The sequence below is a fragment of the Aromatoleum sp. genome (assembly GCF_032027225.1).
Classification (GTDB): domain Bacteria; phylum Pseudomonadota; class Gammaproteobacteria; order Burkholderiales; family Rhodocyclaceae; genus Aromatoleum.
The window spans coordinates 1-57,150 of record NZ_JAVSMM010000023.1 but is presented as its reverse complement, the minus strand read 5'-3'; the positions used below and the strand labels follow the sequence as shown (position 1 = coordinate 57,150).

Below are 57,150 nucleotides of genomic sequence, written 5' to 3'. Positions count from 1 at the left end.
CGCGATCCCCGGGAATTCGGCTGGCATTGAGGCAAATCGGACTAGCGACGAATCCGACGAGTCCGAACCCGATGAGTCCGCCGCAGCGGAACCAAGCTCGAATCCAGCCGAATCCAGCCGAATCCAGCCGAGTCCAGCCCAATCCAGCCGAGGCCAGCAGAACCCAGCCGAACCCACTCCGGCCCCGGGCAAGGATCCGGGGACCGGAGGAAGAGGACGATTGCCCGGACGGGAGGGGCGCCGTGCGCGCCGGGGAGTCGGCGCGCTGAGGTTCAGAACGGCATCACGAGCTTGAACCAGGCCTTGTCGCCTTCGAACCGGTTTTCGGCTTCGGTTTCGTGCTGCCACTGCGCGATCAGCATCGTGCCGCCTTTCGTCGTGTAGCTGACGCTCGGGCCGATCGCAAAGACTTCGCCCTTGCGGCCCTTGGACCAGGGGCCGAGCGCCGACGAGATCGCGTCGCCCTCGAGCTCGTCGTCGGTCGTCTGCTTCACGTAGTAGCCCGACAGGCCGACGCCCCACGGGCCGAAGCGCTTGCCGGCGAGGTAGTCGATGTGGAGTTCATCGCCGGACTCGTAGTCCATCTTCGGCGCGCCGGGTGCGGGGCGGAAGTCCTTGTTTTTCGCCTTGATGTTGTACATGAACTTGGCCGACAGCTCCCAGCCGGCCTCGTTGAGCCAGGTCGCCGCAAACACCGGCTCGACGCTCCAGTAGTTCGCGCCGATGCTCTTCGTCGGCTCGCCGGATTCGTATTTGCCGGTCGGCGCGTAGAAGTCGAGCGCGGCGACCCAGTGGAAGTTGCCGGCGTGCCACGCGATGACGAGCGGCGAGAACACGATGTCGCCGAGGCCGCTGACGGTGTCGCGGTCGGGGCCGAGTTCGACCTTCTGGTGCACGAGCGGGACGATCGCGTGCATCGTCCAGTTGCCGCCGAGGAGCTTCTTGTCGGTGACCTTGACCCAGCGCAGCGCGTCGAACCACGCTTCGACCGACGCGCCCCGCACCTTGTCGCCGCTGCCGTCGCGCAGATCCCCTTCGTAATAGCCGAAATAGTTGAGGAAATAGTCTCCCGGCGGCGGCAGCGCGCCGGCGAACCAGTTCTCGCTGCCGTGCGGGTACTGGTCGGCGCCTTCCTTCGCGCTCGCGGCGCCGACCGTCAGCCCCGCGACGGCCAGCGCGATGCCGATTTGCTTGAGTGTCATGTTTCCTCCTTGATTGTTTTGGTGTGCTGCGGTGCGGTGGTTGGCACGAATCGGGGCGACGCGCCCCTGGCCTCGGCCGGGCCATTTCCAATCTCGGTCTGCAGGAAAGCGCGTTCGGTGCCGTCGAGCACGGCGCACGTGAGTATGCCGCTGCGGTAGGCGCCGGTATCGATGCCGATGCGATTGCGGTGGATGTCCGGCGCGGGCGAGATGCTGTGGCCGTGGACGACGATCGCGCCGTGGTCCGCGGCGGACTCCAGGAAGCGGCTGCGGATCCACATCAGGTTGCTGTCGCACTGATCGTCGACCGGCACGCCCGGCAGCACGCCGGCATGCGCGAAGAGGTAATCGCCGTCGCGGTGGCTCGTCGCGAGTCCGCGCAGGAAGGCGCGGTGCGCGGCGGGCACCGTGGCGAGCAGGCGGTGGCGCGCGTCGGCGAGCGTCGCGTCGTCGCGCGCGGCCGGGTCTTCGAGGAAGACGCCGTAATGCGCGAGCGCCTCGACGCCGCCGTGGTCGAGCCACTGCGCGCCGTTCGCGAAGTCGCCGTCGAGAAAGCGCAGCAGCAGGTCTTCGTGATTGCCTTTCAACGCGACGATCTCGAAGCCCGGCGGCCGCCATTCGATCAGCCGCTCGACGACCTGACGTGAGTCCGGACCGCGGCTGACGTAGTCGCCGAGATAGATCACCTTGCGGCGCGCGGCGCGGCGCAAGCGGGCGTCGAACAGGATGCCTTCGTGGATCGCGTCGAGCAGCGCCCAGCAGCCGTGCATGTCGCCGATCGCATAGACGACGGTGCCGGGCGAAGTCGCGCCGACCGGTGCGACCTCGCCCGGCAGCGGCGCGCACGACGACCATTTCAATGTCATCGGTGGCCGGCCGGCCACTTTGTCCGTGGCGTCACGAAGCACGGTTCACGTGGAAGCGCTTCGCCTTCATGTCGAAGCGCGGCAGGATGTTGCGGCCGACGTCCATCACGCGCGGGCGGAACGCGAGCATCGCGTCGAGCCGCTCCGCGATCGCCTGCACGATGCGCGGGTCGGAGCCTTCGCGCAGCTCGACCTCGATGTCCATCTCGTCCATCTGCTTGACCTTGTTCACCGTGATGCGGAATTCATCGACTTCGGCGAACTTGCGCAGGATGTTCTCGACGCCGGCCGGGAAGACGTTCACGCCGCGCACCGTGACCATGTCGTCGGCGCGGCCGAGGATGCCGCCGGTAAAGCGCAGGAAGCTGCGGCCGCAGCCGCAGGGCGAGAGGTCGGTCTCGACGAGGTCGCCGGTGCGGTAGCGCACGAGCGGAAAACCCCAGCGGCCGAGGTTCGTGATCACGAGTTCGCCGCGCTGCCCGGGCGCGACCGCTTCGAGGGTTTCGGGGTTGATGACTTCGACGATAAACTCGCTCTCGATGACGTGCGTGCCACCGGGCTGGACTTCGCATTCGAACGAGTGCGCGCCGATCTCGGACGCGCCGGCGTGGTCGAAGCACTTCGCGCTCCACGCGCCCTCGATGCGGTTCTTCGTCGCCGGGATGTTCGCGCCCGGTTCGCCGGCATGGACGGTCGACTTCATCGGGATCGCGGAGAGGTCGAAGCCGGTCTCGCGCGCGACTTCGGCGAGCCGCAGCGCGTAGGTCGGCGTACAGCACAGCACGGTAGCGCCGGTGTCGCGCATCAGTTCGAGACGCTGCGCCGAATCCCGCCCGCCGCCGGGGATCATCACCGCGCCGATCTTGCGCGCGCCTTCCATCGCGGCCCAGAAGCCGATGAACGGGCCGAACGCGAACGCGAGGAATACACGGTCGGACGAATTCACGCCCGAGCCGGCGAGCACATGCGCCCAGCAGCGCCCCCACCAGTCCCAGGAATCCGCGGTGTCAAGCACCTTGAGCGGGACCCCGGTCGTTCCCGACGTCTGGTGCAGCCGCACGTATTGCTCGATCGGATAGGTCAGGTTGGTGCCGAACGGGGCGTTCGCCGCCTGGTCGTCCATCAGCTCGCATTTCTTCGTCAGCGGCAGCTTCGCGAGGTCGGCGAGCGAGCGGATGTCGCCGGGCTCGACGCCGGCGGCGCGCCACTTGTCGGTGTAGAAGCGGTTCTTGCCCCACAGCTCGGCCGACATCGCCTGCAGCTTCGACAACTGCAGCGCGGCGAGCTCTTCGCGCGGGAGGGTTTCGGTCGCTTGGTCGAAATACGTCATCGCGGGTTTCCTTTCAACGGGACAACACGGGCCCCTGCGCGCGGCAATGCCGTTCGCGCATTCGGGAGAGCGTTCGGACCGCGCGCCGTGCGGCGCGCCATGAAGGCGGCAACCAGATCCAACCGTTCGCTTCGGGCCTGTCGAAGGGCATCGGTCCGGCTTCGACAGACGCGGCCCGAACGGTCGGCGGTCGCCGGGCTAACGAGCGGGCGGGTCGCGTGTGGGCAGGCGCATCGTCATCCCCGCATCATCGTCTTGCGTGCGCCGTGTCCCCACTGCCACGGCGCGGTGACGTCGCGGATCACGTCGAAGAACCAGTGATCGATCAGTTCGCCGTGTTCGGGCGGGCGCTGCAGCGGGACCTGCCCGGGCGCGACGAGGCACAGGTCGCCCGCGTCGTCGCCGGCGCGCGGTTCGCCGCCGATCGAATGGGCGCGGTACGCGAGGATCAGTGCGCGCACGCCGGCCTGCGAAAATGCGCCGACGAGGCCGTCGACCGCGATCTCGAGCCCGGTCTCCTCGCGCGCCTCGCGCACGACCGCGTCCTCGAGCGACTCGCCGAGCTCGACGTAGCCGCCCGGTGGCGCCCAGTAGCCGGCGAGGGGCTCGCAATTGCGGCGGATCAGCACGAGCCGGTCCGCGTGTTCGATGATCGCGAGCACGACCGGCGCCGGCTTGTGGAACGCGACGTAGTCGCACGCGGGACAGCTTTCGCGTTCGCGCCCATGCACCGGCGAGAGGACGAGGGCCGTGCGGCAATGCGGACAGAACTGGAGGGCCATCATCGTGCTCCTTGAATTGGGCGGGCAGCGGGCGCGGCGGCGTGCGGGGACGCCGCGAGGTCGAGACGCACGTCGACGAGGTCGCCGTCGCGCAGCCCGAGCGTTTCGCGGACCGGCAGCGGGGCGAGGATCTCGAACTTGTCGTACGGGTAGTCGAGCATTTCCGGAAAGACGACCGCGCCGGTGAGACTGCCGGCGATATGCACGGCGAAGCATTTCGCCGCGCAGAAACCGTCCTGCGGCGCGATCGGGATACCGGCGGCGGCGCGCAACCGCGCGACGGCCCGATCCCACCCGGTGCCGCGCATGCGCAGGTTGAACGTGCCCGGCCACGGAACGAAGCCGAGCTTGCGGCGGAATTCCTCGACGACCCACCCGATCTGCGTGAATCGCGAGCCTTCGCCGAGGCCGGGGGTGACGACTCCTTCGAGATCGAGCGTCTTGCCGGTCGGGCGCATCGTCGTCGTCCTCCCCTGGGGCGCACGCAGCCGCACGAGGCGTCCGGCGCGCGAAGCGGTCGCGAACATCATGATGTTCTCCTCGGTAGGGCGGAAAGCCGCAGCGCCTTCCGCCGGATGCCATCGGCCCCGTGAGCGCGTGGGGCGGTTCGATTGGCGGATTCGCCCTTCGGCTCATCCGCCCGACGATTGGTCCTCATACCGGTTGCTCCCCGCGCGACTTGGCGAATTCGCGTTCTTCGTTGCCCGTCCAGCGGCCGAACAGGTCGACTTCGAGGTCGAACTGGTCGAGCACCTTCGTGACCGACTGGTTGATGATGTCGTCGAGGGTCTTCGGCCGGTGGTAGAACGCCGGCAGCGGCGGCACGAGCACCGCGCCGGTCTCGGTGACCTGCGTCATCAGGCGCAGGTGGCCGAGGTGCAGCGGCGTCTCGCGCAGCATCAGCACGAGCTTGCGGCGTTCCTTCAGCGTGACGTCGGCGGCGCGGATCAGCAGGTTCGTGTTGAACGAGTTCGCAACCGCGGACAGCGTCTTGATCGAGCACGGCGCGATGATCATGCCGGCGTGGCGGAACGAGCCGCTCGCGATCGAGGCGCCGACGTCGTTGATGTCATGGACGCAAGAGGCGAGGCACTTGACGTCGTTGATCGAGTAATCGGTCTCGTAGGCGATCGTGCGCTTCGCCGAGTCCGACATCACGAGGTCGGTCTCGACGCCGATGCGCTTGAGCACTTCGAGGATGCGGATCCCGTAGATCGCACCGCTTGCTCCGGAAATGCCGACGACGATTCTCATGGTGCTGTCTCCGTTATTTGTGCAGCGTGGCGAGCAGGGCCTGCGCCTTCGCGAGTGCGGCGGCGGGAAGCGTGATGCGGTCGAATTCGGGGCCGGCGCCGCGCGTCGCGATGAACCCCGCCTTCGAGCCCGCGCTGCTGCCGGCCGATGACGGGTCGATCACGTAGCCTTCGGCGCCGCCGAGGATCACGGTGTCGCGCTCGGGCAGGTAGCGTGTCGCCATCGCCCAGGCGACTTCGCGCGGGTTGCGGATGTCGACGTCGTCATCGACGACGGTGACGGTCTTGAGACGTTTATCCAGGTTCAGCGCGAGCATCACGAGGCGCCGCGCCTCGTGCCGCGGGCAGCCCTTCACCGCGATCACGGCCGAGAAGCTCGCCGTGCCCGGCGTGAGGTCGAGATCGACGACGCCCGCGACCATCGTCTGCAGCTGGCCGAGCAGTTCGGTGCCGGCCGCGAGCGACAGCAGCGTGTCCACGTCGCCCGACCACGGGCACAGCCCCGGATAGATGAAGTTGTCGCGGTGCGTGACCGCGGAGATTTCGATCACCGGGCTGACGTTCGTGAAGTAGTAGCCGGTGTTCTCGCCGAACGGGCCTTCGCTCTCGCGCACGCCCGGCAGGATGCGGCCTTCGATGACGATCTCGGCGCGCGCCGGGACTTCGACATCCACGCTGCGCGCGCGCACCAGTTCGACCGGCTCGCCGCGCAGCCCGCCGGCGACGGCCATCTTGTCCGTCGCGAGCGGCCCGCTGCGCACTACCGACGCGAGCAGCGTCGCGGGTTCCAGCCCGAGCGCGATCGCGACGTCGAGCGGCCGGCCGAGGCTTTCGGCGTTGGCGTGGAACTGCGACAGCGGCGGGTTCGCGAGCAGCACGCCAAGGCGGCGTCCACCCTTCACCATCATGCGATGGATGCCCATGCCGCGGCGGCCGGTCGCCGGGTCGGTACACAGCACGACGCCGGTCGTGATGAAGGGGCCGCCGTCCTTCTCGTGATGAGTCAGCACCGGCAGCAGCGACAGCAGATCGTCCGGCGACTCGTGCACCACTTCCTGCACCGGGGCGTTCTTCGCGACGACCGGCGGGATTGCGCGCTGCTTGTTCGCGAGCCAGGCCTGCGCGAGACGCTCCTCGGTCGTGCCGAACGCGCGGGCGACGCGGCGGCGCGCGCCGAAGAAGTTGCCCGCGACGCGCGCACCGGGGTAGCCGCGCACGTTCTCGAACATCGCCGCGGGCGCGTCGGCCGGCAGGCTGCGCAGCACCGCCGCAATCTCGAACTGCGGGTCGAATTCCTCGCGCACGTGCAGCAGATCGTCGCCGAGGTCGGCCAGAAAGCTGCGCAGGTCGGGGTAGGCCATCGTCTTCGCGTTCCGTTCGATGATGCGTGGAGGGTTCGGGCGAGCCTCGCAGCCCGCCCGGTTCGGACTGCTTACCGGTACTGCGCCGGCAAGCGCTCGACGCGCTCGATCACGCGGATCGAGAACTTCCGGTCACTCAACTGCCCGCGCCCGAGCCGCACCTGCAGGCTGTCGGGGAACTGGTCGAGCTTCGCCGACACTTCCACCTTCGCGCGTTGGTAGGTGTACTTGTGCAGCCCGTCGTTGAGCGTGCGGATCGTCAGTTCCAGCTCCTTGCCCTCGGCGAGTTCCCCGAGGTCCATCACGAACACTTCCCACTTGTTTGCCATGTCCGCTTCTCCTTATTTCTTCGCGCCGCGAAAGCCGTAATCGGCCCAGTTGTTGACGACCTTCTCCTGGATGTCTTTGGGATAGACATGCTTGAAGCTGACGAGCGTCGGCACGTCGTTGGTCTTGTCCCAATCGACCGGCCACAGGCAGTCGAACAGCACTTGCGAGCCGATCGAGTACTTGCGGTCGTGCGGGGTGGCATGCGGGTAGAGCGCGGTGCCGGTCGTGTTCTTGAAGACGTGGATGCCGCGCTCCGGATTGCAGCGCGTGCAGAACGCGTGATAGACCTCGTCCCAGTTGAAGATGTCGGTCTGGTCGTCCACCACCATCACCATGTGGAACCACGGCCCGAGCTTCGAGCCGAACGCGAGCTGTGCGATCTGCATCGCGATGCCGGCGTAGGTCGGCTTCACGCCGACGATCATCATGTGGTGCGTCGAGCGCGGGTGCATGTACACGCCGGTCACCGGAATGCCCTGGCTCTTCAGCAGCTTCTCGAGCTCCAGGCCCAGCGAGAACGAACGCAGCAGCTGGCCCTCGTCCTGCGGCACGCCCATGTTCGAGATCGTCATCGTCGCGTTGTTGCGATAGGTGATCGCATCGACGCGGAAGGTCACGCGGAAGTCGCGCGGGCTGGTGCGGTAGCCGGTGTATTCGCCGAACGGGCCTTCCTCGACCTTGTAGTCGGGCAGGATCACTCCCTCGATGATGATTTCCGCATCGGCCGGCACTTCGAGGTCGTTGGTCTCGCATTTGACGAGGCGCACCGCCTCGCCGGCGAGCATGCCGGTGAGCTCCGGCTCGGGGATCGGGCTCGGCGCGCACGCGGCCATCGCGGCCAGCGGCGACAGGCCGATCGCGGTCGCGAACGGGCAGCCTTCGCCGCGCGGCAGGTAGTAGTCGGTCAGCGTCTTGCCGAGGTCCGAGAAGGGGAACACCGCGCCCGACATCGTGCGACCGTCCCACATCATCTGGCGATACATGCCCCAGTTCACGTCGCCGCGTACCGGATGCTTGGTGATGACGCCGTGCCAGGTGCCGACGTAGCGCCCGCCGTCGCCGTCATGCACGAGCGGCACCGGCAGCTTGCACAGGTCGACGTCGTCGCCGAGCAGGATGTTCTCCTTGCACGGCGCATCGCGCTTGTCGATGACCACCGGTGCGATCGGCTCGCTGTTGGTGCGCTTGAGGTACTCCGCGCCGATCTGCGGCAAAGTCGAGGCCGGGTCCATGCCGAGCGCGATCGCCATGCGCCGATAGGTCGACAGCGGCGCGCCGAAATAGCTGAAGCCCGGGTAGTCCTTGATGCTCTCCATGAAGGGCGCGGCTTCGCCGAGCTCGCAGCAGCGGCGCACGATCGCGCCGGCCTCGTTGTCCCAGTCCACTTCCTGCTTGATGCGTACTGCGTCGCCGGACGCGACGCACGCGTCGATGAATTCGCGGTTGCTCTTCGGTGCCGAAATCTTTGCCACGTCTGTCTCCTCGCTTCTTGAAAGGACTGCTTCGGAAAGAAATTTCGGTTCAGTGGATCTTCGCGAGCACTGCGTCCCACTTGCCCTGGGCTTTCAGGATCAGCTCGGCGACTTCGCGCACCGCGCCATGGCCGCCGCGCGCGGTCGTCACGTAGGCCGCCGCTTCCTTGACGTCCGCGACGGCGTCGCCGACCGCGACCGGCAGACCGACGCGCTTCATCATCGACAGATCGACGAGGTCGTCGCCGACGTAGCAGACCTCAGCGTCGGAGATGTTCATCTCCTCGAGCATCTGCGCGTACGGCTCGGTCTTCTTCTTGATGCCTTCAAAGAAGCGCTTGATTTTCAGTTCCTCGGCGCGATGGCGCACTGCACCGGATTTCTTCGACGTGATGATCGCGACGTCGATGCCGCACAGTTGCAGCACGACGACGCCCATGCCGTCCTTGATGTCGAAATTGCGCGACTCGATGCCTTCGTCGTTGATCACGATGCGCCCGTCGGTCATGACGCCGTCGACGTCGAGGATCACCAGCTTGATGTTCTTGGCTTGTTCCATGTCTCCGTTTCCTTTGTATGCATCCGTATTCATTGGCCCGGCAGTTGATGTCCGTTCGGGCTGAACCTGTCGAAGCCCTGGCGAGTGCCCTTCGACAGGCTCAGGGCGAACGGAGGGCTGGGCCGGCAAGCTCAGGGCGAACGGCGGTAGCTCAGATGTCGATCCCGTACTCGGGCCAGCGCGCCTTGATCTTCGCGAGCATCTCGTCGTCCATGCGCGCCTCGACCGGCTTCTGCTTCCATTCGTACGGAATGCACGCGTCCATCAGGATCCGCGACGTCGTGAGCTTGTCCGAATTCGGATCGAGCGCCGGATCGAGCGGCGTGGAGCGGCCGCGCTTGATCAGTTCCGTGCCGCGCATCGGGTCGTAGCGGCAGGACAGCGCCCAGAACACGCGCTGCAGGTCGTCGGCCGCGATGTCCTCATCGACGGTGATGACACCCTTCATGCCGTAGTTGCCGGTGTTCGTGCCGAGCACCGCGTCGGCGACCTGGCGCGAGTGGCCCGGGTAAGCCTGCTTCACCGACACGACCGTCCAGAAGCGGCCAGCGGATTCCGGCAGCACGCACACCGACTGGATGCCCGGGATACGCATCTGCTCGAGCTCGGTCCACAAGGTTGCCGTGCGCGTGAAGGCGAGCAGCATATGCACGTCGGTCACCGGACGGCCCTGGCCGGTCGCCCACAGGATCGGCGAGTCGCGATGCAGGATCTGCTGCACTTCGAGCACCGGCTTCGGGATCGGCTTGTGCAGCTCGTCGGTGTAGTAGCCGGTGTATTCGGCGAACGGGCCTTCGGGCAGGAAGGCGTTCGGGTCGATCTCGCCTTCGAGCACGATCTCCGCGCCCGCCGGCACGGGGAGCCCGGTCAGCGGCGCCATCAGGAACTCCGCCTGCTGGCCGCGCACCGTGCCGGTGATGTCGTAGTCCGACGCGCCCTTGTGCATCAGCGTGCCGGCCATGAAGATCAGCGGGTCGCAGCCGATGATCGCGGCGGCGGGCATCTTCTTGCCCATCTTGGCGTACTTCTTCATGATCCGCTCGCCGCGCTTGCCCGGCAGGATTTGCACGCCGCAGCGCTTGTCGTCGAGCATCTGCATGCGGTAGGTGCCGAGGTTCACCTCCCCGGTTTCCGGGTCCTTCAGCACCACCGACACCATCGTGCCGATGTAGCGCCCGCCGTCGAGCGGGAAGAACTTCGGCACCGGGAACATGTTGAGATCGACCTTGTTGCCGGTCAGCACGTTTTCCAGCACCGGCCCGTCCTTCACTTCCTTCGCCTTGATCAGGCCTTCCGACGTGATCGTCTTCTTCATCCACTGCTGCGCCGACTGGCACAGCGTCAGGTCGTGCGGCAGGCCGAGCATGATCGCGAGGCGCTTCGTCGTCGCGAAGGCGCCCGTGAACACCGGCGTGTCGTAGCCCTTGATGCTTTCGAACAGCAGCGCCGGGCCCTTCTTCTCCTCGGTCAGCTTCGAGACGTGCGAAATCTCCAGATTCCAGTCGACTTCGGTCGTCACGCGCTTGAGTTCGTTGGCTTCGGCGCACTGGTTGATGAAATATCTCAGGTCCATTCGGATGTCTCCTTGGCGGGAAATCGGTGGTTCTGAAGCGGAATTCGATCAATTCGAGGGCGGGATGCCGTTCGCTCGGAGCCCTTCGGCGAGCCCGGGGCGAACGGCGGGATTTGCAGGCCGGATCAATGCACCGCCTGAACCGACTCGATGACTTCGTAACCGGCGGCTTCGAGTGCGCGGACGATTTCGGCCGTGTCCGGGTGGTGGAAGCGGACGATGACTTTGCGCGCGTGGTCGCCGCTCGCCACGCCCTTCGGGCCCAGGCTGATCGGGTAGATCGCATGCACCTCGGCGCCGGTGCCTTCGACGACGTCGGCGATGCGGCCGATCGTCCCCGGGCCGATGCGCGTCGGCGCGAGCGTCACGCCGCTGCGCTTCTCCCACGCGCCGAGGAAATGCGCCGCGAGCGAGAACATCTCGATCGCCGAGATCATTCCGACGACATGGCCGTTGTCCATCACCGGCAGCTGCCCGACGCCGTGCTCCTGCCCGACCTGCAGGCAGCGCTCCATCGTGTCGTCGGCGTCGATCGTCGCCGGGTTGCGCACCATGATGTCGCGGACCTTGACGCAGTTCGAGAAGTACGCGAACTCGTCGGGGTTCTGCGCGCGCAGCACCGAGTGCGCGGCGCGCAGGCAGCCGGCGCGCGTGATCAGCCCGCGCAGCCGGCCGTCATCGACGACGGGCAGCGCGTGCAGGTTGGTTTCGGAAAGAATCTGCTTCGCTTCCGACAGCAGGGTGTCGCTCGCGAGCACCGTCGGATTCGTCTGCATCCAGTTGCGTACGATCATTCTTCGTCTCCTCGGCCTTCCGCCGGGTTGGGTTGCCGGCCGTGACATGCGGCGGATGACGCCTGAGGCGCTCATCCGCCCTGCGCGCTACGTCATCCGCTTGCCGGTCAGCAGGCTCGCGACGATGTAATCCATCGCCGACGTGCTCGCGCCGGTCGCGGACGGTTTCTGCCGGTTGCTCCAGATCGTCTCGGGCCGCGCCTGCAGGATGAAAATGTTCCCGCCGGCCGGCAGGTTCTTGTCGATCGCCCACTCGATGTCCATCGGACGGCCGTAGTGCTTTTCGATCTTCTTCGCCATCCACGCGAGCTCGGTGATCTCGTCGTCGAGGATCGACTGGATGTTCTGGCGCTCGGCGGGCACCGGCAGCGCGACCGATTTCTGCGTCTTGAGATCGACCGTGTGGCAGAGCTCCTTCTTCGAGATCGTCCGTTCGACGATGTCGAGCGTGACCTTGTCGACCACGAAGTGGTCCGGCGTGACTTCACCGGAGACGACCGATTCGCCGAAGCCGAAATTCGAGTCGATGACGATCACCGAGCGGTCCCCGGTCGCCGGATGCACGGTGAACATCACGCCGGCGGTGAAGGAGTTCGCCATCTTCTGCACGCCGACGCTGATCGCGACCTGCTCGTGCGGAAAACCCATCTTCATCCGGTACGCGATCGCCCGGCCGGTGTAGAGGCTGGAGATGCAGCGGCGCACGTGATGCATCACGTCGTCGATGCCGCGGATCCACAGATAGGTGTCCTGCTGCCCGGCGAAGCTCGCGCCGGGGAGATCCTCGGCGGTCGCCGACGAGCGCACCGCGACCGGCACCGCCGGCAGGTAGCAGCGCACCGACAGCTTGCGGTAGGCCTCGGCGATCAGATCCTCGAGCTCGATCGACATCGGCCGCGACTCGATCATCGCGCGGATCTCGGCCGAGGCCGCTTCGAGCGCGTCCATGTCCTCATGGTCGAGGCCGTCGAGGATGCCGCGGATGTCGGCGAGGATGCCCGCGTCGCGCATGAAGTCCGCGTAGCCGTTGGTCGTCAGCGCGAAGCCGGGCGGCACGCGCACGCCGGCATTGATGAGTTCGCCGAGCGACGAACACTTGCCCCCGACGAGCGGCACCGAGTCCTTGCCGCATTCCTCGAAGAAACACACTTTCGGTGCGCCGCCTGCGAGCAACGCGGCCTGCGCCGGCGTTTCGGCGATCGGTAGAACACTTCCCATGATGGCCACCTCCTCAGTCCGAGACGATCGTGATGACACCCGACGTGCCATCGACGCGCAGCGTCATGCCGCTGCGGATGACCCGCGTCGCCATGCCGGTGCCGACGACCGCGGGCATCCCGTATTCGCGGCACACGATCGCCGCGTGGCTCATGACGCCGCCGACGTCGGTGACGCAGGCCTTGATCTTCGCGAAGGCCGGCGCCCAGGACGGCGAGGTCGTCGGCGCGACGAGAATCTCGCCTTCCTCGAGATCGCGGATGTCGTCGGCGCTGCGGCAGACGCGTGCGCGCCCTTCGACGGCGCCCGGGCTCGCGGCGAAGCCTTTCAGCTCGGTGATGCTCGACGGGTCGGCGACGTCCTGCACCGACGCCCAGTCCGACAGCGAGCTGTTCGTCACGCCCCACAGCACGATCGTGAAGGGCTCGCGGATGACTTCCGGCGCGGTGCCGATGCCGGCCGGCGGCGCCCATTCGCGGAACTTCTGCATCACGCCCTTGCGCCATTCGATCTCGGCCGGCCAGGTCGTCGTGCCGCGCGGCGTCACGCCGGTCGCCCACGCGGTGACGATGTCCCACAGCGCCTGCTTGATCTCGTCGCGGCGCAGCAGCCAGACGTCCTCGATCTCCTTGATGACGCCGTGCTCCTGCATGACGGCGGCGACTTCGCGCAACTTGTTCCAGAACACCGAGTGGAACCAGTGCTCGACGTAGAAGAGGTGGTTCTCGACGTACGGGAACACCGTCTTCGCGCAGTCGAGGAGTTCGTCGAACTGCTTGCGGTCGGCGTCGTTGTCGATCAGGTCGCGGTACTCGGCGGTGATGCGGTCGCGTTCGGCGCGCACCGCTTCCATCGGCCGGTCGATCGAAGCGCCGTCGCGGATCTTGCGGATGTAGGTCTGGATGCCGTCGAGCGGGATGTTGAGGTTGTCGTTCCAGCTGCGGTCGGTGTGGAACCAGCCGGTGCCCGACGAGATGTTGAACCACGGGTAACGCGCCTTCTCGAACGCCGCGAGCCATTCGGCGCCGTGGCGGTGCCCTTCGAGCGCGGCCTTCACGTCGCTCCATTCGCGGTGGCCGGCGACGATCTCGTCGACTTCGAGCTGCACCGCCTTCTTCGCGAGTTCCTTCAGCTCGTCGTCCGACTTGTACATGATCACGTCGATGCCCGAGATCATCTGCGTCACGCGCTGCAGCGGGATGTTCGGGAACAGCTTCTGCGTGAAGTCCATGAAGAACACGTACGCCGCGTAGCCGAGGTTCAGGAACTCGAAGTGGTACTGCCAGCACTTGATGCCGAGGTTGATCAGGTCGTCGTAGTTCTTGATCAGGTGGTAGCCCTGCGACTCGCCGACGCCGTCGGTGACGACCGACAAGTCCTCGACATCGGGCAGGCGCGGGATCTCGAGCGCTTCGAGCTCGGCGATCGTCGCCTCCATCTTCTTCTTCCACTTCGCTTCGAGCTCGTCCCAGTTCTTGTAGTAGAAGCCGGCGCGCTCCATGAAATTCGGCACGCGGCGGCCGATCTCCTCGGGGTCGATGACCGGCACCGGCGAGATATAGACGTAGCCGTTGATGATGCGGTGATCGACGCCGCGCACCGGCGGCACCTGGAAGATGCGGTTGTTGAACTGCGACAGCGCGAGGTACCAGGCCTCGTCCCAGATCGTGTCGAACGGATACAGCGGTTCGGGGTAATGCAGACCGTCGTAGAACCAGAACGCGTCCTTCTCGTATTGCTTGCGCTCCGGGTCGTCGGTGACGAACTGGTACTGGTACGGATACATCCGCTCCCAGCCTTCGGTGCCCGGGATGGTCTTGGCCTTGACGTCGTGCGGAACAGGAAACTTCATCTGATGCCCCCTCGTTTTGGTGCCGGCTTTTTTCGTCGAGCCGGATTCGTGTGCCGACTGCCTGCGAGGGGAGCAATCGCAAGGGGTGTGCCACGCACCGGCGGTGCGGCGCAGCATCCCGTCGCGGGAAATCCGCCGGCGCGGCGACGGAACGGGCGGCGGGGAACGCGCCGGGGGCTTGCTGCGACCGCGGAAAAAATCGTTGCGGAAGGGCGATCTGCGCCGTTCGCGGAGCGGGCCGCGCCGGCGCGCGCTTCATCATTTGATGAGCTTTAATGAGGGCTGCACGCCGCGTCTGATGATTTGATCCAAACCTTGCCTGCCTCCCCGAAAACAGGTAGTAGTCGAAATTGTTTGATATCGATCAAAGTGGGGCTGGAGCGCGGCGCGTAGAAGGAACGATTCAGGAGGAGGGCGAGGCGATGACCAAGCTCCAGGAGAAGCTCCGCGTAGAGGGCGACGACCTTCGCGCACGAGTGCATTTTTGTGCGGACACCGGACAGATCTGGCTTCACGAGCATCGCATGCTGCTCGTCCACGCCGAGGCGCAGGCCTCGCTGCGCAAGGAGCTGATCGACACGCTCGGGATGGCCCGCGCGCGCGGGCTGCTGCTGCGGATGGGCTACGCGTCCGGCGTTCGCGACGCCGAACTCGTGCGCACGCGGATGCAGGATCTCAGCGACGCCGAAGCCTTCATGACCGGGCCGCAGCTGCATGCGCTCGAAGGCATCGTCCGCGTCGTGCCGGTGCGGCTCGAAGTCGACCGCGCCGCCGGCGACTTCTACGCCGAACTCATCTGGGAGAACTCCTGGGAAGGACATTCCCACCGGCGCCATTTCGGCATTCACGACGAGCCGGTGTGCTGGACGCAGATCGGTTACGCGTGCGGCTACACGTCGGCGTTCATGGGGCGCTCGATCCTGTACAAGGAAGTCGAATGCGCCGGCATGGGCCACGGCAACTGTCGCATCGTCGGCAAGCCGATCGAGGACTGGCCGGACGCCGACGAGCACATGCGGTACTTCACTCCGGACTCGATCGCCGACCAGCTGATCGACCTGCAGACCCAGGTCGTGCAACTGCGCTCGTCGATCGGCGAGAAGGACAAGCTGCCGGCCGACATGCTCGGCGCCTCGCCCGGTTTCCGCGCGGCGCTGGCGCTGCTGAAGCAGGCCGCGGCGGGCCAGATCACGGTGCTGCTGCTCGGCGAGACCGGCGTCGGCAAGGAACTTTTCGCGCGCGCGCTGCACGACATGAGCGCGCGGCGCGACAAGCCGCTGGTCGCGATCAACTGCGCGGCGATCCCGCACGAGCTCGTCGAGTCGGAGCTGTTCGGCGTCGAGAAGGGCGCCTACACCGGCGCGCTGGTGTCGCGGCCCGGGCGCTTCGAGCGCGCCGACGGCGGCACGCTGTTCCTCGACGAGATCGGCGATCTGCCGCTGACCGCGCAGAGCAAGCTGCTGCGCGTGCTGCAGGAGGGCGAGGTCGAGCGGCTCGGCGACGACAAGACGCGCAAGATCAACGTGCGCCTGGTCGCCGCGACGAATGCCGGCCTGCCGCAGCTCGTCAAGGAAGGCCGCTTCCGCGCCGACCTCTACTACCGCTTGAACGCGTTCCAGATCGACATTCCGCCGCTGCGCGAGCGCCGCGAAGACGTGTCGCTGCTCGCGAAGCATTTCCTCGCGAAGTACGCGGCGATCAACGGCAAGACGCTGCCCGGCTTCACCGACCGCGCGAAGCGCGCGCTGACGACCTATCCGTGGCCGGGCAACATCCGCGAGCTGCAGAACACCGTCGAACGCGGCGTGATCCTCGCGCCGCAGGGCGCCCGCGTCGAAGTCGAGCACCTCTTCCTCGCGCGCGGCGACGAGGACGAACACGAGTTCGGGCTCGACCGCGACGGCAAGCTCGACGACCGCGGCCCCGATGCCGGCAAGGCGTTCTGCGAGTCGGTCTGCGACGGCACGATGACGCTCGACGAGGTCGAGTCGATGCTGCTCGAGACCGCGATGGACAAGGCGCGCGGCAACCTGTCGTCGGCGGCGCGAATGCTCGGGCTGACGCGGCCGCAGCTCGCCTATCGGCTGAAGCGGCTGAGCGAAAGCGCAGGATCGGCCGCGGCCGAAGCCGGGGGTGGCGGCCGGTGAGCGCGATGCGGCGCGCGCGGCTCGTCAGCCTCCGACGCCCGATGGGTTGGAAGGGCATCAGGGAGACGGTGCGTTGAGCACAATCCCGGCCGCCGCACTCGACTACCTCGGCACCCATCACGTGATGACGCTCGCGACGCACGGCCCGGACGGACCGTGGGCGGCGGCGGTGTTCTACGTCAGCGACGGCGCGACGCTGTACTTCCTGTCGTCGCCGTCGTCGCGCCATTGCCGCAACCTCTCGAACAATCCGCAGGTCGCGGTGACGATCCACGAGGATTACGCCGACTGGCCGCAGATCAAGGGCATCCAGGCCGAAGGCGTCGCGCGCGAAATCTCGGGCGACGACGAAAGGCAGGCCCGCGCGCTCTATGGCGCGAAGTACCCCGTCGTCGGCAAGCTCGCGCAGGCGCCCGCGGCGATCGTCAAGGCGCTCGCGAAAGTGCGCTGGTACCGCTTCGAGCCGCAGCGGATGGTGTTCATCGACAACACCGCCGGCTTCGGCCACCGCGACGAGATCGACTGCCGGGAGTGAGCGCGCTGCCGCGGCCGGCAAGCGGGCCGGTTACCGACCTCCGTTCGTCCTGAACGATGTCAAAGGGCAATAAGGCAGGTCGTCGACAGGCCGGTCTCGACCGTCTGCAGGATTGAGCGCGAACGGACCGTGCCGATTATTACTAACCCGGCAGCTAAAGACCGTTCGGGCTGAGCCCTTCGTCACGCTCAGGACCGGCCTGTCGAAGCCCTGGCAGCGCCCTTCGACAGGCTCAGGGCGAACGGTTGTATCCATTTGCCGGGTTACTAGCGCGACGCGGCGTCGGCGCCTGCGAATCCAGCGCCGGTGATGCGGTCCGTGTCCGCGATCCTCCGCTCGACGCCGCGCAGCGCAACGGCGGTGACGACGCCGAGCATCGCGATCGCGGGAATCAGCCAGCGCCCGCCGTCCCAGCCACCGAGCGCAGTGACGGCAGCGGCGACCGCCGGCGGGCCAGAGAGCGAGCCGAGATTCGCGCACTGGAACACGATGCCGTTCGCGACGAGGATCTGCTGCGGGTTGCGGGCGTGGATCGGCACGCCCGCCATCACGGTCGCGGGCAGCGCGCCCGCGGCGGCGCAGGCGACGATCGCGGCGATCGAGCGCAGCAGCGGATCGGCGTCGGCCGTGAACACCAGCCAGCCGAGCGCGCCGAGCATCACCTGCACGCCCGCAATCACCGCCCAGCGCGGCAGACCGGCCGCGGCGAGGACTCCCGCGCCGAGGTTGCCCGCGATGTTGCCGACGACTGCGAGCGCGGTCAGCCAGGTTGCGCCGCGCGCGGTATAGCCCATGTATTCGACCGCGAACGACGGCAGCCAGGTTGCGATCACGAACCAGATCGCCGCGAACGCGCCGAACGAGATCCCCATCAGCCAGGGGCCGGGCTGCCGCAGCGCGCGCCATGACGGTGGCGTCGTGGGCATGTTGGGTCCGTTGGCCGAGCGCGTCGCGGCGCGCAGGCGGTGGCGGTACGTGAAGGTCAGCGCCGCGCATATCGCGAGCAGCGCCGCGTTCCACCACCACAGGCCGCGCCAGCCGACGGCTTCGAGGATCAGCGGCGCGAGTCCCATCGTCAGCGCAATGCCGGCCGGCATGTAACAGCTCCACACCGTCAGCAACTGGCGGCGTCGTCGCGGGGTATGTGCGAGCGTCGAGGCGATCAGCGACGGCGCGGACACGACGACGAGCACGAAGCCCGTTCCTTCGAGGAGGCGCGAGGCGAGCAGCAGGTTGCCCGAGCCCGCCTCCGCGCCGACGACCGAGCCGAGCGTGAGCAGGATCAGGCCGTTCAGCAGCCCGGTGTGGGCGCCGCGTCGCGCCATCGTGAGCGCGACCGCGATACCGAGCGCCGCGGTCGCCGCGCTGATCGCGCTCGCGACCCACGCGATCTGCACCAGGCTCATCGACAGTTCCGCGCGGATCGCCTCGATCGCGGGCGGCACCTTGCCGACCTGTGCGGCGGCGATGCAGCCCGCGGTCAATGCCAACAGGATCGCCGCGGGGTCCGCGGTCGCTTCTTTGCGCTGCATCCCTGTCTCCTCGTTCTGGTGCTCGCTGCCGGGGGCGTCGTCGCGCGACGCGTTGTTCTTGATCCGGACGGCAAGGGTCTCGTGCCCAGCGACAGCATACGTGACATCGCGGCGGCGCCAACACGTTCACACGTCGACTTTCGCTTTTCTTGACGAGCGTCAATATAGTTTGAGCTCAAACAGTTTGTAATCAATCGCAGACCCGGCCCTGTCCAAAAAGATGCCCGGTGGCGGGCACCGGCAGGGCGACCCCACGGAGGAGCGACATGACAGCATTCGAACAGACGTCCGAAGCGGTACTCGAGAACAGCGCGCAGCAGGAAAGCGCAGTGAATCCGGCGCTCGCGCGGCGAAGCGAAACGGCAGCGCCGCGCCCCGTCGAGGAACTCGACAGCGTCGTGATCCGCTTCGTCGGCGACTCCGGCGACGGCATGCAGCTCACCGGCTCGGAGTTCTCGAAGGCGGTCGCGAAGGCCGGGCACGGCTTCGCGACGCATCCCGACTACCCGTCCGAAATCCGCGCGCCGACCGGCACGCTGTTCGGCGTCTCCGGCTACCAGATCCAGTACGGCGCGCGCGAGGTGTTCACGTCGGGCGACGCGCCGGACGCGCTCGTCGCGATGAACCCTGCCGCGCTGAAGACGAACCTCCCCGACGTCAAGCACGGCGGCATCGTCATCGCGAACACCGGCGCGTTCTCCGACGCCAACCTCGCGAAGGCCGGCTACGCGGCGAACCCGCTCGAGGACGGCAGCCTCGACGGCTATCGCCTGTTCAAGATCGACATCTCGGCGCTGACCTCCGCCGCGCTGCGCGACAGCGGCCTGTCGAAGAAGGAGGTCGGGCGCTGCAAGAACTACTTCGCGCTCGGGCTAATGCTGTGCCTCTATGGGCGGCCGATCGACAACGAGATCGCCGAGATCCACGACAAGTTCGCGAAGAAGCCGGAGTTCGCCGAGGCGAACGTCACCGCGCTGCGCGCCGGCCATGCGTACGCCGACGCCGCCGAGATCTTCGCCGCGACCTACCAGGTGCGCGAAGCGGCGGCGCGTCCCGGCGTCTACCGCAGCATCACCGGCAACCAGGCGGCCGCGCTCGGCTTCGTCGCCGCGTCGGAGACGTCGGGCGTGCCGCTCTTCCTCGGCTCGTACCCGATCACGCCGGCCACCGACATCCTGCACGAGCTGTCCGCGCTGAAGCATTTCGACGTCACGACCTTCCAGGCCGAGGACGAGATCGCGGGCATCTGCTCGACGATCGGCGCGGCATATGGCGGCGCGCTCGGGCTGACGACGACGTCGGGGCCGGGCATGGCGCTGAAGACCGAGGCGATGGGGCTCGCGGTGATGCTCGAGCTGCCGATGGTCATCGTCAACGTGCAGCGCGGCGGCCCGTCGACCGGCCTGCCGACGAAGATCGAGCAGTCGGACCTGCTGCAGGCGGTCTACGGCCGCAACGGCGAATGCCCGATGCCGGTGATCGCCGCGAAGTCGCCGTCGGACTGCTTCGACTGCGCGATCGAGGCCGTGCGCCTCGCGGTGAAGTACATGACGCCGGTGATCCTGCTGACCGACGGCGGCATCGCGAACGCGGCCGAGCCGTGGCGCATCCCCGAGGTCGCAAGCCTGCCGAAGATCGACGTGACGTACCGAACCGACCCGGAAGGCTTCAAGCCGTACGCGCGCGACGAGAACCTCGCGCGTGCGTGGGTGCGGCCGGGCACGCCGGGCATGGAGCATCGCGTCGGCGGACTCGAAAAGGATTTCCTCACCGGCAACATCTCGCACGACCCGATCAATCACCAGCGCATGGTCGACGTGCGCGCGGCGAAGGTCGCCGGGACGGCGAAGGACATTCCGCCTTCGAAGGTCGAAGGCCCGGCGCAGGGCGAACTCCTCGTCGTCGGCTGGGGCAGCACTTACGGCACGATCGCGCAGGCGCGCGAGCAGGCCGCGGCGCAGGGCCGGTCGGTCGCGCATATCCACTTGCGTAACCTCAATCCGCTGCCGCCGGACCTCGGCGACATCCTCGCGCGCTACAAGACCGTGCTGGTCCCGGAACTCAACATGGGCCAGCTGACCAAGCTGCTGCGCGAGCAGTTCCTGCGCGACGTCGTGCCGCTGAACAAGGTGCAGGGCAAACCGTTCAAGGTCGCCGAAGTGCTCGACCGCATCCTCGAACTGAGCTGACGCGCATCCGTCGCCGTCCCGCTGCCAGACCGACAAGGAAAACACCATGAACGACATGACGCTTCCCGTCACGCTGACGAAAAAGGATTTCGAATCGAACCAGGACGTGCGCTGGTGCCCCGGCTGCGGGGACTACGCGGTGCTCGCGCAGATCCAGAAGCTGTTGCCGACGCTCTGTATCCCCAAGGAGAATTTCGCGTTCATCTCCGGCATCGGCTGCTCGAGCCGCTTTCCGTACTACATGGACACTTACGGGATGCACAGCATCCACGGCCGCGCGCCGGCGATCGCGAGCGGGCTGAAGGTGGCGCGCCCGGAGCTGTCGGTGTGGGTCGTCACCGGTGACGGCGACTCGCTCGCGATCGGGGGCAACCACTTCATCCACGCGATGCGGCGCAACGTCGATCTGAAGGTCATCCTGCTGAACAACCGCATCTACGGGCTGACGAAGGGGCAGTACTCGCCGACGTCCGAATTCGGCAAGAAGACGAAGAGCACGCCGCTCGGCAGCATCGACCGGCCGTTCTCGCCGGTCTCGCTCGCGCTCGGCGCCGGCGCGACCTTCGTCGCGCGCACTGTCGACGGCGATCTTCAGCACCTCGCGTCGGTGCTCGCGCGCGCCGCGGCGCACAAAGGCACGGCTTTCGTCGAAGTCCTGCAGAACTGCATCGTCTTCAACGACGGCGCCCACGCGGCGATCAGCGACAAGGCGACGCGCGACGATGCGCGCCTGCTGCTCGAACATGGCAAGCCGCTCGTGTTCGGGAAGAACCGCGACAAGGGCATCCGGCTGCGCGGCATGGAGCCCGAAGTCGTCGCGCTCGATGCGGACGGCGCCGACATCGGGCAGCTCGTGGTCCACGACGAGAGCGCGACGCACGCGGGCCTCGCGTTCTTCCTGTCGCAGTTCGACACGCCCGACCTGCCGGTGCCGCTCGGCGTGTTCCGCTCGGTGAGCGCGCCGACCTGCGACGAGCTCAACGCGCAACTGCACGACGGTGCGCGCGCGGCGAAAGGGCGGGGGGACCTCGCCGAGCTGCTCAACAGCGGCGACACGTGGACGATCGCGTAAGGGCGATCCGGCGCGGTGTGCCGCCGTCAACCGCAGCCGTGGCGGCGCGTTCATAAGGGCAGGACGTTCCCGTCCTGCCAACTCAGCGCGGAGGTTAGAACATGAAGAAGATCGTCGGTACCACGCTCGCCCTGCTGTTCGCCGCCCACGTCCCGCTCGCGCTTGCGCAAGCGACTCCGGCCACTCCGGCCACGCCCGCCGCGTCTGCGGCGCCCGGCACCAACTGCGAAGCGAAGGCGGTCGACAAGAAAGGCAAGGCGCTCGCCGGTGCGGCGCGCGCGTCGTTCATCAAGAAGTGCGAGGCCGACCACGAGCGCGCCGCCGGCTGCGAGGCGAAGGCCGTCGGCAAGGACGGCAAGCCGCTTTCAGGCGCGGCGAAGTCCTCGTTCATGAAGAAGTGCGCGGCCGGCCGATAAGGACCGCGGCGGCGAAAGAAGCGCGCGGTGGCCCGCGCAGTGGGCTGGTAAGGACCGCGACCCCGGGCCGGAAAACCGGCGACCGCCGGTGCTAGTGATGGTCAGCCCGATCCCCGCTCAGCGGCTACGCTGAACGGGGATTCTTTTTTAGGTCGGGTCTCATTGCAGTTTGCAGGGGAGGCCGGCGTCGATCGTGTCGCCGCGGTAGCGCGCGTCCTCTCGCGCAAGGAAAAACGGGCGCCCCCGGTTCCGGGGACGCCCGTCGAAAGGCCGGGTAGAGGAGGGAACCCGGCCAGCAACGTTCAGTGGTGGTACGCGGTCTCTCCGTGCGCCGTGACGTCGAGCCCCTGCCGCTCCTCGTCCTCCGCGACGCGCAGTCCGACGAGGATGTCGGCGGCCTTGTACGCGATGACCGCGACGACCGACGACCAGACCATCGTGATCAGCACGCTGTAAGTCTGGATCCACACCTGCCCGGCGATCGAGAAATCTTCTGCGCCGGTGCCGCCCAGCGCCGGCGCGGTGAAGACGCCGGTCAGGATCGCGCCGAGGATGCCGCCGACGCCATGCACGCCGAACACGTCGAGCGCATCGTCGGCGCCGAGGATGCGCTTCAGGCCATTGACACCCCACAGGCAGACGAAGCCGGCGAGCAACCCGATGATGATCGCGCCCATCGGACCGACGGTGCCGCAGGCCGGCGTGATCGCGACGAGGCCGGCGACCGCGCCCGACGCCGCGCCGAGCATCGACGGACGCCCCTTGAAGAGCGCTTCGCCGAGCGACCACGCGAGCACCGCGGCGGCGGTCGCGACCAGCGTGTTGATGAACGCGAGCGCGGCGCCCGAGGTCGCTTCGAGGTTCGAGCCAGCGTTGAAGCCGAACCAGCCCACCCACAGCATCGACGCGCCGACCATCGTCAGCGTCAGCGAATGCGGCGCCATCGATTCGCGGCCGAAGCCGATGCGCTTGCCGACCATGTACGCGCCGACGAGGCCTGCGACGCCGGCGTTGATATGCACGACCGTGCCGCCGGCGAAGTCGAGCGCGCCGTCGCCGAGCAGCAATCCGCCCGGTCCCCACACCATGTGGCAGATCGGCAGGTAGCACAGCGTGAACCAGATCACCGAGAAGATCAGCACCGCCGAGAACTTCATCCGCTCGGCGAACGCACCGACGATCAGCGCTCCGGTAATGCCGGCGAAGGTCGCCTGGAACGCGACGAACGCGAATTCGGGCAGCTTCACGTTGTCGGTGAAAGTGTCCGCGAGCGTGTCGATCGTGACGCCGCCGAGGAACAGCTTGTCGAGCGAGCCGATGAACGGTGCCCCTTCGGTGAACGCGAGCGAGTAGCCGTAGAACACCCACAGCACCGCGATCAGCGAGAACACGACCATCACCTGCATCAGCACCGACAGCATGTTCTTTGAACGCACGAGCCCGCCGTAGAAGAGTGCGAGGCCCGGCAGCGCCATGAAGAGCACGAGCAGCGTCGACGTCATGATCCACGCGACGTCGCCCTTGTCGACGACCGGCGCGGCCGCCGCGACGGCCGTGCCGAGCGCCGGCGCGACGTCCTGTGCGAGCGCGCTGCCGGCGAGGCCGGCGGTGAGCAATGCCGGCAGGATTGCGAAGGATTTCTTCATGGTCGCCTCCGTTATAGCGCGTCGAGACCGGTTTCGCCGGTGCGAATGCGGATGGCCTGCTCGAGCTCGTAGACGAAGATCTTGCCGTCGCCGATCTTGCCGGTCGCGGCGGACTTCTCGATCGCCTCGATGACCTGGTCGAGCAGTTCGGTCGGAATCGCGGCGTCGATCTTCACTTTCGGCAGGAAATCGACGACGTATTCGGCGCCGCGGTACAGCTCGGTGTGACCTTTCTGGCGCCCGAAGCCCTTGACCTCGGTGACGGTGATGCCCTGCACGCCGATCGCGGACAGCGCTTCGCGGACTTCGTCGAGCTTGAAGGGCTTGATGATGGCGGAGACGAACTTCATGGTTTTTTCCTTTCAGTCGAAGCGGAAGTCAGAAGGACCGGCTGACCGAGAACACGACCCGCTCCTGGGCGAGGTCGCCGCGCTCGTCGGTGTCGACGTAGTGCAGGCCGAGGTTGAACCCCGCCAGCGACTTCGTGACGCCGAGTTTCCAGTCGTTGTAAGAATCGACGGGGCCGGCGATGCGCTGGCGGCCGAAGTGCGCGTTCAGCGTCAGGCCGTCCCCGATCTCGTATGCCGCGGCAAGGTCGAAGTACTGGCTGCCGTCGGAGTCGTCGAGGCCGAAGAGGTCGGTGAAGGCGTACGAGTACTTGAAGCTCAGGAAGGACCAGCTCAGTCCGACGTAGCCCTCGGTCGTGTTCGGGTTGTCGAGGCCGGTATCGTTGCGCCATGCACGGTCGAAGTCGCCCGGGTAGTAGTACTGCAGCACGCCGACGTCGAGCCCGAGCGGGCCGAGCGGCATCTTGAAGCCGCCATAGATGTCGAGCTCGAGGCTGTTGCCCGACGACGAGGTCGTCTCCGCATCGTTCAGCCACGACACGTTAGAGCCCCAGACGCCGGCATAGAAGCCGCCAGGGTGCGCATAGTCGAACCCGCCCTGCAGCGCCGGACGTTCGTCGGTCTGGCTGATGCCGCGGTACGCGTAGTCGGACACGACGGCCACGTTCGTGGTGAACGGACTGTCCTGCGCGAGCGCGGCGCCCGACCCGAGCAGCGGCAAGCCGGCGAAAGCAGCGACTACGGTTTTGCTCTTCTTCATGGCGTTGCTCCTTGACGATGGTCTTCACCAATCACGGATAGCATCGGCCGTGCCATCACCCTCCGTGGCATCGCAAGCCTGTGTTCCGATTAGGGAATCTGGCTCCGTGCAGCGGCTCGCCCGCTTCGTCTTCGCGCGCTTTCCGAGGGCGCGGCGGGTGTAGATGCACCGTTACGGTGCGTGAGAGCGCAGGCTGACCTGCTCCAAGGATTCGGTCCCGAAAACCGACGTGCTAGACTGCGCTCCCCTTCATGAACCCCCTGAGGCGCTGCCATGGCTGGTCCCCGCATCCTTGACGAACTCGGCGCGAAGCTCTCCGAGCTTGCCGCCAGCAATCCGGCCCGGGATTTCGAGAAGAACGCGAAGGCGCTGCTCGGCAGTGCGTTCGGCAAGCTCGATCTCGTGACGCGGGAGGAATTCGACATCCAGCGCGAAGTGCTCGCCAACGCGCGCCAGAAGCTCCTCGAACTCGAAGAGCGCGTCGCCGCGCTCGAGTCCGAGCTCACGCGCGTGCGCACCGACCGCGAAGAGAGCTGAGCCGGCGCGGCGCCGTCGCTGCGCCGCATACGCGGCTCACCGTCTCGCGCACCGGCGGTGCATTCCCGCTCCGGGGCGCGAGCGGAACTCGTTTAACTCTTTGTCATAAATCCAGGCTCCGGTAGACTGCTTCGCGGTCCTACCGGAGTCTCTGCATGTCGCTCGCCCTCGTCCGCTCGCGCGCGCTCGTCGGTCTGAATGCCCCCGAAGTCGCCGTCGAAGTCCACCTCGCGAACGGCCTGCCGTCGTTCAACCTCGTCGGCCTCGCCGATACCGAGGTGCGTGAAGCGCGCGACCGCGTGCGCGCCGCGATCGTCACGTCCCAGTTCGAATTTCCGCAGCGCCGCATCACCGTCAATCTCGCGCCCGCCGATCTGCCGAAGGAGGGCGGGCGCTTCGACTTGCCGATCGCGATCGGCATCCTCGTCGCCTCCGGGCAGGTCGACGGCGCGCGCCTCGCGGCCCACGAGTTCGTCGGCGAACTGTCGCTCAACGGCATGCTGCGGCCGGTCCGCGGCGCGCTTGCGGTCGCGCTCGAAACCGGACGGGCCGCGCGGCAACTCGTGCTGCCCGACGGCAATGCGGCCGAAGCTGCGCTCGCGAGTGCGGCGCAAGTGCTGCCGGCGGGCAACCTGCTCGCGGTCTGCGCGCACCTCAACGGGCATTCGGCGCTCGCGCGCCACATTGCGCCGCCCCGGGACGCGGAGGTCGCGCCGGACGCCGATCTCGCCGACGTGAAAGGTCAGTTGCAGGCGCGCCGAGCGCTCGAAGTCGCCGCCGCGGGCCAGCATTCGCTGCTGCTGTTCGGTCCGCCCGGCACCGGCAAGTCGATGCTCGCGAAGCGGCTGCCGGGATTGCTGCCGCGGATGGACGAGGCCGAGGCGATCGAGAGTGCCGCGATCCAGTCGATCGAAGGATCCTTCGACGCGTCGCGCTGGGCGCAGCGGCCGTACCGCGCGCCGCATCATTCGACGTCGGCGCCGGCGCTCGTCGGCGGCGGCGCGGTGCCGCGTCCCGGCGAAATCAGCCTCGCGCACCACGGCGTCCTGTTCCTCGACGAGCTGCCGGAATTCGACCGTCGCGTGCTCGAAGCGCTGCGCGAGCCGCTCGAGACCGGCACCGTGACCGTGTCGCGAGCGCGCCGGCGCGCCGAGTTTCCCGCGCGCTTCCAGCTCGTCGCCGCGATGAACCCCTGCCCCTGCGGTCATGCCGGCAGCGCGCGCTGCCGCTGCACTCCCGACCAGATTGCGCGCTACCGCGGCAAGCTCTCGGGCCCGCTGCTCGACCGCATGGACCTGGTCATCGAAGTGCCGCTGCTCGATCACGCCGAGATGCTCGCGCAGCCCGCCGGCGAGCCGAGCGCGGCGGTGCGCGAACGCGTCGAGCGCGCGCGGACGGCGCAGCGCGACCGGCAGGGCGAGCCGAACAGCCGGCTCGCTGCCGGGCGTATCGACACGCTCTGTGCGCCGGACAATGAAGGACGCGCGCTGCTCAGCCACGCGATGGCGCGGTTGAACCTATCGGCGCGCGGCTACCACCGCGTCCTGAAAGTCGCCCGCACGATCGCCGACCTCGCCGGCGCCGAACGCGTCGGCGCCCCGCACCTGGCCGAAGCGATCCAGTACCGGCGCGGGCTCGACGCGCGATAGCGTCGGACGGTGGGCTCGCCGAGCCGTAGGTCGGCGTGAGCGCAGCGAAGGCCGACGCAGGAGCGATCGGAGCCGGTAACGTCGGGCATCGCTGCGCTCGGTCCGTCCTACGCACGATTACCTACGACGTGTGCATTCGTCGGAGCGGGGCCGCGCGACGGGCACGAGCCCGCACCCGGCGACTGCGCCGGCGCTCCAGCCTGTATGCTTCGTGACGCGGCAAGCCGGCGCTAATGAACCCAGACCGGCCTTTCGACCTCGGCGCCGTTCCGTGATGGGGTGCCGACGAATCCCGCCAACAACGACAACAACGACTTTCCCCAGGAGTCTTGCTGTGCCCGCTTCCTCCCCGTGGCTCGCGGCGGTGCTCGCCGCGCTGTCGGCGATCGGCCCGTTTTCGATCGACACCTACCTGCCGGCGTTTCCCGCGATCGCCGCGTCGCTGTCGGCGACGCAGCTCGAAGTCCAGCAGACGCTGACCGCGTACATGGCGACCTTCGCGTTCATGGTGCTGTGGCACGGCGCGCTCGCGGACCGCTTCGGGCGTCGCGCGGTGATACTCGTGTCGATGGCGCTCTTCGCCGCGGCGTCGCTGATCTGCGCGTTCGCGCCGTCGATCGAGTGGCTGTGGATCGGGCGCGCGCTGCAGGGATTGGTCGGCGGCGCGGGGGTCGTCGTCGGACGCGCAATCGTCCGCGACATCTATGACGGCCCGCAGGCGCAGCGGCTGATGTCGCGCGTGATGATGATTTTCGCGATCGCGCCGGCGATCGCGCCGATGATCGGCGGCGTCCTGCTCGCGATCGGAGGCTGGCGCGCGATCTTCGTGTTTCTTGCGCTTTTTTCGATCGCGCTCGCGTACCTGACGTGGCGCTTCCTGCCCGAAACCCTGCCCGTCGCGGCGCGCCACCCGCTGCATCCGGTGACGCTCGGTCGCGCCTACGCGAAGGTGTTCGGCAGCGGCGCGTTCCTGCTCGTCGCCGGCGCGGTCGCATTCAACTTCAACGGCTTCTTCGTGTACGTGGTGTCGGCGCCGACCTTCCTGATCGGGCATCTCGGACTCGGGCCGCATCAGTTCGCGTGGCTTTTCGTGCCGGCGGTCCTCGGCATGATCGCCGGCTCGGCGCTGTCCGGGCGCATCGCCGGGCACTGGAGTCCGCGGCGGACGATCAGCGTCGGTTTCGCGATCATGATCGCCGCCGCGCTCTGCAACGTGCTCGTCGCCGCGCTGCTGACGCCGGGCGTGCCGCAGTCGGTGCTGCCGATCGGGCTCTACACCTTCGGCATGTCGGTGGCGATGCCGAGCCTGACGCTGCTCGCGCTCGACCGCTTTCCGAAGCGGCGCGGCCTCGCGTCGAGCTGCCAGAGCTTCCTGCAAGTCGGCGTGAACTCGGTGACCGCGGGGCTGCTCGCGCCGGTGCTGTGGTATTCGCCGCTGACGCTCGCGGCGAGCATGGCCGGCTTCGTCGCGCTCGGGCTGTTCCTCTTCGCAAGCTGGCGGCGCGCGCAGGAGACGTGAGCGTCAGGTGATTTCGTCGATCTCGCCGAGGTAGGCGGCGCGCACCTTCGGGTTGGTCAGCAGCTCGGCGCCGCTGCCAGTCAGCGTGATGCGGCCGGATTCCAACACGTAGGCGCGCTGCGAGAATTCGAGTGCGAGGTTCGCGTTCTGCTCGACGAGCAGCACGGTGACGCCTTCCTTCGCGACCGACTGCACGACTTCGAAGATCTTCTCGACGACGAGCGGCGCGAGCCCCATCGATGGCTCGTCGAGCAGCAAGAGCTTCGGGCGCGACAGCAGCGCGCGGCCGATCGCGACCATCTGCTGCTCGCCGCCCGACAAGGTGCCGGCGACCTGCGCCAGCCGCTCCTTCACGCGCGGCAGCATCGCGTAGACCCGTTCGAGATCGGCGTCGATGCCCGCGGCGTCGCGGCGCGAGTACGCGCCCATGCGCAGGTTTTCCTCGACGGTGAGCCGCGTGAAAATCCCGCGACCTTCCGGCACCAGCGCGATGCCGCGCCGCAGCCGCTTGTGCGCCGGCAGGTGCTTGAGCTTTTCGCCCTGATAGACGATCTCGCCGCCCGCGAGCGGCAGGACGCCGGCGATCGCGTTGAGCGTCGTCGTCTTGCCGGCGCCGTTCGCGCCGATCAGGCTCACGAGCTCGCCGCGGTAGAGCTCGAGGTCGATGCCCTTGACCGCCTGGATGCCGCCGTACGCGATTTGCACGCGATCGAGCTGCAGCAGCGGCGACGCCGAGTTAGTGTGCATGCTTCGCGCCTCCGCCGAGATAGGCGCTGATCACGGCTTCGTCCTTCTGCACGACCGCCGGCACGTCCTCGGCGATCTTGCGGCCGAAGTCGAGCACCGCGACGCGGTCGCACAGCCCCATCACGAGCTTCACGTCGTGTTCGATCAGCAGCACCGTGATGCCGTCGCGCCGGATCTGCTCGATCAGGAGTTTCAGCTGCGCGGTCTCGGTCGCGTTCATGCCGGCCGCCGGTTCGTCGAGCGCGAGGAGCTGCGGCTCGGTCGCCAATGCGCGGGCGATCTCGAGCCGGCGCTGGTCGCCGTACGACAGGTTTTTCGCCGTCGCGGTCGCGAAACGCTCGATGCCGACGTATTTCAGCAGCTCGTACGCGCGCTCGGTCGTCAGGCGCTCTTCATCGCGGGTGCGCTTGTTCTGCGTCAGGATCCCCCAGATCGTCGCCTTCGTGCGGATGTGGTGGCCGGCCATCACGTTCTCGAGCGCGGTGAGGTCGCGGAACAGGCGGATGTTCTGGAAGGTCCGCGCGATACCCTGCGCGACGACGAGATGTGGCTTGCCGGTCGGCAGCGGCGCGCCGTTGAACGCGAACTCGCCGCCGTCGGGCGTGTAGGCGCCGGTCAACACGTTGAAGAGCGTCGTCTTGCCCGCGCCGTTCGGGCCGATCAGGCCGTAGATCTCGCCTTTGCCGATCGTCAGCGACACGTTCGACAGCGCCTTCAGGCCGCCGAAGCGCTTGTCGATGCCGCGGGCTTCGAGCAGCGTGATCACCGCTTCACCTCGCGGCCGGACAGGTGTTCGACGCGCGAATAGCGCGGGTGTGCCGGGATGAGTCCGGCGGGCTTCAGCAGCATCATCAGGATCATCGCGAGCGAAAGCAGCAGCATGCGCAGCACTTCGGGGTCGAGGATCACCGTGCCGAACAGCGCCTGCTGCATCGGCACCGCGAGGTGGCGCAGGATTTCCGGCAGCGCGGACAGGATCAGCGCGCCGACGATCGCGCCGGCGACGTTGCCCATGCCGCCGAACACGACCATCGTCAGCACCGCGATCGACTCCATCAGCGAGAACGACTCCGGCGACACGAAGCCCTGGAACGAGCCGAAGAGAGCCCCCGCGACGCCGCCGAAGGTCGCGCCGAGCGAGAACGCGAGCAGCTTCAGGTTGCGCGTATTGATGCCGATCGCCTTCGCCGCGAGCTCGTCGTCGCGCATCGCCGCCCATGCGCGGCCGACGCGCGACACCTGCAGGCGCTGGATGAAGATCACCGAGCCGGCGACGCACGCGAGGAAGAAGTAGTAGTACAGGAACAGCGAGTTGATCGAGAAATCCTCGGTGACCTGGATGTTGCGCGACAGGTCCCAGCCGAACAGCACCAGCGGATCGAGCGCGTTGATGCCCTGCGGGCCGTTCGTGATGTTGATCGGGTAGTTCAGGTTGTTCATGAAGATGCGCACGATCTCGCCGAAGCCGAGCGTGACGATCGCGAGGTAGTCGCCGCGTAATCGCAGCACCGGGAAGCCGAGCATGATGCCGGCCAGCGCGGCGAAGCCGGCCGCGAGCGGCAGCACGACCCAGAACGGCAGATGCACGTCGAAATGCGGCGACGCGAGAAACGCGAACGTGTAGGCGCCGACCGCGTAGAACGCGATGTAGCCGAGATCGAGAAGGCCCGCGAAGCCGACGACGAGGTTCAGACCGAGCGCGAGCATCACGTACAGCAGCGCGAAATCGAGCACGCGCACCCAGGTGCGGCCGAACAGGATCGCGACGAGCGGCGCCGCGAGCGCGACGACGACGATCAGCCAGCGCGCGGCCTGCGGGTTGCGCTTGCCGAGCCACGGGACGGCGAGGGCGAGTTCGTTCATGCGCAGGTCTCCGTCACGCGCGGTCCGACACGCGCTCGCCGAGCAGCCCGGTCGGCCGGAAGATCAGCACCAGCCCGAGGATGATGAACGCGAAGATGTCCTGGTAGGACGAGTTCAGGAAGCCGAAGGTCAGGTGCTCGATGTAGCCGGCGCCGAAGGATTCGACGAGCCCGAGCACGACGCCGCCGAGCATCGCGCCGCCGAGGTTGCCGATGCCGCCGAGCACCGCGGCGGTGAAGGCTTTCAGCCCGGGCATGAAACCCATGCCGTAGTGCGCGATGCCGTAGTTGCTCGCATACATCACGCCGGCGACCGCGGCGAGCGCGGCGCCGATGACGAAGGTCAGCGCGATGATCAGGTTCGTGTCGACCCCCATCAGACTCGCGACGCGGTGGTTCTCGGCGGTCGCCCGCATCGCCCGGCCGAGCTTCGTCTTCGTCACCAGCAGGATCAGCGCGCCCATGATCAGCGCCGAGCCGACGATGATCGTGATCTGGATCGGCGTGATGAACACGCCCGGGATCGGCTGCAGCGGGCTCGTCGAGATCAGTTGCGGAAAGGTGTGGTAGCTGCGGCCCCACAGGATCATCGCGATCGTCTGCAGCAGAAAGGACACGCCGATCGCGGTGATCAGCGGCGCGAGGCGCGGCGCGTTCCTCAGCCGCCGGTACGCGAGCCGCTCCATCGCATAGCCAAGCATCATGCATACCGGAATCGCGACCGCGAGCGACAGCGTCAGCATCGCGAGCGGCGACATGCCGGGTGCCACGCCCATCAGGAACAGCATCGTCTGCAGCGCCGTCATCGCGCCGACCATCACGAGGTCGCCATGCGCGAAATTGATCAGCCCGAGGATGCCGTAGACCATCGTGTAGCCGAGCGCGACGAGCGCATAGACGCTGCCGACGACGAGCCCGTTTACGAGTTGCTGCAGGAAAGTTTCCATCGTCAGCCTCGGGGTTGCGGACGCGCGGGGTGTTCGGCGTCGCCGGCCGAGCGCGCGGAAGTCGAACGGGACCGGCGGACGGCCAGCATTGCGTCGCGCCCGTCGGACGCTTCGTGGCGCATCGGTGCTGCGGCCGGGCGGTCAACGCTCGATTGAACCCGGCGAGCCGGTCGCCGCGGCCGGTGCGGCGACGAACAGGCCATCCTCCAAGCGGGGTCGCGGCCGCGACCGGCCGCGACCCCGGTCCTCGCGGCCGTCATGCGCGGCGGCCGCATCGGGTCACATCGCCGCCCATGCACCGTCCTTGTAGCGGTACATCGTCACTGCGCCTTCGCGGATGTCGCCCTTGTCGTCGAACGACACTGTGCCGATCACGCCCGGGAAGTTCGACTTCGCGAGCTCGGGCAGGTACTTCGACGGTTCGGGCGAGTTCGCCGCCTGCATCGCCTTGATGATCGCGGTCGCCGCGTCGTACGCGTACGGCGAGTAGATCTGTACGTCCTGACCGAAGCGCTTCTTGTAGCGGCTGCGGAATTCGGCGCCGCCGGGCATCTTGTCGATCGCGAGGCCCGGCATCGAGCAGTAGGCGTTGCCGCTGATCGCGTCGCCGGCCAGCTTGATCATCTCGGGGCTGCAGCCGCCGTCGCCGGTGACGAACTTCGCCTCGACGCCGAGCTGCTTCAATTGCCGCACCATCGGGCCGGCCTGCGCGTCCATGCCGCCGAAGAAGATCACATCGGGCTTGATGCTGCGGATCTTCGTCAGGATCGCATTGAAGTCGGTCGCCTTATCGGTCGTGAATTCGCGCGCGACGACTTTCGCGCCGCCGGCCTTCGCCGCCTTCTCGGTCTCGTCGGCGAGCCCCTGTCCATACGCGGTGCGGTCGTCGATGATCGCGACGGTCTTCGCGCCGAGGTCGCCGGCGATGAACTTGCCGAGCCGGCTGCCCTGCTGGACGTCGTTCGCGATCGTGCGGAACACGCCCTTGTAGCCCTGGCGCGTCAGCGTCGGGTTGGTCGCCGACGGCGACACCATCGGCACGCCGGCCTGGTTGTAGATGCGCGAGGCCGGAATCGTCGTGCCCGAGTTGAGGTGGCCGATCACGCCTTTGACCCCGGCGTCGACGAGGCGCTGCGCGACCGTCGTGCCGGTTCGCGGGTCGGCCTGGTCGTCTTCGCCGATCAGTTCGAAGCGAACCTTCTTGCCGCCGATCGTGACGCCCTTCGCATTCGCGTCCTCGACCGCGAGCTTCGCGCCGTTCTCGTTGTCCTTGCCGAGGTGCGAAATCGTGCCCGTCAGCGGCGCGACGCTGCCGAGCTTGACGACCATTTCCTGAGCGTGCGCGACCGACAGCCCGAATCCCATTACCGCGATTGCAACGACCGTTCTTTTCATGCCCGACCCTCCGCTGGAAACCAAGGAATTGCCCGACCTCGTCCGCCCGCGCCGACCGCTGCCCGGGCGACCCATGCTGCATGCAACGCCGTGTTTCGTCGATTCCGCGGGCACGCGACCTTTGCGGAAAAACGGCGAAAAGTCGCCGTATTCTGCCGAAAAAACCTTCGAACGATGCGTGGGGCAAAGGGCGTGGCACAAGGCCACGGATTCTGCGACGCAGCATTCGGCGCGCCGGAGCACGTCGTTGCAGCTGTCGAAAATCGTGCCCTCCCGCGCGTTGCCTGCGGAAGTGGGGAGCGCCGCACGCGACGCATGCCTGACGCGTCGCACAATCCAAGCCGGGTAATGGGTTTCCCTAATGGGCAGCGAAGAAGCCGCGAACAGCGCACTCGCCGTGGAAGACCGGGGCGAGGGCGGGAGAGATCGCCGATTTCCGCGGTGTTCGCGCGCCCACCGCCGCAGGACATCACGCGGCGATGCGGGATCGATCCGCGCTCAGTTCAGCGCTTCCCACTTGCCGTTGCGGAAGCGGTACATCGTGACGCCGCCTTCGCGGATGTCGCCGTTCTTGTCGAATGCGATTTCGCCGGTGATGCCGGGCATGGTCAGTTTCTGCAGCGCGGGCAGGTACTTCGACGGCTCGGTCGAGTTCGCGGCCTTCATCGCTTCGACGAAGGCCATCGTCGCGTCGTAGCTGTACGGCGCGTACAACTGCACGTCGGTCTTGAAGCGTTCCTTGTAGCGAGCGTTGAATTTCGCGCCGCCCGGCATCGTCGCCATCGGGATGCCGGCCTGCGTGCAGTAGGTTTCGGCACTCATCGCGTCGCCGGCGAGCTTGATCATCTCGGCGGTGCAGGCCCCGTCGCCGCCGAGAAAGCGCGCGTTCATGCCGAGCTGCTTCATCTGTCGCAGCATCGGCGCGGCCTGCGCGTCCATGCCGCCGAAGAACAGCGCGTCGGGCTGCTTCCCCTTGATCTTCGTGAGGATGGCGGTGAAGTCGGTCGCCTTGTCGGTCGTGAATTCGCGCCCGACGACCTCTGCGCCTTGCTTCTTCACGCTGTCGATGAACGCGTCGGCGAGGCCCTGACCGTACGCGCTGCGGTCGTCGATGACCGCGACCTTCTTCGCCTGCAAGGTCTGACCGGCGTACTTCGCCATCGCCGCGCCCTGCTGCAGGTCGTTCGCGATGACGCGGAAGATCCCCTTGTAGCCTTGCTGCGTGAGCTTCGGGTTCGTCGACGACGGGGTGATCATCGGGATCCCGGCCTGCTCGTAGATGCGCGAGGCCGGGATCGACGCGCCCGACGTCGTGTGGCCGACGACGCCTTTCACGCCGAGGTCGCTCAGGCGCTGCGCGACCGTCGTCGCGGTGCGCGGGTCGGCCTGGTCGTCTTCGCTGACGAGCTCGAACTTCACCGGCTGCCCGGCGATCTTCGTGCCCTTCGCGTTCGCGTCCTCGAGCGCGAGGCGCGCGCCGTTCTCGCCGTCCTTGCCGATGTGCGCGAGGGGGCCGGTCAGCGGACCCGCGTGACCGATCCTGACGACCGTCTGAGCGTGCGCCGAGAGCGCGAAACCGGCGAGTGCGAGGGCGAGCAGGGTCCTGTTCATTCGAAGTCTCCTCGTTGTCGTTGAGCCGCGGCCGACCTGGGATGCGATGACGGAGATCCCGCTCACCATCCGAGCCGGGCTGTGAGCGGCAGGATAGCGCGTGCCGCTCGGCGGCGACACGTCGGGACCGTCGGAGCGCACGATGGACGCGCTACACTCGTTTCATACGAGGCGCCCCATCCTTGGGGAAAGGAGAATTCCGGTCATGAAACGACTCATCGCACTCCTGTGCAGCCTGCTCGCGGCGATCGGCCTCACGGCCTGTGACTATTTCGCGCTCCGCGAGCTCGAGCCGGGCGTGTCGACCGCGATGGACGTGCGCGACCGGCTCGGCAAGCCGGGCACCGAGTGGAAGAACGACGACGGCTCGGTCACTTGGGAATACTCGCGCCAGCCCGAGGGGACGCAGTGCTACATGGTGACGATCGGTCCCGACGGCGTGCTGCGTTCCATCGACCAGGTATTGAACGAAAAGGGTTTCGCCCGCATCCAACGAGGCATGACGGGCAACGAGGTGCGACGCATTCTCGGCCGGCCCGCGAGCGAGCAGTACCTCGCACTCGCCGGCGAAACGGTCTGGAACTGGCGCATCGAATCGCCGCCGCCGGCGTCCGACCCGACCTTCTTTACGGTGCATTTCAACAACGACGGGCGCGTCGTCAAGACGACCCGCAACACGGAATATCGAGGGGGCTGAAATGTGGTCCCGTTTCATCGCGATCCTCGCCATGCTCTTCGTCGCCGGCTGCGCGAGCTATGCGCAGCGCCTGCCGCCGCTGACGACCGAGGCCGATGCGATCGCCGTCCACGGTCAACCGACGCGGCGCTGGGACAACGGCGACGGCACGACGACGCTCGAGTATTCGACGCAGCCTTACGGCGAAACCACGCTGATGGTCACGATCGACAAGGGCGGCATCGTGCTCGAACAGCACGACGCGCTGTCGGAGCGAAATCTCGGCAACGTCAAGCGCGGCATGACGAAGGACGAGGTGTCGCGCCTGCTCGGCACGCACCGTTCGGTCCAGACTTTCCAGATGAGCGGCGAGGAGGTCTGGGACTGGAACGTCTACAACGACGGTCCGGGAGTCGCGACGCTGTTCAACGTGCATTTCGTCGATGGCAAGGTCGTGCGCACGAGCCGGACTTACGTCTACCCGAACGAGGGCGCGTTCGCCGGCCCGATGTTCGGCTACCCGTACCCGTATTACGCGTATCCGTTTCCGTACCGATCCCGCTGGCGCCACCGCTATCCGTACTGGTCGGGTTATCCGTGGTACTGGTAGGGCGCCGTCGCGGTCGAATGTAAATCTCCCCGCGATCCCGGCACCCGCCGCGCGTCGCGCGGTCTTCAGAAGCTCTTCGACACCGCGAACACCACGCGCTCCTTGAAGATCTTGCGCCCGTCGCGGTCGCCATAGACCTTGTGGCTGCTATCGACGTCGGTGTCGTGGTAGCGCAGGTCGAAGGTCACCCTGTCAGGCAAAAAGCGGCGACCCGCGCCGTGACAACCGCGGCGTCGAAGCGCGCGTTTACGCCCCGCCCCTCTTTTGCCGAGCCGTGGACGCCGACAAATCCCCGCCGCCCGCGGCATCGCACAGGAAGAACTCGTCCTGGCGCACGAATGCCAGCGTCAGTGCGGCGAGCGCGGGATAGAAATCGAATTGCGGCTTTGCCCCGTCGCACCGGGACGCGAAGCCGGGGAGCCAGACCAGCAGGGCGTCGCGGAGGAAGGCTGCGGCGTCGCTCGCCGCCGCCCCGACATCGTCCGCGTCGCCATGCTGTTCGGCCAGGCGCGCGACGATCGCGAGGTGAATCGCCAGATGGTCGGCCGGTTCCTTGAATTCATCACGGATCGCGAGCGCGGACCCGGCGAGGAAAGCGCGCATCCTCGCTTCGGCCGCACCGCAGAAACGCGGATCTTCGCCGTCATACACCGACGCGTACGGCGAGGCGCCGGTCTTGTTGTCGAGAAGGAAGAGCTGGGCGAAGTCGGCCGCCAGTTCGAGGGCGGGATACTGCGCTTCAGCGAGCGTCGCGAGCGCCGCCCGCAGTCGTCGGACCTCGGTATCGAGGCCGAGCGCGGCGAGGCCGTCGAGTAGCGGCGCGGCGTCACCGGCGAAATAGGCGGAAAGCGTCTTCGACGGCACTTCGGCGGCGTACAGCGTGGACAGCCATCCATACACCAGCGCCCGCTGCCGGCAGGCGAGCTGCCAGTCGGCAATATCGAGGGCTGCGCCCGTCGCCTCCCGGCCCACTTCCGGGCCGTCTGCCTCGCTCATCAAACCTTGACCTCCCTGCCTTCGGGGTCGACTTCGATCGGCCCGCCGAAAGACATCACCGGCGGGGCCGTGCCGGTGAACTTCTCGATCTGCACGAGGCACGTGTTGGCGCTGGTCGCCTGCGCGAGGCTGGAGGTACCGATGTCGAGCGTCAGCGTATTGGGGTCGCCGTAGGTATCGAGCGTGCCCATGTCCGGGCCGGTCGGACCGTACCACGCGCCCTCCTGGATGCGCACGACGCCGGGCGGAAAGTTGTCCGACACGTTGGCGCCCGCGAGCAATTGGCCGCGGTCGTTGAACACCCGCACGAGGTCGCCATGCTTGATCCCGCGGGCAGAGGCATCGGCGGGGCTGATGAACACCGGCTCGCGGCCCTGGATCGCGTAGGTCGCGCGCAGCGGCTCGGACTCGCACAGTTGGGAGTGCAGGCGTTTGTCGGGGTGCACCGATTGCAGCCACAGGGGGTGGCGGTCCGAGCCGGGGCCGCCGTGCGAACGCTCGATCTTTTCCATCCACACCGGATGGCCCTTGCAATCGGGGTAGCCGTAGCGTTCGATCTTGCGGCTGAAGATCTCGATGAACCCGGACGGCGTGCCGAGCGCGTTTACTTCGGCATCGTCGCGGAAATCGGCGTGCCTCACCCACGGTTTGCCTTCGGGAAACAGCACGAAGCCCTTCTTCCAGAACTCCGCGAAAGGCGGCATCGGGATGTCCTTGAGGCCGTTCTCCTTTCGGCAATCTTCGTAGAGCTTCTCCACCCACTGCATCTCGTCGAGGCCGCGGGTGTATTCGTTGTCGCGGTTGAACCGGCGGGTCAGCGCGCGAAAGATGTCGAAATCCGAGCGCGAATGGAACAGCGGATCGATGAGTTTCTGCATCGCGATGATGCCGCGGTTGCTGTAGGAGCCGTACGCGTCGATGTCGTTGCGCTCGTAGGGCGTACACGCGGGCAGCACGATGTCGGCGAAGCGGCAGGTGGCGGTCCAGTTGTAGTCGATCGCGACGACCGTCTCGAGCTTTTGCCATGCCTCCTTCATGCGGTTGCGCTGCGGCTGCCGATGCCACTGGTTGCAGCCCGTGAAGATCGCCATCTTGTAAGGTGCCAGCTTGACCTTGTTGCCGTTGAAGTCGATTTCCTTTCCCGGCTCGAGCAGCGCGTCGATCACGCGCGCGATCGGGAGCACGGCGCTGTAGCCCTTGTAGTCGGTGTTGTCGTGCTTCGGTTTGCGGCCCGGGTCGAGGTTCAGCGGGAACGCGCCGGGCATCGCGGCGCCTGACGAGGACACGCCGACCGAGCTGTAGTGATGCGCGTAGCTGATGCCGCCGCCCGGCAGTCCGATCTGCCCCAGCATCGCTGCCAGCACCGCGCCCATCCAGTAGGGCTGCTCGCCGTGCTGCTGGCGCTGGATCGCCCAGCCGAAGATCAGCTGGGTGCGGTTCTTCGCCATCAGCCGGGCGAGTTCGCGGATTCGGTCGGCCGGGATGCCGCAGATCGTCGCCGCCCATTCGGGTGTCTTCTCGACCCCGTCCTCGCCCGTGCCCTGGAGGTAGGGCAGGAAGCGTTCGAAGCCGAGCGTATAGGTGTCGAGGAATTTCTTGTCGTGGAGGTTCTCCTTCACCAACGTGTGTGCGATCGCCAGCATTAGCGGCACATCGGTCATCGGGTTCACGTATTGGTGCTCGGCCGCGAGGTAGTTCTGCGTCTTGCTCTTCACCGGGTCGACGCAGATCACGCGGATGCCCTTGGCGGCGATCTTCTGCTTGAGCTGCTCGTAGTACGCGTAGGCTTCGTGCGTTTCGGTATTCCAGCCAACCTGCAGATTCTTGATCGGGTCGTTCGCCCAGAACACGATCAGCTTGCTCTCGTCCAGGATCACGTCCCACGAGGTGCCCTGGGAATAGACTTCGGTCGAGCCCAGCACGTAGGGCAGGATCGTCTGCCCGGCCCCGGTCGAATAGTCGCCCGCCGTCCCGACGCTGCGACCGTGCATGCCGACGCCCCGCACCATGTGGTTGCCGCAGCTGTGGACCTGCCCCACCGAGCGCCACCCGACTCCGCCGGTATGCAGCGCCCAGGGGCCATAGTCCTTCTGGATGCGCTCCAGTTCGGAGTAGAAGAGATCGATCGCCTCGTCCCAGCCGACTCGCACGAAGCGGTTGTCGCCGCGCTGGCTCGTGTCGCTCAGATGGCGCTTGCGGTACCAGTCGAGCCGCACCATCGGGTAGCGCACCCGCGAGGGACCGTAGATCAAACCGATGATGCCGTTGATCATCTCGGTCGGGTTCTTGTCGTGCTCGAACGGCCGGACCTCCACGACGCGGTCGCCCACCACCTTCGCGCGGATTGCCCCGAAGTGCGAGCCGGTGATCTTCCAGGTTCTGATGTCGTCGGTCGCGGCCGCGCCGGCGGTGGATGGGGCGGCCGCCCCGGCCCGGCGGGGCACCAGCAGGCTGGGCGCGACCAGGCCCGCGCCCGACAAGAGCGTCATCGCCTTCAGAAAGCCGCGTCGCGAGTAGTTCATGTTGTTGTCACTCCCTGATCAAGGGCGCGCCGTCTGCAACGTGCTGTCGGGCGAACCCGCGCCGTGCTCCGTCGTGCTGAAATCGGACGAATGGGTTTGCAGGTACTTCAGCACGACCTTCGCCGTGTCCTCGTCCATGTTCGTGAAGCCGACCATCCCGCCGAACAGCCCCGGCCAGGTGTTGGCGTCGAAGTGCGCTTCGTCCGGCTGCCGGTGGCAGACGCTGCAGCTCGTGCTGTAGCTCGATCGCGCGATCGTCCAGATCGGCTCGGCGCTGTCGATCAGGCTCCCGGCCGGAATCCAGGCTTTGGCAGTCACCTGCTGCCATTCGAGTCCGGTCAGCGGGTCTTCCTTCGACTCCAGAACAGTGACGAACTGCTCGTCGCGTGCGATCTCCTTCGTGAGGACCGCGCCGGTGATGTTGAGGCCGAAATGTCCGTACCAGACGCGGCCATAACCCTTGTTCTTGCGCCACAGCGTGAGCTCGACCTGCTGCGCATCGCCCGTCGTCTCCAGCACCTTCACCTTTGCGGCGACCTCGATCGAACCCACCTTGTTGGTGAGTACCTCGTCGGCAAACAGGTCCTGCGGCACCACGACGAAGTATTCCCCGCCTTGCTCGATGCTCTGACCCGCGGCGGCGGACACGAGCGTGTCGAAGGCCGGGTTGTGGGCGCCCTTCATGTCGGGCAACTGGTGGGCGATCCCCTTGTGGCAGTCCACGCAGCTCTGGTTTCGCTTTGCGGCGTTGCGCATCGCCACCTGGGAGGCCGGCCGCATGCGCTCGAAGTCCATGTCCTTGTAGTCGTGACAGGCACGGCATTCCTTGGAGCCGTTGGCGGCGAAGCGCGCCCACTCGCGCTGTGCCAGCACGATGCGGTGTTCCTTGAACTTCTCTCGCGTGCCGATGGTGCCGATGAGATGCCCCCACACTTCGCGGCTCGCCTGCATCTTGCGCGCCACCTTGTCGGTGAACCCATGCGGCACATGGCAGTCGGGGCAGCGCGCGCGCACGCCGGTACGGTTGTTCCAGTGCACCGTCTTCTGCAGTTCGGGGAGCAGGTTGTCGTTCATCGTGTGACAACTGATGCAGAACGCCTCCTCGTTGGTTGCTTTCATGGCCCTGTCGAAACCGGCCCACGCCAGCGCGCCGGCGATGAAACCGCCGGCCACCAATATCCCGAGCCCGATCCTCGCCGAGGGCCTGAGGAACAGGCGACGGATGGATCCGAACATCTTCTTCATGAGGTTGCTCCTGTCTAATGACCGGACAGGCGCGAGCGCGCGCCCATGAGCGTCAGCTTTGGCGGAAATCAGGAAGGCGGGCCGAAGAAGAGGATCTGCAGGAACCAGACAATGAAGCCGTAGGCCGCAATCAGCGCGACCATCGTCACCGGCAGGCCGACGAAGGCGAGCAGCAGGAAGGACGCCCAATCGTTGCGGTGGCTGGTTTCGGCTTCGCCGGTCGGCACGGAGATCCCGCGCAATTCGTTCTTCATCGGTCCATCCCTGTCGATGGTCAAAATGCGCGAAGTCGGCATGGATTCATTCCTTCCCAACCGCATGCGCTCGTCCCGCTTGCGGGGACCGTCGCGGTGGCAGAAAACCCGGAGAAGGAACCTGCCGCGCAACCGACCCGAACGGGGGCGGGAAAGCCTCGCGAGGCTGTCGCAGATCCGCGGCTGAAACGCCCGGATGATGCATTGAAGTCCCCGAATGCGCGGAGGTCAAACCCGAGCGCGACCAGACGCGCGAGCGTCCCTCGATGTTCGCGACGCGAACCGGCGCGGGCGCGTGGCACCGCGCGACGAGGCCCGTGGACCGGGTGCAGACTGCCCTGGAAGGGCCGGACGCGGGGGCGATCTCCCGCATACGGGAAGCGGCCGGTCGAGACCGAAGCGAGCGACTTCGGTCGTCGCGTCGACCGGCTCGTCCCGGCTCCGGCGAGCCGGAGCGCCCGGCCGTCCACTCGGTCCGGGGCGCTGCCGTCGAACATCGTGCAGTCCAACTGCGGCACCTCGCCCGCGCTCAGAAGCTCTTCGAGACGGCGAAGACGACGCGCTCCTTGAAGATCTTGCGCCCGTCGCGGTCGCCATAGACCTTGTGGCTGCTATCGACGTCGGTGTCGTGGTAGCGCAGGTCGAAGTTCAGCCCCCACATCGCTTTCGTGACGCCGACGTTCCAGTGCCGCCAGCCCTCGGCACCGTGACCGGTCAGCTCCTGGTAACCGACGGAACCGTCGACACCCCAGCCCCCGGCGAGCGCGACTTTCGGATGGATCGCATAGTTCACGCCCTTCCAGCCGTCGACGCCGAACCAGTCGTCGAGCGTCGGCGTGACTTCGAGCTTGAGGTTCACCGGCCCGACGTCGCGGTCGAGGTACATGTACAACTCGCTGTAGTTGTAGCGGTTCGCGCCGGGGTACTGGTACGAAAAGGCCATCACGTTGTAGTTGAAGCCGCTGTCGCCGATCGTGCCGAACTTGCCGAGGTAGGGGCCGACGACCGCGTAGATGTCGGGCGAGCCCTCGAACTTGTTCGTCGAGCCGAAATAGCCGAGGTAGGTGCCGCTCGAATGCGTCCACGTGAGCGATGCCTGCACCGCCGGCACTTCTCCGCTGACCGTTTCCGACTCGCCGCGGAACACGTAGTCGGTCGCGAACTTCACCGACGCGCCGATCGTGCCGCCGAGGACCACCGGCTTGTCCTCCGCCTGCGCGGTACAGGTCAGCGCGAGTGCGACCCCCGCGAGCATCAGCTTCGTGCATTGGCTTTTCATTTTTCCTACCTCATCGTCGTTGCAATCCGGGTCCGTCCACCGGACTCGTTAGCTTCGCATGATGGGGAGCGGAGATGAATGGCAGCGCCGAAAAAGGTGAATCGCGAGGCGGACTTTGTAAACCGCCGGGCGACGCGGTTTCGGGCGATTCCCGCGCCGCTCGCGGGCAGGCGGCCACGAGGCCGCGCAACACTGTTAACGTCGGTTAACGAATCCCCGCGCGGCGACAACAAAACCGCGCGGACTGTTCATCGCCGCTCTCTAGGATGGTGCTCGGAAAAGGTATCCAGGCAACCGGCACTTGATGGAGAGACAAATCATGAGCATGTCGAGAAGGGAATTTCTGAAGGCGTCCGTCGCATCGGCGGTCGCCGCGAATGGGCTGGCGTGGTTCGGCGCGGGCGAGGTGTTCGGCGCCGATACGGTGGTGATCCCGAGCGCGAGCCACTGGGGGCCGTTCAAGGCCGTCGTGAAGAAAGGCGTGCTCGTCGGCATCCAGCCGCTCTCCGACATCGACGCGATGCCGACGAAGATGCTCACCGAAGGCCTGATCAGCCGCGTGTATCACAAGACGCGCGTGATGTACCCGATGGTGCGCAAGTCCTACCTCGCCAACCCAACCGGCGACACCAAGCCGCACTTGCGCGGCAAGGAACCGTTCGTGCGCGTGACCTGGGACGAGATCCTCGCGATCACCGCGAACGCGATCCTGACGACCGCCGAGCAGCACGGCAACGAGGCGCTCTTCAGCAGCTCCTACGGCGGTTGGTCGCACGCCGGCCTGCTGCGCCCGCAAGTGCTGCAGGGCCGGCTCTTCGGTCTGATCGGCGGGCATTCGGTGACGACCGGCGACTACTCCGGCGGCGCGTCGCAGATCAGCCTGCCGCACATCATCGGCGACATGGAGGTGTATTCGCCGCAGACCGCGTGGGAAGTGATGGCCGAGCACACCGAGGTGATGGTGTGGATCGGCTGCGACCCGTGGAAGAACAACCGCATCGAATACACAGTCGCCGACCACCAGATGTTCCCGCGCTGGAAGCTCATCAAGGAGCGCGGCGTGAAGTTCATCTCGATCAACCCGCAATACACGACGACCGACGAGGCGCTCGGCTCGGAGTGGGTGAAGATCGTGCCGAACACCGACGTCGCGCTCTTCCTCGGGATGGCCTATCACGTCTATACGACGGGCAAGCACGACAAGGCCTACCTCGACAAATACACGGTCGGCTTCGACAAGTTCCTGCCCTACTTGCTCGGCAAGGACGCCGACGGCACGCCGCCGAAGACGCCCGAATGGGCCGCGAAGATCACCGGCATCCCGGCGCAGAAGATCGTCGAGCTTGCCGACCTCTTTGCGTCGAAGCGGACGCAGTTCGCCGGCGCCTGGGCGCTGCAGCGCGCGCACCACGGCGAGATGACGCACTGGGCGATCATCAATTTCGCCGCGATGCTCGGCAAGATCGGCAAGCCGGGCCAGGGCGTCGGCTTCAGCTGGCACTACGGCGGCGGTGGCATGCCGCAGTCGAATCACCCGATGCCGGTCGGCCTGTCGCAGGGACGCAACCCCGTGAAGACGCGCTGCCCCGCGTCGCGCATCAGCGAGATGCTGATGAACCCCGGCAAGCAATACACCCGTGACGGCGCGACGCACACCTACCCGGACGTGCACCTGATCTACAACGCCGGCAACAACTTCGTGTCCCACCAGCAGGACACGAACGAGCTGCTGCGTGCGATGAACAAGAAGGTGCGCACGGTGATCTGCCAGGATCCGTGGTGGTGCGCATCGTCGCGCTTCTCCGACATCGTGCTGCCGGCGACGTCTGCGCTCGAACGCGACGACATGAGCAGCGGCGGCACCTACAGCAACGACAAGATCTACGCGATGCGCCAGGTGATTCAGCCCTACGGCGAGAGCCTCGACGACTTCGAGATCTTCCGCCGCCTGGGCGAGCTGATGGGCGTCGGCTTCCAGTTCTCCGAAGGCAAGACGGTGCAGCAGATCCTGCGCGAGTCGTACGACCGCACGAATCCGAAGGTGCCGTTCGACGAGTTCTGGGAGAAGGGCATCGTGAAGATCGATGTCCCCGAGAAGATGCGCAAGTGGGTGCGCCACGGCGACTTCTACACCGACCCGGTGAAGAACCCGCTGCACACCAAGTCCGGCAAGATCGAGGTGTATTGCTCCGAGATCGACAGCTTCAAGGTGGCCGACTGCCCGCCGATCCCGAAATTCCTCGAGCCGGCGGAATACCTCGGCAACGCGAAGCCCGGCCAGGTGCATGTCGTCAGCCCGCACCCGTTCAACCGCGTGCATTCGCAGATGGCCAACGCCGACGTGCGCAAGTACGAGAACGTCAAGGGCCGCCAGCACGTGCGCGTCAGCGTCGAGGATGCCAGGGCGAACGGCATCAAGAGCGGTGACCTCGTCGAGCTCTACAACGAGCGCGGCGCGCTGATCGCCGGTGCGGTCGTCACCGACCAGATCATGAAGGGCGTCGTCAGCCTCGAGGAAGGCAATTGGATCCAGCTCGACTCGAAGGGACGCTGCAACAGCGGCGCGATCAACATCATCACGACCAGCGTCGCGTCGAGCGGCCTGAGCCAGGCGACGAGCGCGAACACCTGCATCGCGAGCATCAAGAAGTGCACCGACGCGGAGTCCGAGAACCGCGCGTACGAGCCGCCGCCGGTCGAGAAGGCCGGCAAGCTCGCGCTCGACGTCGCCGGCATGAAGCTCTTCGAGCGCGCCGCGGCGCTGAAGGGCGCGACGATGGCGAGCATGACGCCGGGCGAGAAACTGTTCTACGAGCGCTGCACGCTGTGCCACGTGCCGCGCGAGCCCGGTGACTACACGAAGAAGCAATGGCACGGCATCACGCAGAGCATGTTCCCGCGCGCCGGCCTGGACGATGCGCAGAAGAAGATCGTGCTCGACTTCCTGGAGAAAAACGCCAAGGACGCGGCCGTGATGTAAGGCGGTCCGGTACACGACGGCGCTCCGACCGGGGTGCCGGCGCGCGAAGCCCGGTCACGAGCCGGGCTTCGGCATTGATGGGCCGCGCTTCGGAGAGCCGCTGGATTCAGGCTCGGGGGCGACGCCCGTGCCAGCGCCCTTCGACGGGCTCGGGGCGAACGGACGTATTTGAGCAACGCACTTTGGATCCCGTTCAGGCCGAGCCTGTCGAAGCCCGGGCTCGCCGCCCGTCCCCCGCCAGACCTTCGACCCGATCCAAGCGAGCGGACGCGCGGGGCCTGGAGATTTATCGCGCCGCAGGGGGCGAGTAGCGGAACTGCGGCATGAAGGTGCTCGGCGGCAGCGAGTCGCCGAGGTCGATGCGGCTGAGGCCGGCGCGATCGACGACCTGCACGCGCGGGCCGATGTGCCGGGCCACCGGACGCCCTTCGAGGAGATCGACCGCCTGGCCGACCGACAGCCGTCCCTGCAGCACCGGCGCGTCCGACGGCGCGGCGAGGATGCGTCCGCGCAGAATGCCGCGGTATACCGCCGGGGTGAAATAGGTGGCGACGATGCCGACCTTGTCCTGCAGCCCGCGCTCGCGCAGCACGCTGATCGCCGCCTCGGCCATCAGCGCGTTGCCGACCAGATAGCGGACCTGCGGATGCCGGTCGAGTGTCTCCTGCACGAGGTTGCGCTGCACCGATTTTGCGGTGTCGCCCCACGCCGTCGCGTCGATCACGATGCGGCTGCCCGCGATCGCGTCCCGGAAGCCGCGGTCGACGAAAGGCACCCAGCCCGCGCCGCGCGGCCCGGGAAACCACGCGATCGGCACGGGCGGCCCGTTCTCCGGGTGGCGGCGGGCGAGGTATTCGCCGGCGCGCCGCCCCATCTCGTACCACGACACGCCGACCTTCGCCGCGATGCCGTCGTCGGCGATGTCATTGACGGTCGCAAGCACCGGGATGCGGCGTGCGACGTCGGCGATGACGTCGGCGAGACCGTCGAAGGACACGGTGCCGAGGATCACCGCGTCGACGTCGGGATCCGCGCCGCAGGACTTCAACTGGTCGCGCTGAATCTGCTCGTTCGGATAGCCGCCGGCCTCGAAGAGGCGCAGCTCGACGCCGAGCCGCCGCGCCTCGTCGACCATGCCGTAATCGACGCCGAGCCAGTACGCGTCCTTGATGTGCGGAAACACTGCGCACAGCGTCCAGGGCCGCGTCGCCGGCCGTGTCGGGATGTAGCGCGAGGAACTGGGCGCGCGCGTGTAATCGAACGGCGGCTCCCAGCGCACGACTTCGCGCGTGCCGCCCGAGACGGGTGCCGCGGCTGACAGCGCGAGCAGCGCGGTTGCGACGAAAAAGGGGAAGCGCCGGATGAGGGTCATTGGGGCAGGCAGGCGCCCGGTCGGGCGGAGCGAAAAGCGCCGCGATCGCAGCCGGCGACGGGGAAGGCCGGCCATCGGAATCGTTGCCCCGGGGCGCGACGGGCGCGCAAAATGGTAGTCCAACCGCGCGACGCGAACAACGCCATTTTCCCCGCCATTTCCTCGACTTCCTTCGGCCACCCCGCGCGGCGTCGTGGTCCGCCGCGCGGCGCATCGTGATGAACGCCTGGATCGAACGGCTCGATGCGCGCTTCGGCCTGATCGGCAAGGTGCTGCTCGTCCTCGCGGCGGCGGCGCTGCTGACGGTCGTCGTCGCCGCGACCGCTTGGCTGAGCTTCCAGCAGGTCGTCGCGACGCAGCGCGCGCTCATCGACGACGCCGTGCCCGCGGTCGATGCGGTGCAGGGGGTCGCGAGGCTCAATACGCGCGTCGCCGCGCTCGTCGAGCAGCTCGGCCGCGCGGCGTCCTCGGCCGAGGTGGACCGGCTGCAGCGCACGTTCGGCGAGCAGCTCGCCGAGATTCGGGGCCTGCTGCAACGCCTCGACCGGCAGCATTTCGAGTCGGACCTCAGCGTGTCGGCTGCCGCGACGCTCGACGCGATCGCGGCCAACCTCGCGCACCAGGTCGATGACGTCAGGCAGCGGATCGAACTCGGCGACCGCGAGCGGACCCTGCTCGCGGAGAACCGGCGCGCCGTGCTCGCGCTCGTGAGTCTCGCGGAGTCGCTGGCGGCGAACGCTTCGACCTCGACGATCGCGACCGTGTCCGGCCTCTATCCGCTCGTCGATTCGGGGCCGCCGAAGGAGCGCGTGTTCGAGTCGCTCGACCGCCTCGTCGAGGTGAACATCGACCGCATGGAGCGCATGGCCGAACTGCAGTTGGTGTGCTTCAGGCTCAGGACGCTGCTCGAGCGCGCCGAGCGTGAGGAAAGCCGCGAAGCGCTGGCGGCGCTGCAGGCGGACTTCGCCGCGAACCTCGAAGTGCTGCAAAGGCGCCTGCAGGACATTCCCGATCCGGCGCGTAAGCGCAGCGGCATCGTCGAATACGAAGTGCTCGCGAGCGCGGTCGAGCCGGACGGCCTGTTCGCGCTCTCGCAGGACCGGCTCGAGCGCGCCGGCGCCTTCCGCCGGTTGCGCGACGACGGTGCCGCCCTCGGCGCCCAGCTCACCGAGCAGGTCGGCGCGCTCGTGAGTGCCGCGAGGGTCGCGATCGACGCGGCCGGAGGCGAATCGAAGCGCGCCGTCGACCGCGGGATGATCGGCTTCCTCGCAGTCGCGGCGATGCTGTTCTTCGCGCTGATCGCGACGCTGTGGGTGCTGTTCCGGCACCATCTGCTCGGCCGGCTGCAGGGGATGGAGGCGGCGGTGCGGGCGCTCGGCCGCGGCGATTTCGACGTCGCGATCGCCACGCCCGGCAACGATCCGCTCGGTCCGCTGGCGCGGGCGCTGGAGCAGTTCCGCGACAACGCGCGCGAGCGCGAGCGCCTGGAATGCGAACTGCGGCGTCACCAGCACGAGCTCGAGGACCAGGTCGCGGCGCGGACCGCCGAGCTGCAGCGCAGCAACTCGCTGCTCGAACACGAAGTCGCCGAGCACGCGGTCGCGCGCCGCGAGGCCGAGGAAGCCAACAGCGCGAAGAACATGTTCCTCGCGACGCTGAGCCACGAACTGCGCACGCCGCTGTCGGGTGTCAGCGGCAGCGTGCAGTTGCTGCACGACACCGGCCTCGACCCGACCCAGCAGGAGTACGTGCGGATGATCGGCTACGCGAACGCGACCCTGCTCGAGATCCTCGAGGACATGCTGAGCTACTCGCGCCTGGAAGCCGGCAAGCTCGACTTCGAGCATCTCCCGTTCTCGCTGCGCGACGCGATCGACAACATGCTCGTGCTGCAGGGCGTGAGCGCCCGCGCGAAAGGGATCGCGCTGGTGCGCGACATCGCGCCGGACGTGCCCGACATCCTGGTCGGCGACCGCCGCAAGCTCAACCAGATCCTGCTGAACGTCATCGGCAACGCGATCAAGTTCACCGACGAAGGCTCGGTCACCGTGTCGGTGCGTGCCGTCCAGCCTGTCGCCCGCGAGCGGGCGACGCTCGCCTTCACGGTCAGCGACACCGGTATCGGCATTGCGCCCGAGCATTGCGCCGAGGTGTTCAAACCCTTCGTGCAAGTCGAGGACGCGAGTCAGCGCCGCCATGGCGGGACGGGCCTCGGACTCGCGATCTGCCAGCGGCTCGTCGAGTTGCTCGGCGGCCGGATCGGGCTCGACAGCGTTCCGGGCCGCGGCACGCAGGTGCGCTTCGAACTCGGATTCGAACTCGCCGACTTCCTCGACGACCGGCCGCGGGACGATGCGGACACGTCAGCGCCGGCGCAGCGGCCGCTCGACGTGCTGCTCGTCGAGGACGACGAGATCAATCGCATCGTCTGCGCGCGCTACCTCGAATCGCTCGGCCACCGCCCGCTGGTCGCGGAAGACGGCGAGGCGGCGCTCGAATTGCTGCACCGGCGCACCGACGGACTCGACGCGGTGTTGATGGACATCAGCCTGCCGGGCGCTTCCGGCATCGAAGTGGCACGCGCAATCCGAGGAATCGATGACGGCCGCTGGGCCGGCGTGCCGGTCGTCGCGATGTCGGCGCACGTGTCGGGCGACGCTTTCGAGCAATTCGCCGCCGCCGGGATCGCGGGCTTTCTCGGCAAGCCCTTCGACCGCGCCGAACTCGCGCGCGCCCTCGCCGCGGCGACGACCGGGAAGGGCGCGTTGGTCCCGGCCGAGGAACAGCGACCCGCTGGCGGGGAGGGCGGCGAGCTCGCCGGGGATTTCGCGCCGACCGGCGGGGATGCGCCGATCGACGAGGACTACCTCGCCGGCGAACTCGCGAGCCTCGGCGCACGCACGTTCGCGCACCTGCTCGACCTCTTCCGCGAGGATGCGACGGCGGCCTTCGTCGAGTTCGAACACAGCGTCGCGGTCGGCGATCGGGATGCGCTCGCGAAACGCGCGCACCGGCTCGCCGGCGCGGCGGGCAACCTCGGTTTCGCGCGGGTCGGTGCGGCATCGAAGCGGCTCGAAGTCGCCGCGCGCGACCCGGCGCGCGACCCGGCGGACCTTGAACTGATGATCGACGCCTTGTGCGGAGAGTGCGACCGGGCTTGCGACGCGCTCGTGAAGCGCCTCGCCGTCGAGGAACAGGCGAGCCCGCGGCCCCCGCGGTCGACTACAGCGGAGTGACGTCGGCGGCGAGCAGATACCCTTCGCCGCGCACCGTCAGGATCAGCTCGGGATTCTTCGGGTCGGCTTCGAGCTTCTCGCGCAGCCGCGAAATCAGCACGTCGATCGTGCGGTCGTTCGGATCCCACGCGCGGTGGCTGACGTTCTGCATCAGCCGGTCGCGGCTCAGCACGATGCCGGGCCGGCGCACGAGGCTCGCGAGCAGTTCGAATTCGCCGCGTGTCAGGTTTTCCCGCCGGCCGTCGCTGCCGACGATGCGCCGCTGCGCGATGTGGATGGTCCAGTTGCCGAAGCGATACGCAGCCTGCTCCTGCCCCGCGGGCCGGTTGCGATTGCCGCGCAGGACGATCTTGACCCGTGCGAGCAGCTCACGTGAATTGAAGGGTTTGGTGACGTAGTCGTCGGCGCCGGATTCGAGGCCGACGATCTTGTCGATGTCGTCGCTGCGGCCCGTCACGAGGATGATGCCGAGGCGCTCGTCGTGCGCGCGCAACTCCCGCGCGAGCTCCAGCCCGTCCTTGCCGGGCAGACCGACGTCGAGCAACACGACGTCGATCGACTGCGCGTGCAGAACGTCCCACATCTTCTCGCCGTTGCCGGCTGCATGGATATCGTAGCCGGCCTCGGAAAAATAGGCCTCGAGCCGCGCGCGGGTTACCGGGTCGTCGTCGACGACAAGGAGGCTGGGTCGATTCTCGATCACGGGCGCGGAACTTTCGTGGAACGGATGGCCGATCAGTGTTGGCCGCAGGGGTGCGCCGATTATATCGGGATTCCCTGTTGAAGCGCCGGGTTGAAGTGCCGGGTTGAAGTACTGGGGCGAGTGCCGGGTCGCGCGACTGCGTCCCCTGTCATCCAGGCCCGCGGGCTCCATTTGTCCCGGTCCGTCGAGGGGGTTTCCAAAGTCGAAAAATCCGATGAGCCAGGCGGATGAGATGTCGGCGTGGGGCGTGGGGCGTGGGGCGTGGGCCAGAGCGGTGAGGCGGTGGTGGCAAGCGCGTCTGTCAGCAGGATGCTCCGTGCGAGGATGCGACGGCCGCTGACAGTTTCGGTCTGCGCCAAGCGTGGCCCGCTCGACGTCGGCCGCGTGCGCCTGCCGCCTGTCGAGGTGGGCGTCGAACGCCGAAGCCATGCGGGAGGCGAGCGCGCCGAGCAGCAGCGGCGGGTCCCATTTATTTCAGGTCATGTCGGTTCGGCAGTGGATAACGGGGTGGGCTGGGAAGAGCGTTTGTGGTCTTCCATGCTCCGCCCCGCATCAAGTGGCTCGTCGAAACGAGCGCCAAACTTGTCTTGCAGCCCCGTCAGTCCGACCAGCCCTGCATACGCTGGGGCTCGGCGTTGTGGCGGCGGGACCACCAGGGCAGGTAGGCGTTGCCTTCGCCGCGGGCGCGGAACCAGGGTTTGGCGGGGTCGAACGGGGTCGGATGCGCGGGCGGGCGCACCAGGACGGCGGTGACGGCGGGGCCGTCGGCGCGGGCTTCACCCGCGAAGGTCTCGCCGGTGGCGGCGACGACGACGGGGACGTTGCGGTGATGCGCGTAGGCGATCGCAAGGACCAGGTTGGTCGCGGCGGTACCGGCCCGGAGCTCGCCGAGCAGCGCCGCGGTGTCGAAGCTGTGCTCGAGAAACGGCTTGGCGGGGAGCGTCTCGGTCATCGCCTGCGCGAGCGGTCCGATGCGTCGGCTCGCCTCGGCGCTGCCCTGGCCGGCGTCGTGGATCACGTAGCCGAGTGCGGCGGGTTCGAGCTCGCCCCGCTTCGCGACGTCGGCGAACGCCTCGCGCCACGCCGCCGCCGCCCCGGCGTCGCCGACCGGCACCCGGCTCGCGCGGTGGATCCACGCGAGCGGTTCGCGGCCGGTTGGATAATCCGGATGCGCGAGCACGAGCAGTGCGCCGGTCTCGTTGAGCTGCTCATCCTTCGGAAACGACGGCGCATCGAACGCGATGACCCACACGGTCCTGTCGGGATGGGCTTCGAGATAATCGAGCGCGGCGTCGAGCGTCGCGAAGCCGGTCGCGGGCCCGCCCTGATGTACGTGCACGTCGGGCGGCGTGCCGCTGGGCGAATACTTCGGGTCGTTGGTCCCGAACGCGCTGATGATCTCGTTCCGGAGGTAGATCGCGCTCTCGTCGGTCGCGAGCCCTTGCGGCAGCGTCAATTCAACTCGGATGCCGGCGACGTCGCGCGACGGCTTACGGCCTTTGGCGACCGAGTAGAAGTATTGCGAGGTCATGAAGTAACGCTCCCAGAGCTTGGCGAAGAGATCGATCGCGTACCGTTGGAAGTAGCCCTCAAAGGTTTGCTTGCCGAAGAGGTTGAAAGCGATGCCGGCGACCGGGCGAACCGATCCGAAGAACTCCGGATCATTCTTGACCTGCCAGTCGTCCGCGTTCGGCTTGACGAGGCCAAGGGTCCACAGTGCCTGCCATTCGGTCGGGTAGTCGCGGCGTTGCAACGGGTTAAGCCACTGCAGCCCGACAACCTGTGCGGCGAAGTGATGGCGTTCGGTTTCGGTGTGTTGCCGGCGGGCCCGCTCGGCCTCGGTCGCACGTGTCTGCTGCTGCCGTTCGAGTTGGGCGTCGAACGCCCAGGCGGTGCCGGCGGCGAGTGCGGCGAGCAGCACCAGCGCGCTCCATTTGATCCAGTTCATCGAGGGGTCTCCGAAGTTGAATGAGGGGGTGGGCCAGGTGGCGGGTGACGCCAGGCGGGGAGACAGGAACCAGGCGGCCATCGCGAGCGCGGCGGCCAGCACGAGGCCCAACGCAAGGTTGCGGCGGCCGCTCACAGCCACGCTCCCGGATGCCAGCCCGACTGGTTCTCGCGCTCGTCGACGATGCCCGGCGGCAGCGGCGAGGGGACGGATTTCGGGTTGAACTGTGGATGCTCGTGCAGCCGCTTTTCTTCGTTGCCGTCCTTCCAGCGGCCCTTCTCGAAATAGAAGTTGAATTTGCCGTGAGGGTGCAGGGGATCCAAGGCCCGGCCCAACTGCCAGTCGGCGGCGACCCGCAACTCGTGCCAGTCCTCGCTCGTGAGGCGGCTCACGCCGACCGGGACGTCCCAGGCGAGCACTTTTTCGATATTCGCGGAGCAGGTCATGATCGTGCTGTGGTCGGTCGCATGCTGGTCGATGCTCTCCTTCAGAAAGCCCGCGATCTGTTCACGCGACCACGCGACCCACTCGGGGTCGGCCTGTTCGTCGCGCGGTTTCTCGGTCGCGGCGTCGCCGCCGCGGCGGCGGTCCTTCATGCGCAGCCTCGCGCGATGCTCGTAGCGCAGCCGGGCTTCGGTCTGCTCGTCGCTGCGCAACGCGTCATCCGCAGGGTCGGAGCGGAACGCCTCGTACGGGTCGTCGGGGTTTCCCGCGGTGGCTTCGCCCCTGGGGCGCAGGAGGTCGTGGTCCGGATCCCGATCCTGGTCGAACGCCGTGGGCCGGCCGAGACGTTCGGCCTGCGGCACATGCTTTGTCTTCAGTTCGGGTGCGTTGATGGGGATCGTCCAGTCCTCGCGTGGCTCGGCGTTGATCTTCAAGCCGCCCAAGGTGCCGGCGACGCGCACGACCGCCCAGACCGCGGGGGCGGTGAGCGTCGTGAAGAACTTCGCGACGGCGCTCTCTCCGGCTTCGAGCCCGCGCACCAGATCGAACCGGGCTGGTCGCGACGCCGGATGCCAGAAGGGCCGGTCCGCCCGGACGTAGGAATAGGAATAGCCGGTGTTTCCGACCTCATGCCCCTGGGCCCACACGCGTTGCCCCAGCACGCCCGCCGCGCCGGTCGCATTGATTTCGTCCTTCGACATCCCGCGCCAGCCGATCCCCTGGATCGTCTCCGCGGAGATCACGCGATCGTGCGGATTGCAGTAGAGCCTGACCTGTCCCTTCCTGGCGCCTTCGTCGTGGGCGAAGCGATAGGCGGGGCTGCCGTCGCGAGGCGAGCCGTTGCCCACCCAGCAGTCGATGTCGTCGGCCGGCTGATCGGTCCCTTGGCGCGCCCGGATCAGCGCAAAGAAGTTTGCGAGGGTGTCGCTGCGCGCCTGTCCGGTCTGTCGCCCGCTCTGGCCGTGGGCGTTCACGCTGCGTCGCTGAACCCAGTTGTCCGCGCCCAGGGAGCCGACGAGGCTGTAGGGCGCGTTCGCCAGCACGTAATTGTCGGCGATGGCGGGGGCGCGCTTGCCGTGGCGGTCGGTCACCTCGCCGAAGTGAGCGCCGTAGAACGCGGCCGCGAGACCGATCATGTTGCCCTGGCTGTGGCATACGAGCGTGATCGGCACGTCGGCCTGCTTCTGACGCACGAGCCGGACGAGTTCGGCGAGGCGCAAGGCGGCGAACGCGTAGTAGTGGCGCGGCGGGCACCCGTAGACGTCGCGGCCGGGTTCGGGATTCAGGTGCTGGGCGGTGAGCCACAGGAACAAGCGGTCGTCGAGGCCCTCGCTCCACAGATCGGCGAGCGCGGTGCAGCCGTTCGCGAACGGTCCGCCGCCCCAGTAGTTGTGCTCGTTGAGCCAGACGTTGGGGCCGAAGTGGTTGAGATCGTCGCGGTGCGCCTTGTAGCCCCAGCGGAAGCGGATCACCGGGGAATGATGTGGTTCGGCGGTGATGAAGTTCGTCGCCTTGCGTTTGGGATCGACAAAGCCATTCGGGTCGAGTTCGGGCGTATAAACCGCGGGCGTGAGCTGCCCCCCCGGGACGCCCTTCGTGTGCATCTGCTCGTCGCGCCGGCCGAGCCGGGTGTTGAGGCCGGCACACAGGCCCCGCTCGGTGGCGTCGAACCACTCGCCGTCGGAGTTGACGCCATGCACCAGGATGATGATGCCCGGCAGCGCGAGCGGCGCAGCCGCCTCGTGGCAGTCCTTCGCCGGCTGCAGCAGCGCCTGGGCTTGGGCAAGGGGTCGGGAGAAGGTCATTGGCGTTCAGGCCTCGCGCGGCAAGCCGAATTCGACTCGGGCGATGTCGACGGTGAGCGTGCCGAGCAGCAGAGCTGTCCAGTTGGTCCAGTTCATCGAGAGGTCTTCGACGTCCCAGGATGAGGTGAGTTGACGACCGCCCACCTCCGATCGCTCACGCGCATCCGCGTTTCGGTGTGCTCGTCTCGGTGGCAGACGGAACGTCTCGTGAGCCCCGTCAATCCGACCAGCCCTGCATGCGCTGGGGCTCGGCGTTGTGGCGGCGGGACCACCAGGGCAGGTAGGCGTTGCCTTCGCCGCGGGCGCGGAACCAGGGTTTGGCGGGGTCGAACGGGGTCGGGTGCCCGGGTGGGCGCACGAGGACGGCGGTGACGGAAGGCTCGTCGGCGCGGGCTTCGCCGGCGAAGGTCTCAGGGGTGGCGGCGACGACGACCGGGACGTTGCGGTGGTGCGCGTAGGCGATCGCGAGGACCAGGTTCGTTGCGGCGGTGCCGGCGCGGAGTTCGCCGAGCAGTGCTGCGGTGTTGAAGCTGTGCTCGAGGAACGGTTTGCTCGGGAGCGTCTCGGTCATCGCCTGCGCGAGCGGTCCGACGCGTCGGCTCGCCTCGGCGCTGCCCTGGCCGGCGTCGTGGATCACGTAGCCGAGCGCGGCGGGTTCGAGCTCGCCCTGCTTCGCGACGTCGGCAAATGTCTCGCGCCACGCCCAAGTCGCCCCGGCGTCGCCGACGGGTGTGCGGCTGGGGCGGTGGATCCACGCGAGCGGTTCGCGGCCGGTTTGATAATCCGGATGCGCGAGCACGAGCAGCGCGCCGGTCTCATTGATCTGCTCATCCTTCGGAAACGACGGCGCATCGAAGGCGACGACCCACACGGTCTTGTCGGGATGGGCTTCGAGATAGTCGAGCGCGGCGTCGAGCGACGTGAAACCGGCTGCGGGCCCGCCCTGATGCACGTGCACGTCGGGCGGCGTGCCGCTGGGCGAATACTTCGGGTCGTTGGTCCCGAATGCGCTGATGATCTCGTCCCTGAGGTGGACGGCGCTCTCGCCGGCGTCTAGCCCTTGCGGCAGTGCCAGTTCGACGCGGATGCCGGCGACGTCGCGCGGCGGACGCCGGCCTTTGGCGACCGAGTAAAAGTAATGCCGGCTCATGAAGTAACGTTCCCAGAGCTTGGCGAAGAGATCGATCGCGTACCGTTGAAAGTAGCCCTCAAAGGTTTGCTTGCCGAACAGGTTGAAAGCGATGCCGGCGACCGGGCGTACCGTGGCAAAAAACTCAGGTTTGTTCTTGACCTGTAGGTCATCCGCGTTCGGCTTGGCAAGACCGAGGGTCCGGAGTGCATTCCATTCGGTTGGGTAGCCTCTGCGCATAAGCGGATTGAGCCACTGCAGCCCGACGACCTGTGCGGCGAAGCGGTGGCGTTCGGTCTCGGTCTGCTGCCGGCGGGCCCGCTCGGCCTCGGTCGCACGTGTCTGCTGCTGCCGTTCGAGTTGGGCGTCGAACGCCCAGGCGGTGCCGGCGGCGAGTGCGGCGAGCAGCACCAGCGCGCTCCATTTGATCCAGTTCATCGAGGGGTCT

47 protein-coding genes are annotated in these 57,150 nt (G+C 67.4%); 12 read left to right on the top strand and 35 right to left on the bottom strand.

All coding sequences use genetic code 11. The annotated features are described in order from the left end of the window. Positions 1 to 272: 272 nt before the first annotated feature. The 14 genes from ROZ37_RS19735 to ROZ37_RS19670 all read right to left on the bottom strand — a co-directional run bounded on the left by ROZ37_RS19735 (position 273) and on the right by ROZ37_RS19670 (position 14,592). A complete protein-coding gene (locus ROZ37_RS19735; protein ID WP_312662215.1) occupies positions 273 to 1,202 on the bottom strand; it encodes a transporter in 930 nt (309 codons plus the stop codon). Then, positions 1,199 to 2,068 (bottom strand): metallophosphoesterase, encoded by an 870-nt coding sequence (locus ROZ37_RS19730; RefSeq protein ID WP_312662213.1) that lies wholly within the window; start codon positions 2,066 to 2,068, stop codon positions 1,199 to 1,201. The genes ROZ37_RS19735 and ROZ37_RS19730 overlap by 4 nt, the downstream gene beginning before the upstream one ends. Positions 2,069 to 2,099: 31 nt before the next feature. Beyond that, the gene (locus tag ROZ37_RS19725) at positions 2,100 to 3,398 is read right to left on the bottom strand and encodes an AMP-binding protein (protein WP_312662211.1); all 1,299 of its coding nucleotides are present in this window, start codon (positions 3,396 to 3,398) and stop codon (positions 2,100 to 2,102) included. Between the two features lie 236 nt (positions 3,399 to 3,634). After that, positions 3,635 to 4,183, bottom strand: coding sequence for an NUDIX domain-containing protein (locus ROZ37_RS19720; RefSeq protein ID WP_312662208.1), 549 nt, complete (start codon positions 4,181 to 4,183; stop codon positions 3,635 to 3,637). After that, positions 4,180 to 4,710, bottom strand: coding sequence for a DUF120 domain-containing protein (locus ROZ37_RS19715; RefSeq protein WP_312662206.1), 531 nt, complete (start codon positions 4,708 to 4,710; stop codon positions 4,180 to 4,182). The genes ROZ37_RS19720 and ROZ37_RS19715 overlap by 4 nt, the downstream gene beginning before the upstream one ends. A 124-nt stretch (positions 4,711 to 4,834) precedes the next feature. After that, the gene (locus ROZ37_RS19710; protein ID WP_312662204.1) at positions 4,835 to 5,434 is read right to left on the bottom strand and encodes a UbiX family flavin prenyltransferase; all 600 of its coding nucleotides are present in this window, start codon (positions 5,432 to 5,434) and stop codon (positions 4,835 to 4,837) included. Between the two features lie 13 nt (positions 5,435 to 5,447). Further along, a complete protein-coding gene (locus ROZ37_RS19705; RefSeq protein WP_312662201.1) occupies positions 5,448 to 6,794 on the bottom strand; it encodes a UbiD family decarboxylase in 1,347 nt (448 codons plus the stop codon). A gap of 71 nt (positions 6,795 to 6,865) precedes the next feature. After that, the gene (gene ppcG / locus ROZ37_RS19700; protein ID WP_312662200.1) at positions 6,866 to 7,123 is read right to left on the bottom strand and encodes a phenylphosphate carboxylase subunit gamma; all 258 of its coding nucleotides are present in this window, start codon (positions 7,121 to 7,123) and stop codon (positions 6,866 to 6,868) included. Positions 7,124 to 7,135: 12 nt separating this feature from the next. Beyond that, the gene (ppcA, locus tag ROZ37_RS19695; RefSeq protein WP_312662198.1) at positions 7,136 to 8,596 is read right to left on the bottom strand and encodes a phenylphosphate carboxylase subunit alpha; all 1,461 of its coding nucleotides are present in this window, start codon (positions 8,594 to 8,596) and stop codon (positions 7,136 to 7,138) included. 49 nt (positions 8,597 to 8,645) lie between these two features. Continuing rightward, the gene (ppcD, locus tag ROZ37_RS19690) at positions 8,646 to 9,155 is read right to left on the bottom strand and encodes a phenylphosphate carboxylase subunit delta (protein ID WP_053420534.1); all 510 of its coding nucleotides are present in this window, start codon (positions 9,153 to 9,155) and stop codon (positions 8,646 to 8,648) included. A gap of 151 nt (positions 9,156 to 9,306) precedes the next feature. Continuing rightward, on the bottom strand, positions 9,307 to 10,728 hold the full coding sequence (gene ppcB, locus ROZ37_RS19685; protein WP_312662194.1) for a phenylphosphate carboxylase subunit beta: 1,422 nt from the start codon (positions 10,726 to 10,728) through the stop codon (positions 9,307 to 9,309). A gap of 125 nt (positions 10,729 to 10,853) precedes the next feature. After that, positions 10,854 to 11,522, bottom strand: coding sequence for a CBS domain-containing protein (locus tag ROZ37_RS19680; RefSeq protein ID WP_312662192.1), 669 nt, complete (start codon positions 11,520 to 11,522; stop codon positions 10,854 to 10,856). Positions 11,523 to 11,609: 87 nt separating this feature from the next. Next, on the bottom strand, positions 11,610 to 12,740 hold the full coding sequence (locus tag ROZ37_RS19675; protein WP_312662190.1) for a PEP/pyruvate-binding domain-containing protein: 1,131 nt from the start codon (positions 12,738 to 12,740) through the stop codon (positions 11,610 to 11,612). Between the two features lie 13 nt (positions 12,741 to 12,753). Beyond that, entirely contained in the window at positions 12,754 to 14,592 is a 1,839-nt protein-coding gene (locus tag ROZ37_RS19670) for a PEP-utilizing enzyme (protein WP_312662188.1), read from the bottom strand. A 422-nt stretch (positions 14,593 to 15,014) separates the two neighbouring features. On the opposite strand from ROZ37_RS19670, the gene ROZ37_RS19665 reads away from it, so the two are divergent. Together ROZ37_RS19665 and ROZ37_RS19660 are read left to right on the top strand one after the other, a co-directional pair. After that, positions 15,015 to 16,739, top strand: a complete 1,725-nt coding sequence (locus ROZ37_RS19665; RefSeq protein WP_312662186.1) for a sigma-54-dependent Fis family transcriptional regulator — start codon at positions 15,015 to 15,017, stop codon at positions 16,737 to 16,739. A 73-nt stretch (positions 16,740 to 16,812) separates the two neighbouring features. Continuing rightward, positions 16,813 to 17,274, top strand: coding sequence for a pyridoxamine 5'-phosphate oxidase family protein (locus ROZ37_RS19660; RefSeq protein WP_312662184.1), 462 nt, complete (start codon positions 16,813 to 16,815; stop codon positions 17,272 to 17,274). Positions 17,275 to 17,540: 266 nt separating this feature from the next. On the opposite strand, the gene ROZ37_RS19655 is transcribed toward ROZ37_RS19660, so the two are convergent. Further along, positions 17,541 to 18,806, bottom strand: a complete 1,266-nt coding sequence (locus ROZ37_RS19655; protein ID WP_312662182.1) for an MFS transporter — start codon at positions 18,804 to 18,806, stop codon at positions 17,541 to 17,543. 266 nt (positions 18,807 to 19,072) lie between these two features. On the opposite strand from ROZ37_RS19655, the gene ROZ37_RS19650 reads away from it, so the two are divergent. From ROZ37_RS19650 to ROZ37_RS19640, 3 genes are all read left to right on the top strand, one after another. Further along, entirely contained in the window at positions 19,073 to 20,995 is a 1,923-nt protein-coding gene (locus ROZ37_RS19650; RefSeq protein ID WP_312662180.1) for a 2-oxoacid:acceptor oxidoreductase subunit alpha, read from the top strand. A gap of 46 nt (positions 20,996 to 21,041) precedes the next feature. Then, complete coding sequence (locus tag ROZ37_RS19645; RefSeq protein WP_312662178.1) at positions 21,042 to 22,067, top strand: 2-oxoacid:ferredoxin oxidoreductase subunit beta; 1,026 nt, start codon at positions 21,042 to 21,044, stop codon at positions 22,065 to 22,067. 101 nt (positions 22,068 to 22,168) lie between these two features. Further along, entirely contained in the window at positions 22,169 to 22,483 is a 315-nt protein-coding gene (locus ROZ37_RS19640) for a hypothetical protein (protein ID WP_312662176.1), read from the top strand. 302 nt (positions 22,484 to 22,785) lie between these two features. Here ROZ37_RS19640 and amt read toward each other — a convergent pair whose 3' ends face one another. Genes amt through ROZ37_RS19625 form a run of 3 tightly spaced genes read right to left on the bottom strand, consistent with a single transcriptional unit; the run spans position 22,786 to position 25,236 of the window. Then, positions 22,786 to 24,129, bottom strand: coding sequence for an ammonium transporter (gene amt, locus ROZ37_RS19635; RefSeq protein ID WP_312662174.1), 1,344 nt, complete (start codon positions 24,127 to 24,129; stop codon positions 22,786 to 22,788). 11 nt (positions 24,130 to 24,140) lie between these two features. Then, a complete protein-coding gene (gene glnK / locus ROZ37_RS19630) occupies positions 24,141 to 24,479 on the bottom strand; it encodes a P-II family nitrogen regulator (RefSeq protein ID WP_312662172.1) in 339 nt (112 codons plus the stop codon). Positions 24,480 to 24,507: 28 nt separating this feature from the next. Continuing rightward, positions 24,508 to 25,236 (bottom strand): TorF family putative porin, encoded by a 729-nt coding sequence (locus tag ROZ37_RS19625; RefSeq protein ID WP_312662171.1) that lies wholly within the window; start codon positions 25,234 to 25,236, stop codon positions 24,508 to 24,510. Between the two features lie 273 nt (positions 25,237 to 25,509). Here ROZ37_RS19625 and ROZ37_RS19620 point away from each other — a divergent pair, with 273 nt between their 5' ends. The 3 genes from ROZ37_RS19620 to ROZ37_RS19610 all read left to right on the top strand — a co-directional run bounded on the left by ROZ37_RS19620 (position 25,510) and on the right by ROZ37_RS19610 (position 28,941). After that, positions 25,510 to 25,773, top strand: a complete 264-nt coding sequence (locus tag ROZ37_RS19620; RefSeq protein WP_312662170.1) for an accessory factor UbiK family protein — start codon at positions 25,510 to 25,512, stop codon at positions 25,771 to 25,773. A 155-nt stretch (positions 25,774 to 25,928) separates the two neighbouring features. Next, complete coding sequence (locus ROZ37_RS19615; protein ID WP_312662169.1) at positions 25,929 to 27,422, top strand: YifB family Mg chelatase-like AAA ATPase; 1,494 nt, start codon at positions 25,929 to 25,931, stop codon at positions 27,420 to 27,422. 334 nt (positions 27,423 to 27,756) lie between these two features. Further along, entirely contained in the window at positions 27,757 to 28,941 is a 1,185-nt protein-coding gene (locus ROZ37_RS19610) for a multidrug effflux MFS transporter (protein WP_312662168.1), read from the top strand. 3 nt (positions 28,942 to 28,944) lie between these two features. Here the strand turns inward: ROZ37_RS19610 and ROZ37_RS19605 are convergent, their stop codons facing one another. The 6 genes from ROZ37_RS19605 to ROZ37_RS19580 form a co-directional block, all read right to left on the bottom strand. Then, positions 28,945 to 29,688: an ABC transporter ATP-binding protein gene (locus ROZ37_RS19605; RefSeq protein ID WP_312662166.1), complete on the bottom strand. Its 744-nt coding sequence runs from the start codon at positions 29,686 to 29,688 to the stop codon at positions 28,945 to 28,947. Then, positions 29,678 to 30,454 (bottom strand): ABC transporter ATP-binding protein, encoded by a 777-nt coding sequence (locus ROZ37_RS19600; protein ID WP_312662164.1) that lies wholly within the window; start codon positions 30,452 to 30,454, stop codon positions 29,678 to 29,680. Before ROZ37_RS19600 ends, ROZ37_RS19605 begins: the two co-directional genes overlap by 11 nt. Beyond that, positions 30,451 to 31,551, bottom strand: coding sequence for an ABC transporter permease subunit (locus ROZ37_RS19595; RefSeq protein ID WP_312662162.1), 1,101 nt, complete (start codon positions 31,549 to 31,551; stop codon positions 30,451 to 30,453). Before ROZ37_RS19595 ends, ROZ37_RS19600 begins: the two co-directional genes overlap by 4 nt. 13 nt (positions 31,552 to 31,564) lie before the next feature. Further along, positions 31,565 to 32,497: a branched-chain amino acid ABC transporter permease gene (locus ROZ37_RS19590; RefSeq protein WP_312662160.1), complete on the bottom strand. Its 933-nt coding sequence runs from the start codon at positions 32,495 to 32,497 to the stop codon at positions 31,565 to 31,567. Between the two features lie 279 nt (positions 32,498 to 32,776). Beyond that, positions 32,777 to 33,892 (bottom strand): branched-chain amino acid ABC transporter substrate-binding protein, encoded by a 1,116-nt coding sequence (locus ROZ37_RS19585; RefSeq protein WP_312662158.1) that lies wholly within the window; start codon positions 33,890 to 33,892, stop codon positions 32,777 to 32,779. A 498-nt stretch (positions 33,893 to 34,390) separates the two neighbouring features. Beyond that, a complete protein-coding gene (locus tag ROZ37_RS19580; RefSeq protein ID WP_312662156.1) occupies positions 34,391 to 35,503 on the bottom strand; it encodes a branched-chain amino acid ABC transporter substrate-binding protein in 1,113 nt (370 codons plus the stop codon). Positions 35,504 to 35,708: 205 nt separating this feature from the next. Between ROZ37_RS19580 and bamE the strand changes: the two genes are divergently transcribed. Both bamE and ROZ37_RS19570 read left to right on the top strand, forming a co-directional pair. Continuing rightward, entirely contained in the window at positions 35,709 to 36,200 is a 492-nt protein-coding gene (gene bamE, locus ROZ37_RS19575; protein WP_312662154.1) for an outer membrane protein assembly factor BamE, read from the top strand. 1 nt (position 36,201) lies between these two features. Further along, positions 36,202 to 36,789 carry a hypothetical protein gene (locus ROZ37_RS19570; RefSeq protein ID WP_312662152.1) on the top strand — a complete coding sequence of 196 codons (588 nt, stop codon included), beginning with the start codon at positions 36,202 to 36,204 and terminating at the stop codon, positions 36,787 to 36,789. 65 nt (positions 36,790 to 36,854) lie between these two features. Here the strand turns inward: ROZ37_RS19570 and ROZ37_RS19565 are convergent, their stop codons facing one another. The 6 genes from ROZ37_RS19565 to ROZ37_RS19540 form a co-directional block, all read right to left on the bottom strand. Further along, a complete protein-coding gene (locus ROZ37_RS19565; RefSeq protein ID WP_312662150.1) occupies positions 36,855 to 36,989 on the bottom strand; it encodes a hypothetical protein in 135 nt (44 codons plus the stop codon). A 46-nt stretch (positions 36,990 to 37,035) separates the two neighbouring features. Continuing rightward, positions 37,036 to 37,785, bottom strand: a complete 750-nt coding sequence (gene torD, locus ROZ37_RS19560) for a molecular chaperone TorD (protein ID WP_312662148.1) — start codon at positions 37,783 to 37,785, stop codon at positions 37,036 to 37,038. Further along, positions 37,785 to 40,307 (bottom strand): trimethylamine-N-oxide reductase TorA, encoded by a 2,523-nt coding sequence (gene torA / locus ROZ37_RS19555; protein ID WP_312662146.1) that lies wholly within the window; start codon positions 40,305 to 40,307, stop codon positions 37,785 to 37,787. Before torA ends, torD begins: the two co-directional genes overlap by 1 nt. Before the next feature lie 18 nt (positions 40,308 to 40,325). After that, on the bottom strand, positions 40,326 to 41,552 hold the full coding sequence (gene torC, locus ROZ37_RS19550; protein ID WP_312662144.1) for a pentaheme c-type cytochrome TorC: 1,227 nt from the start codon (positions 41,550 to 41,552) through the stop codon (positions 40,326 to 40,328). A gap of 68 nt (positions 41,553 to 41,620) precedes the next feature. Beyond that, positions 41,621 to 41,806: a hypothetical protein gene (locus ROZ37_RS19545; protein WP_312662141.1), complete on the bottom strand. Its 186-nt coding sequence runs from the start codon at positions 41,804 to 41,806 to the stop codon at positions 41,621 to 41,623. A gap of 529 nt (positions 41,807 to 42,335) precedes the next feature. Beyond that, on the bottom strand, positions 42,336 to 43,085 hold the full coding sequence (locus tag ROZ37_RS19540) for a TorF family putative porin (RefSeq protein WP_312662138.1): 750 nt from the start codon (positions 43,083 to 43,085) through the stop codon (positions 42,336 to 42,338). Between the two features lie 319 nt (positions 43,086 to 43,404). Here ROZ37_RS19540 and ROZ37_RS19535 point away from each other — a divergent pair, with 319 nt between their 5' ends. Continuing rightward, complete coding sequence (locus ROZ37_RS19535) at positions 43,405 to 46,065, top strand: molybdopterin-dependent oxidoreductase (protein WP_312662135.1); 2,661 nt, start codon at positions 43,405 to 43,407, stop codon at positions 46,063 to 46,065. 286 nt (positions 46,066 to 46,351) lie between these two features. Here ROZ37_RS19535 and torT read toward each other — a convergent pair whose 3' ends face one another. Beyond that, positions 46,352 to 47,437 carry a TMAO reductase system periplasmic protein TorT gene (gene torT / locus ROZ37_RS19530; protein WP_312662132.1) on the bottom strand — a complete coding sequence of 362 codons (1,086 nt, stop codon included), beginning with the start codon at positions 47,435 to 47,437 and terminating at the stop codon, positions 46,352 to 46,354. A gap of 218 nt (positions 47,438 to 47,655) precedes the next feature. Between torT and ROZ37_RS19525 the strand changes: the two genes are divergently transcribed. Then, positions 47,656 to 50,673: an ATP-binding protein gene (locus ROZ37_RS19525; protein WP_312662129.1), complete on the top strand. Its 3,018-nt coding sequence runs from the start codon at positions 47,656 to 47,658 to the stop codon at positions 50,671 to 50,673. On the opposite strand, the gene ROZ37_RS19520 is transcribed toward ROZ37_RS19525, so the two are convergent. The 4 genes from ROZ37_RS19520 to ROZ37_RS19505 form a co-directional block, all read right to left on the bottom strand. Continuing rightward, positions 50,660 to 51,376: a response regulator gene (locus tag ROZ37_RS19520; RefSeq protein ID WP_312662126.1), complete on the bottom strand. Its 717-nt coding sequence runs from the start codon at positions 51,374 to 51,376 to the stop codon at positions 50,660 to 50,662. The two genes, ROZ37_RS19525 and ROZ37_RS19520, sit on opposite strands and share 14 nt — an antisense overlap. Before the next feature lie 598 nt (positions 51,377 to 51,974). After that, positions 51,975 to 53,324 (bottom strand): hypothetical protein, encoded by a 1,350-nt coding sequence (locus ROZ37_RS19515; protein ID WP_312662124.1) that lies wholly within the window; start codon positions 53,322 to 53,324, stop codon positions 51,975 to 51,977. A 131-nt stretch (positions 53,325 to 53,455) separates the two neighbouring features. Continuing rightward, a complete protein-coding gene (locus ROZ37_RS19510; protein WP_312662122.1) occupies positions 53,456 to 55,573 on the bottom strand; it encodes a hypothetical protein in 2,118 nt (705 codons plus the stop codon). 217 nt (positions 55,574 to 55,790) lie between these two features. Then, a partial coding sequence (locus tag ROZ37_RS19505; RefSeq protein WP_312662120.1) for a hypothetical protein occupies positions 55,791 to 57,150 on the bottom strand: 1,360 nt, incomplete at its 5' end.

What these genes read in the sequence shown, in the direction of transcription:
- ROZ37_RS19615 (WP_312662169.1), top strand. Translation starts at nt 25,929, where the DNA reads ATGTCGCTCGCCCTCGTCCGCTCGCGCGCGCTCGTCGGTCTGAATGCC.
- ROZ37_RS19595 (WP_312662162.1), bottom strand. Translation starts at nt 31,551, where the DNA reads ATGAACGAACTCGCCCTCGCCGTCCCGTGGCTCGGCAAGCGCAACCCG.
- ROZ37_RS19645 (WP_312662178.1), top strand. Translation starts at nt 21,042, where the DNA reads ATGAACGACATGACGCTTCCCGTCACGCTGACGAAAAAGGATTTCGAA.
- ROZ37_RS19525 (WP_312662129.1), top strand. Translation starts at nt 47,656, where the DNA reads ATGAACGCCTGGATCGAACGGCTCGATGCGCGCTTCGGCCTGATCGGC.
- ppcG (WP_312662200.1), bottom strand. Translation starts at nt 7,123, where the DNA reads ATGGCAAACAAGTGGGAAGTGTTCGTGATGGACCTCGGGGAACTCGCC.
- ROZ37_RS19665 (WP_312662186.1), top strand. Translation starts at nt 15,015, where the DNA reads ATGACCAAGCTCCAGGAGAAGCTCCGCGTAGAGGGCGACGACCTTCGC.
- ROZ37_RS19680 (WP_312662192.1), bottom strand. Translation starts at nt 11,522, where the DNA reads ATGATCGTACGCAACTGGATGCAGACGAATCCGACGGTGCTCGCGAGC.
- torA (WP_312662146.1), bottom strand. Translation starts at nt 40,307, where the DNA reads ATGAACTACTCGCGACGCGGCTTTCTGAAGGCGATGACGCTCTTGTCG.
- torC (WP_312662144.1), bottom strand. Translation starts at nt 41,552, where the DNA reads ATGAAGAAGATGTTCGGATCCATCCGTCGCCTGTTCCTCAGGCCCTCG.
- ROZ37_RS19540 (WP_312662138.1), bottom strand. Translation starts at nt 43,085, where the DNA reads ATGAAAAGCCAATGCACGAAGCTGATGCTCGCGGGGGTCGCACTCGCG.
- ROZ37_RS19625 (WP_312662171.1), bottom strand. Translation starts at nt 25,236, where the DNA reads ATGAAGAAGAGCAAAACCGTAGTCGCTGCTTTCGCCGGCTTGCCGCTG.
- ROZ37_RS19675 (WP_312662190.1), bottom strand. Translation starts at nt 12,740, where the DNA reads ATGGGAAGTGTTCTACCGATCGCCGAAACGCCGGCGCAGGCCGCGTTG.
- bamE (WP_312662154.1), top strand. Translation starts at nt 35,709, where the DNA reads ATGAAACGACTCATCGCACTCCTGTGCAGCCTGCTCGCGGCGATCGGC.
- amt (WP_312662174.1), bottom strand. Translation starts at nt 24,129, where the DNA reads ATGAAGAAATCCTTCGCAATCCTGCCGGCATTGCTCACCGCCGGCCTC.
- ROZ37_RS19725 (WP_312662211.1), bottom strand. Translation starts at nt 3,398, where the DNA reads ATGACGTATTTCGACCAAGCGACCGAAACCCTCCCGCGCGAAGAGCTC.
- ROZ37_RS19730 (WP_312662213.1), bottom strand. Translation starts at nt 2,068, where the DNA reads ATGACATTGAAATGGTCGTCGTGCGCGCCGCTGCCGGGCGAGGTCGCA.
- ppcD (WP_053420534.1), bottom strand. Translation starts at nt 9,155, where the DNA reads ATGGAACAAGCCAAGAACATCAAGCTGGTGATCCTCGACGTCGACGGC.
- ROZ37_RS19710 (WP_312662204.1), bottom strand. Translation starts at nt 5,434, where the DNA reads ATGAGAATCGTCGTCGGCATTTCCGGAGCAAGCGGTGCGATCTACGGG.
- ROZ37_RS19590 (WP_312662160.1), bottom strand. Translation starts at nt 32,497, where the DNA reads ATGGAAACTTTCCTGCAGCAACTCGTAAACGGGCTCGTCGTCGGCAGC.
- ROZ37_RS19620 (WP_312662170.1), top strand. Translation starts at nt 25,510, where the DNA reads ATGGCTGGTCCCCGCATCCTTGACGAACTCGGCGCGAAGCTCTCCGAG.
- torT (WP_312662132.1), bottom strand. Translation starts at nt 47,437, where the DNA reads ATGACCCTCATCCGGCGCTTCCCCTTTTTCGTCGCAACCGCGCTGCTC.
- ROZ37_RS19650 (WP_312662180.1), top strand. Translation starts at nt 19,073, where the DNA reads ATGACAGCATTCGAACAGACGTCCGAAGCGGTACTCGAGAACAGCGCG.
- ROZ37_RS19670 (WP_312662188.1), bottom strand. Translation starts at nt 14,592, where the DNA reads ATGAAGTTTCCTGTTCCGCACGACGTCAAGGCCAAGACCATCCCGGGC.
- ROZ37_RS19570 (WP_312662152.1), top strand. Translation starts at nt 36,202, where the DNA reads ATGTGGTCCCGTTTCATCGCGATCCTCGCCATGCTCTTCGTCGCCGGC.
- ROZ37_RS19655 (WP_312662182.1), bottom strand. Translation starts at nt 18,806, where the DNA reads ATGCAGCGCAAAGAAGCGACCGCGGACCCCGCGGCGATCCTGTTGGCA.
- ROZ37_RS19510 (WP_312662122.1), bottom strand. Translation starts at nt 55,573, where the DNA reads ATGACCTTCTCCCGACCCCTTGCCCAAGCCCAGGCGCTGCTGCAGCCG.
- ppcB (WP_312662194.1), bottom strand. Translation starts at nt 10,728, where the DNA reads ATGGACCTGAGATATTTCATCAACCAGTGCGCCGAAGCCAACGAACTC.
- ROZ37_RS19515 (WP_312662124.1), bottom strand. Translation starts at nt 53,324, where the DNA reads ATGAACTGGATCAAATGGAGCGCGCTGGTGCTGCTCGCCGCACTCGCC.
- torD (WP_312662148.1), bottom strand. Translation starts at nt 37,785, where the DNA reads ATGAGCGAGGCAGACGGCCCGGAAGTGGGCCGGGAGGCGACGGGCGCA.
- glnK (WP_312662172.1), bottom strand. Translation starts at nt 24,479, where the DNA reads ATGAAGTTCGTCTCCGCCATCATCAAGCCCTTCAAGCTCGACGAAGTC.
- ROZ37_RS19545 (WP_312662141.1), bottom strand. Translation starts at nt 41,806, where the DNA reads ATGAAGAACGAATTGCGCGGGATCTCCGTGCCGACCGGCGAAGCCGAA.
- ROZ37_RS19535 (WP_312662135.1), top strand. Translation starts at nt 43,405, where the DNA reads ATGAGCATGTCGAGAAGGGAATTTCTGAAGGCGTCCGTCGCATCGGCG.
- ROZ37_RS19605 (WP_312662166.1), bottom strand. Translation starts at nt 29,688, where the DNA reads ATGCACACTAACTCGGCGTCGCCGCTGCTGCAGCTCGATCGCGTGCAA.
- ROZ37_RS19735 (WP_312662215.1), bottom strand. Translation starts at nt 1,202, where the DNA reads ATGACACTCAAGCAAATCGGCATCGCGCTGGCCGTCGCGGGGCTGACG.
- ROZ37_RS19640 (WP_312662176.1), top strand. Translation starts at nt 22,169, where the DNA reads ATGAAGAAGATCGTCGGTACCACGCTCGCCCTGCTGTTCGCCGCCCAC.
- ROZ37_RS19585 (WP_312662158.1), bottom strand. Translation starts at nt 33,892, where the DNA reads ATGAAAAGAACGGTCGTTGCAATCGCGGTAATGGGATTCGGGCTGTCG.
- ROZ37_RS19580 (WP_312662156.1), bottom strand. Translation starts at nt 35,503, where the DNA reads ATGAACAGGACCCTGCTCGCCCTCGCACTCGCCGGTTTCGCGCTCTCG.
- ROZ37_RS19720 (WP_312662208.1), bottom strand. Translation starts at nt 4,183, where the DNA reads ATGATGGCCCTCCAGTTCTGTCCGCATTGCCGCACGGCCCTCGTCCTC.
- ROZ37_RS19705 (WP_312662201.1), bottom strand. Translation starts at nt 6,794, where the DNA reads ATGGCCTACCCCGACCTGCGCAGCTTTCTGGCCGACCTCGGCGACGAT.
- ROZ37_RS19715 (WP_312662206.1), bottom strand. Translation starts at nt 4,710, where the DNA reads ATGATGTTCGCGACCGCTTCGCGCGCCGGACGCCTCGTGCGGCTGCGT.